48 protein-coding genes, 3 pseudogenes, 1 riboswitch and 1 other annotated feature are annotated in these 57,671 nt (G+C 45.1%); of the genes and pseudogenes, 12 read left to right on the top strand and 39 right to left on the bottom strand.

The window, feature by feature from the left end:
- The first annotated feature begins 420 nt into the window (after nt 1-420).
- Complete coding sequence (locus G519_RS0113570) at nt 421-1,188, top strand: sulfite exporter TauE/SafE family protein (protein ID WP_029195160.1); 768 nt, start codon at nt 421-423, stop codon at nt 1,186-1,188.
- 112 nt (nt 1,189-1,300) lie between these two features.
- On the opposite strand, the gene G519_RS0113575 is transcribed toward G519_RS0113570, so the two are convergent.
- Together G519_RS0113575 and G519_RS42920 are read right to left on the bottom strand one after the other, a co-directional pair.
- Nucleotides 1,301-2,044, bottom strand: coding sequence for an ABC transporter permease (locus G519_RS0113575; protein WP_029195161.1), 744 nt, complete (start codon nt 2,042-2,044; stop codon nt 1,301-1,303).
- A 2-nt stretch (nt 2,045-2,046) separates the two neighbouring features.
- Complete coding sequence (locus tag G519_RS42920; protein WP_051253376.1) at nt 2,047-2,697, bottom strand: ABC transporter ATP-binding protein; 651 nt, start codon at nt 2,695-2,697, stop codon at nt 2,047-2,049.
- Nucleotides 2,698-2,945: 248 nt separating this feature from the next.
- Here G519_RS42920 and panD point away from each other — a divergent pair, with 248 nt between their 5' ends.
- The 3 genes from panD (at nt 2,946) to G519_RS0113595 (ending at nt 5,512) form a co-directional block, all read left to right on the top strand.
- On the top strand, nt 2,946-3,347 hold the full coding sequence (gene panD / locus G519_RS0113585; RefSeq protein WP_029195162.1) for an aspartate 1-decarboxylase: 402 nt from the start codon (nt 2,946-2,948) through the stop codon (nt 3,345-3,347).
- Complete coding sequence (locus G519_RS0113590) at nt 3,340-4,095, top strand: YheC/YheD family protein (RefSeq protein WP_029195163.1); 756 nt, start codon at nt 3,340-3,342, stop codon at nt 4,093-4,095. Before panD ends, G519_RS0113590 begins: the two co-directional genes overlap by 8 nt.
- 211 nt (nt 4,096-4,306) lie before the next feature.
- A complete protein-coding gene (locus G519_RS0113595) occupies nt 4,307-5,512 on the top strand; it encodes a threonine synthase (protein ID WP_029195164.1) in 1,206 nt (401 codons plus the stop codon).
- A 292-nt stretch (nt 5,513-5,804) separates the two neighbouring features.
- On the opposite strand, the gene G519_RS0113600 is transcribed toward G519_RS0113595, so the two are convergent.
- The 10 genes and pseudogenes from G519_RS0113600 to G519_RS0113635 all read right to left on the bottom strand — a co-directional run bounded on the left by G519_RS0113600 (nt 5,805) and on the right by G519_RS0113635 (nt 19,706).
- Complete coding sequence (locus tag G519_RS0113600) at nt 5,805-6,440, bottom strand: hypothetical protein (RefSeq protein WP_029195165.1); 636 nt, start codon at nt 6,438-6,440, stop codon at nt 5,805-5,807.
- A gap of 144 nt (nt 6,441-6,584) precedes the next feature.
- Nucleotides 6,585-8,471, bottom strand: coding sequence for an arginine--tRNA ligase (locus tag G519_RS0113605; RefSeq protein WP_029195166.1), 1,887 nt, complete (start codon nt 8,469-8,471; stop codon nt 6,585-6,587).
- A gap of 78 nt (nt 8,472-8,549) precedes the next feature.
- Nucleotides 8,550-8,770: a binding site (T-box leader), on the bottom strand.
- A 48-nt stretch (nt 8,771-8,818) separates the two neighbouring features.
- The gene (locus G519_RS0113610; RefSeq protein WP_029195167.1) at nt 8,819-9,685 is read right to left on the bottom strand and encodes an EamA family transporter; all 867 of its coding nucleotides are present in this window, start codon (nt 9,683-9,685) and stop codon (nt 8,819-8,821) included.
- A gap of 57 nt (nt 9,686-9,742) precedes the next feature.
- Nucleotides 9,743-11,980, bottom strand: coding sequence for a GDYXXLXY domain-containing protein (locus G519_RS0113615; RefSeq protein ID WP_029195168.1), 2,238 nt, complete (start codon nt 11,978-11,980; stop codon nt 9,743-9,745).
- Between the two features lie 260 nt (nt 11,981-12,240).
- Nucleotides 12,241-12,468 carry a hypothetical protein gene (locus G519_RS48965; protein WP_051253377.1) on the bottom strand — a complete coding sequence of 76 codons (228 nt, stop codon included), beginning with the start codon at nt 12,466-12,468 and terminating at the stop codon, nt 12,241-12,243.
- Complete coding sequence (locus G519_RS48970; RefSeq protein ID WP_051253378.1) at nt 12,465-13,292, bottom strand: methyl-accepting chemotaxis protein; 828 nt, start codon at nt 13,290-13,292, stop codon at nt 12,465-12,467. The genes G519_RS48965 and G519_RS48970 overlap by 4 nt, the downstream gene beginning before the upstream one ends.
- Nucleotides 13,279-13,977 carry a PDC sensor domain-containing protein gene (locus tag G519_RS52135; RefSeq protein WP_051253379.1) on the bottom strand — a complete coding sequence of 233 codons (699 nt, stop codon included), beginning with the start codon at nt 13,975-13,977 and terminating at the stop codon, nt 13,279-13,281. The genes G519_RS48970 and G519_RS52135 overlap by 14 nt, the downstream gene beginning before the upstream one ends.
- A 6-nt stretch (nt 13,978-13,983) precedes the next feature.
- Nucleotides 13,984-15,637, bottom strand: a pseudogene (locus tag G519_RS42930) (pyridoxal phosphate-dependent decarboxylase family protein).
- A 92-nt stretch (nt 15,638-15,729) separates the two neighbouring features.
- A riboswitch (cyclic di-GMP riboswitch) is annotated at nt 15,730-15,815 on the bottom strand.
- Between the two features lie 350 nt (nt 15,816-16,165).
- A complete protein-coding gene (locus G519_RS0113630; protein WP_029195169.1) occupies nt 16,166-17,968 on the bottom strand; it encodes an ABC transporter ATP-binding protein in 1,803 nt (600 codons plus the stop codon).
- Entirely contained in the window at nt 17,952-19,706 is a 1,755-nt protein-coding gene (locus G519_RS0113635) for an ABC transporter ATP-binding protein (RefSeq protein WP_029195170.1), read from the bottom strand. The genes G519_RS0113630 and G519_RS0113635 overlap by 17 nt, the downstream gene beginning before the upstream one ends.
- 183 nt (nt 19,707-19,889) lie before the next feature.
- Between G519_RS0113635 and G519_RS0113640 the strand changes: the two genes are divergently transcribed.
- A complete protein-coding gene (locus G519_RS0113640) occupies nt 19,890-20,096 on the top strand; it encodes a YrzA family protein (protein ID WP_029195171.1) in 207 nt (68 codons plus the stop codon).
- Between the two features lie 99 nt (nt 20,097-20,195).
- Here the strand turns inward: G519_RS0113640 and G519_RS0113645 are convergent, their stop codons facing one another.
- From G519_RS0113645 to G519_RS0113670, 6 genes are all read right to left on the bottom strand, one after another.
- Nucleotides 20,196-20,438, bottom strand: a complete 243-nt coding sequence (locus tag G519_RS0113645) for an HPr family phosphocarrier protein (protein ID WP_029195172.1) — start codon at nt 20,436-20,438, stop codon at nt 20,196-20,198.
- Complete coding sequence (locus G519_RS0113650; RefSeq protein ID WP_029195173.1) at nt 20,435-21,868, bottom strand: NAD-dependent malic enzyme; 1,434 nt, start codon at nt 21,866-21,868, stop codon at nt 20,435-20,437. The genes G519_RS0113645 and G519_RS0113650 overlap by 4 nt, the downstream gene beginning before the upstream one ends.
- 30 nt (nt 21,869-21,898) lie before the next feature.
- A complete protein-coding gene (locus tag G519_RS0113655; RefSeq protein ID WP_029195174.1) occupies nt 21,899-22,822 on the bottom strand; it encodes an AEC family transporter in 924 nt (307 codons plus the stop codon).
- A gap of 95 nt (nt 22,823-22,917) precedes the next feature.
- Complete coding sequence (locus G519_RS0113660; RefSeq protein WP_029195175.1) at nt 22,918-24,444, bottom strand: tripartite tricarboxylate transporter permease; 1,527 nt, start codon at nt 24,442-24,444, stop codon at nt 22,918-22,920.
- Nucleotides 24,445-24,498: 54 nt separating this feature from the next.
- Nucleotides 24,499-24,957, bottom strand: coding sequence for a tripartite tricarboxylate transporter TctB family protein (locus G519_RS0113665; RefSeq protein ID WP_029195176.1), 459 nt, complete (start codon nt 24,955-24,957; stop codon nt 24,499-24,501).
- A gap of 75 nt (nt 24,958-25,032) precedes the next feature.
- Entirely contained in the window at nt 25,033-26,115 is a 1,083-nt protein-coding gene (locus tag G519_RS0113670) for a Bug family tripartite tricarboxylate transporter substrate binding protein (RefSeq protein WP_174806655.1), read from the bottom strand.
- Nucleotides 26,116-26,325: 210 nt separating this feature from the next.
- On the opposite strand from G519_RS0113670, the gene G519_RS0113675 reads away from it, so the two are divergent.
- The 3 genes from G519_RS0113675 to G519_RS0113685 all read left to right on the top strand — a co-directional run bounded on the left by G519_RS0113675 (nt 26,326) and on the right by G519_RS0113685 (nt 29,734).
- Nucleotides 26,326-27,957, top strand: a complete 1,632-nt coding sequence (locus tag G519_RS0113675; RefSeq protein ID WP_029195178.1) for an ATP-binding protein — start codon at nt 26,326-26,328, stop codon at nt 27,955-27,957.
- Complete coding sequence (locus tag G519_RS0113680) at nt 27,932-28,645, top strand: DUF977 family protein (protein WP_029195179.1); 714 nt, start codon at nt 27,932-27,934, stop codon at nt 28,643-28,645. The genes G519_RS0113675 and G519_RS0113680 overlap by 26 nt, the downstream gene beginning before the upstream one ends.
- Before the next feature lie 210 nt (nt 28,646-28,855).
- Nucleotides 28,856-29,734, top strand: a complete 879-nt coding sequence (locus G519_RS0113685) for a helix-turn-helix domain-containing protein (RefSeq protein ID WP_029195180.1) — start codon at nt 28,856-28,858, stop codon at nt 29,732-29,734.
- 52 nt (nt 29,735-29,786) lie between these two features.
- Here G519_RS0113685 and G519_RS0113690 read toward each other — a convergent pair whose 3' ends face one another.
- Together G519_RS0113690 and G519_RS0113695 are read right to left on the bottom strand one after the other, a co-directional pair.
- The gene (locus G519_RS0113690) at nt 29,787-30,746 is read right to left on the bottom strand and encodes an acetylxylan esterase (RefSeq protein ID WP_029195181.1); all 960 of its coding nucleotides are present in this window, start codon (nt 30,744-30,746) and stop codon (nt 29,787-29,789) included.
- 24 nt (nt 30,747-30,770) lie between these two features.
- Nucleotides 30,771-32,432, bottom strand: coding sequence for a hypothetical protein (locus tag G519_RS0113695; protein WP_029195182.1), 1,662 nt, complete (start codon nt 32,430-32,432; stop codon nt 30,771-30,773).
- A 241-nt stretch (nt 32,433-32,673) separates the two neighbouring features.
- On the opposite strand from G519_RS0113695, the gene G519_RS0113700 reads away from it, so the two are divergent.
- From G519_RS0113700 to G519_RS0113710, 3 genes are read left to right on the top strand one after another with little or no spacing between them, the layout of a single operon-like run.
- The gene (locus G519_RS0113700) at nt 32,674-33,699 is read left to right on the top strand and encodes a methionine ABC transporter ATP-binding protein (RefSeq protein WP_029195183.1); all 1,026 of its coding nucleotides are present in this window, start codon (nt 32,674-32,676) and stop codon (nt 33,697-33,699) included.
- Nucleotides 33,696-34,358: a methionine ABC transporter permease gene (locus G519_RS0113705; RefSeq protein WP_376768154.1), complete on the top strand. Its 663-nt coding sequence runs from the start codon at nt 33,696-33,698 to the stop codon at nt 34,356-34,358. Before G519_RS0113700 ends, G519_RS0113705 begins: the two co-directional genes overlap by 4 nt.
- Before the next feature lie 28 nt (nt 34,359-34,386).
- Nucleotides 34,387-35,235: a MetQ/NlpA family ABC transporter substrate-binding protein gene (locus G519_RS0113710; RefSeq protein ID WP_029195185.1), complete on the top strand. Its 849-nt coding sequence runs from the start codon at nt 34,387-34,389 to the stop codon at nt 35,233-35,235.
- An 83-nt stretch (nt 35,236-35,318) separates the two neighbouring features.
- Here the strand turns inward: G519_RS0113710 and G519_RS0113715 are convergent, their stop codons facing one another.
- The 13 genes from G519_RS0113715 to gabT all read right to left on the bottom strand — a co-directional run bounded on the left by G519_RS0113715 (nt 35,319) and on the right by gabT (nt 50,912).
- Nucleotides 35,319-36,155, bottom strand: a complete 837-nt coding sequence (locus G519_RS0113715; RefSeq protein ID WP_036632887.1) for a YitT family protein — start codon at nt 36,153-36,155, stop codon at nt 35,319-35,321.
- A gap of 227 nt (nt 36,156-36,382) precedes the next feature.
- Complete coding sequence (ald, locus tag G519_RS0113720) at nt 36,383-37,498, bottom strand: alanine dehydrogenase (RefSeq protein WP_029195187.1); 1,116 nt, start codon at nt 37,496-37,498, stop codon at nt 36,383-36,385.
- Nucleotides 37,499-37,620: 122 nt separating this feature from the next.
- The gene (locus tag G519_RS0113725) at nt 37,621-39,276 is read right to left on the bottom strand and encodes a PucR family transcriptional regulator (protein WP_036632889.1); all 1,656 of its coding nucleotides are present in this window, start codon (nt 39,274-39,276) and stop codon (nt 37,621-37,623) included.
- A 186-nt stretch (nt 39,277-39,462) separates the two neighbouring features.
- Nucleotides 39,463-40,614, bottom strand: coding sequence for a DUF2264 domain-containing protein (locus G519_RS0113730; protein WP_029195189.1), 1,152 nt, complete (start codon nt 40,612-40,614; stop codon nt 39,463-39,465).
- Complete coding sequence (locus G519_RS0113735) at nt 40,607-41,728, bottom strand: glycoside hydrolase family 88 protein (RefSeq protein ID WP_029195190.1); 1,122 nt, start codon at nt 41,726-41,728, stop codon at nt 40,607-40,609. The genes G519_RS0113730 and G519_RS0113735 overlap by 8 nt, the downstream gene beginning before the upstream one ends.
- A 7-nt stretch (nt 41,729-41,735) precedes the next feature.
- On the bottom strand, nt 41,736-42,764 hold the full coding sequence (locus tag G519_RS0113740; protein ID WP_029195191.1) for a LacI family DNA-binding transcriptional regulator: 1,029 nt from the start codon (nt 42,762-42,764) through the stop codon (nt 41,736-41,738).
- Nucleotides 42,765-43,325: 561 nt separating this feature from the next.
- On the bottom strand, nt 43,326-44,108 hold the full coding sequence (locus G519_RS0113745) for an SDR family NAD(P)-dependent oxidoreductase (RefSeq protein WP_029195192.1): 783 nt from the start codon (nt 44,106-44,108) through the stop codon (nt 43,326-43,328).
- A gap of 145 nt (nt 44,109-44,253) precedes the next feature.
- A complete protein-coding gene (locus G519_RS0113750) occupies nt 44,254-45,339 on the bottom strand; it encodes a Gfo/Idh/MocA family protein (protein ID WP_029195193.1) in 1,086 nt (361 codons plus the stop codon).
- Nucleotides 45,340-45,372: 33 nt separating this feature from the next.
- On the bottom strand, nt 45,373-46,455 hold the full coding sequence (locus G519_RS0113755; protein WP_029195194.1) for a Gfo/Idh/MocA family protein: 1,083 nt from the start codon (nt 46,453-46,455) through the stop codon (nt 45,373-45,375).
- 152 nt (nt 46,456-46,607) lie between these two features.
- Entirely contained in the window at nt 46,608-47,285 is a 678-nt protein-coding gene (locus G519_RS42935) for a hypothetical protein (RefSeq protein WP_051253380.1), read from the bottom strand.
- Between the two features lie 145 nt (nt 47,286-47,430).
- Nucleotides 47,431-47,685, bottom strand: a complete 255-nt coding sequence (locus G519_RS0113765; RefSeq protein ID WP_029195195.1) for a hypothetical protein — start codon at nt 47,683-47,685, stop codon at nt 47,431-47,433.
- A gap of 427 nt (nt 47,686-48,112) precedes the next feature.
- Nucleotides 48,113-49,537: an aldehyde dehydrogenase family protein gene (locus tag G519_RS0113775; protein WP_029195197.1), complete on the bottom strand. Its 1,425-nt coding sequence runs from the start codon at nt 49,535-49,537 to the stop codon at nt 48,113-48,115.
- A gap of 7 nt (nt 49,538-49,544) precedes the next feature.
- Nucleotides 49,545-50,912 carry a 4-aminobutyrate--2-oxoglutarate transaminase gene (gene gabT / locus G519_RS0113780; protein ID WP_029195198.1) on the bottom strand — a complete coding sequence of 456 codons (1,368 nt, stop codon included), beginning with the start codon at nt 50,910-50,912 and terminating at the stop codon, nt 49,545-49,547.
- Nucleotides 50,913-51,192: 280 nt separating this feature from the next.
- Here gabT and G519_RS42940 point away from each other — a divergent pair.
- Nucleotides 51,193-51,776: pseudogene (locus G519_RS42940) on the top strand (pyridoxal 5'-phosphate synthase lyase subunit PdxS); the annotation flags it as partial.
- A 290-nt stretch (nt 51,777-52,066) separates the two neighbouring features.
- Here G519_RS42940 and G519_RS0113795 read toward each other — a convergent pair.
- From G519_RS0113795 to G519_RS0113820, 6 genes and pseudogenes are all read right to left on the bottom strand, one after another.
- The gene (locus G519_RS0113795) at nt 52,067-52,837 is read right to left on the bottom strand and encodes an SGNH/GDSL hydrolase family protein (protein WP_029195201.1); all 771 of its coding nucleotides are present in this window, start codon (nt 52,835-52,837) and stop codon (nt 52,067-52,069) included.
- Nucleotides 52,838-53,143: 306 nt separating this feature from the next.
- Nucleotides 53,144-53,341, bottom strand: a pseudogene (locus G519_RS0113800) (Glu/Leu/Phe/Val dehydrogenase dimerization domain-containing protein); the annotation flags it as partial.
- Nucleotides 53,342-53,640: 299 nt separating this feature from the next.
- Nucleotides 53,641-54,951, bottom strand: a complete 1,311-nt coding sequence (rpoN, locus tag G519_RS0113805; protein WP_029195203.1) for an RNA polymerase factor sigma-54 — start codon at nt 54,949-54,951, stop codon at nt 53,641-53,643.
- A 275-nt stretch (nt 54,952-55,226) separates the two neighbouring features.
- Entirely contained in the window at nt 55,227-56,192 is a 966-nt protein-coding gene (gene glpX / locus G519_RS0113810) for a class II fructose-bisphosphatase (protein ID WP_029195204.1), read from the bottom strand.
- Between the two features lie 45 nt (nt 56,193-56,237).
- Nucleotides 56,238-57,038 carry a pyruvate, water dikinase regulatory protein gene (locus G519_RS0113815; RefSeq protein WP_029195205.1) on the bottom strand — a complete coding sequence of 267 codons (801 nt, stop codon included), beginning with the start codon at nt 57,036-57,038 and terminating at the stop codon, nt 56,238-56,240.
- Nucleotides 57,039-57,053: 15 nt separating this feature from the next.
- On the bottom strand, nt 57,054-57,665 hold the full coding sequence (locus G519_RS0113820; protein WP_036632893.1) for a helix-turn-helix transcriptional regulator: 612 nt from the start codon (nt 57,663-57,665) through the stop codon (nt 57,054-57,056).
- Nucleotides 57,666-57,671 lie beyond the last annotated feature (6 nt).

Consider the following 57,671-nt stretch of genomic DNA (forward strand, 5'->3'; position numbering starts at 1 on the left):
GACTATCTGCTTCGAACCAACCGACTCTACGAACCCAAGGAGGTGATCCGACAACAGAAATGACATAACCTTACTCAACCATTCCACCTATTATTTTGGAAATTAGAAAATATTTCCATATAACCAAAATAGGGTGGGTTTAGTTTCGTGCGGCCTTTTTTAGGCTCACCCCCTAAAAAAGTTACGGTTCTTCAAGGTTTTTTCCAATTAAGGTCTTGACATAGTACCGCTGCTCTAATTGCTGACTTTTTTCACATCCACATATTGTAACTGATTCCAGAATGGATGAATAGCATGTTCTGAGTATGATGAAGTCAATTAAAAAAACAAATAAAAAAATTCCTCTTTACATAATGCTTTTCTATATAATAAAATTAATCCAATAAGGTTAGTGGGTAATTCGATTGGGGACATGACAACATGACTTTAAGTGTAATATTTATGGGCGTATTTGTAGGTTTTATGGTCGGATTAACTGGTGTTGGCGGAGCTTCGCTGCTCACCCCTATTTTGATCCTGATTGGTATTCATCCTTCAATTGCCGTGGGAACAGACCTTTTTTATAATTCGATTACAAAGCTTTTTGGCACGATTCAGCATTGGCGGCAGAAAACGATTGATTTCAAGCTGGTTAAAATGCTCGCTATGGGGAGTATTCCAGGTGTTATCGCAGCTGTTGTTTTTTTGAAATTATTCAATTCGTTCTTTCATAACCAGGAAAATATAATTAAGCATGCACTTGGTTATGTCTTGATTCTGGTAGCCTTTGCTACCTTGTTTAAAGTTTTCTTCGGCCACAAGATCAAAGAAAATCGCTGGCAGCTCCAATCTTTGGAGGAGAAACGAGGACTAACCATTACAATTGGTGCTGTACTGGGTTTTGTTGTAGGGCTTACGTCCATAGGATCTGGCTCCCTGTACGCTATTGCCATGCTTTACTTTTTCCGCATGAATCCTGCTCAACTCGTAGGAACAGACATTGCTCACGCTTTTTTCCTTGCAACGACAGCAGGCATTCTGCATGCAAGTATGGGGAATGTGAATTATACACTCGTCCTCAATCTTCTCACCGGTTCTATTCCCGGCGTCGTTATCGGAAGCATGCTATCCACCAAGGCACCGACCGCTATTCTGCGCACGATTATTGCAAGTCTGGTATTAATTAGCGGCCTTAAATTAATAGGATGAAGCGCAGCAACGTGCATCTATACGAAGAAGCGTCCGATTAAACCAATCGGACGCTTCTTGCTGATCTCATATCATGTCGTTTTGTGCGGTTCCCCGGGAAATATCCGCTGCTTTATTTCAATGTCATTTCCCGAGTAAACCATAATTTATAACTAAGCATGCTTAAAATGATACTTGTAATTGCCGCTGCTGCTGTGAATGCAAACAAAATCAACATTTGATATCGAACGGCTTCCACAGGATTTGCGCCTGCGATAATCATCCCCGTCATCATTCCAGGCAGCTGTACGAGTCCAACTGTTTTCATTCCGTCTATCGTCGGAATCATACTTGCCTTCACGGAGCGCTGCAGTGCTTGCTGAATCGCCTGTCTAACCGAGGATCCGAGAGCTAGCAGCGCTTCAATCTCTCCGCGCGATGATTGCACCTCACGATTCATTTGATTCAAAAACAAGCCACAAACAATCATCGAACTACCAATGGTCATCCCGCTAATCGGGATAATGAACTGGCTGGTTGGCTTGATAATATGTAAACTGAGCATGAGTGACATTGTTATCGTTTCCGTTACAGCAATCGCTGCAGCTATTCTCCAATATATCCCCTTTAACCCTTCTCCGCGCTTGCCCGCATTGTGTGTAGCAACCACAATCATAATTGCAATGATCATAAAGTTAAGTCCCCAATGCTCCGTCTGAAAAATAAAGTGAAGCACATACCCAATGAACAACAGCTGCAAGGCTCCACGAATGGTTCCTACAGCAATGTCCTTCTCAAGCCCAAGCTTCTGCCATTTAGATAAGGCTACTGTAATCATGACAAAGGTCAATGTAAAGCCTAACGCTAGCGTAGACACGTCTAACCCCTCCCCCCTTCGACTGAGGGTGTATCCGTCCATTCCAACGAGTCTTCCGGTACAGATTCAGCTAATAATCCACGATTCAAATACCAGAACCGATTGCCTACCCTCTTGGCTTGCTCCATCTCATGCGTTACCCAAATAAGCCCAGCTTCCCGCTCTTCAAGCCAATTCATTAGGGTATCTTCGACTGCTTGCTTGCTGTGTGCATCCAGTGCAGAAGTTACTTCATCAAGTAAGAGGATATCCGCTCCTAGCAGCATTGACCGGACTAATTGAACCCGCTGCTTCTGTCCTCCAGATAAATCAGCCGCCTTCTGAGACCAGCTCAGGTCTCCAAGCCCAACCTGCTCCATCAAGCTTAGCGCCAATGATTTATCGAAATTACGCTGATGCAGTTTACTCACCAAAGCAAGGTTGTCTGCGACCGTAATAGGCAGCATAACCGGCTGTTGGGGGACATAACAGACTTTCTTCCGCCACTCACTTGGTCCCCAGCTCGCAACCTGTCGTCCATGCAAGGATAAGCTTCCGCCATCCATGCTTTCTAAGGTGGACAACATCCGAAGCAGTGTACTCTTCCCTTGGCCGGAAGGACCTAGAATTGCAATTCGATCTTTGGGCATGACGTTCGCACTTATTTGCTCCATTAAAGGCGACAGGCCTTCATTTGGATGCTTCTTATATAGATTTTCAATAACCAGAATAGGCTGCAGTACTTTTCACTCCCATCTATCCAAGTTTACATATATCCATTTTAATAGTATATCACAGCCATAAATCAACGTGACATTTACCCATTTTTCGCTCGAAATAGGCTTTAGCCTACACCAGTTGACCGACCTTAGGCATACTTTGTGATGAATACCCAATGTGATGATAAAGGAGCTACTGCAATATGCTGCGACTAATGTGTAAAGGGAAGATCCACCGTGCGACGGTAACGGAAGCCGATTTGGATTACGTGGGAAGCATTACTATAGATGGTTTATTGATGCGCAAAGCGAACATTTTACCCTATGAAATGGTTCAAGTGACAAGTCTTCGTAACGCCACCCGGTGGAAAACATACGCGATACCTGCGCCGGAAGGCTGCGGCAAGATCGGTTTGAATGGCCCTCCCGCCCACCTTTTTGCTCCAGGCGACCTCGTTATTATTCTTAGTATGGGACTTATGAATGAAACTGAAATTAACAACCTCAAACCTCAAGTGGTTTTCGTAGATGAACGCAACCAACTGCTCCGAGTTGAAGAACATGATCTAGTTATTTTCAAGCAAGAAGCGAAATCCAATGACTAAGCTAAACACAAGCAAATGGACCAAATATAAGCTGCTGCGGAAATCGTCTAAACTTAGTGTGAATCTTCCAGAAACAGCATGGCTGCGAGAAAGCTCATTCTGGCGAATGATAAAAAAATACGGTGAAATCATCATTAAACCAACTGGGAGTTATGGGGGAAATGGTGTCATTCGGATCAAAAAGATGGATTCTTCCACCTATGAGGTTCAGGATGGCGCTGCGAAGAAAAGCTTTACACAATATAGCCAATTAAACGCCTATATCAAAAAGAAAGCACTCAATAACAACATTATTCAGCGGCGGATTCCGCTTGCCACGGTGAATGACCGCCCTTTTGATCTCAGAGTGATGGTGCAGCGCCGTCTGGATTCTCCTTGGGAAGTAACTGGTAAACTGGCCAAAGTAGCCGGAAAGGGCTTTATCGTGACGAATATTCGCCTGAGCAGTGGTAAGGTCGTATCCTTGGATTATGCTCTCAAATACTCGGAACTCAAAAAGATGCGGGCTGCCGACCTCCATTCACAGCTCGATAAAGTTGCTCTAAAAGCAGCTCAGCAATTAAGTCCTTATTATTCTTGGGTGCGTACGATGGGGATTGATATGGCTTTGGATAAAGAAGGAAATGTTTGGATTATTGAGGTTAATTTCGCTCCGATGCTTGAGCTATTTTTGAAGTTGAAGGATAAGTCGATGTTCCAGAAGATGAAGTCATTTCACAAAAGCAAACCAATAAATAGAGTTAATTAACTATGATAATTAACTGAGGAATTGACGGAGAAATAAACGGAGAAATAATTCGAAAATAAACCAAAAATAAACCGAAAACAAACCAAATCAAAAGACACAAGCCGTTTCCTTATTCTCTTCTTGATAATAGTCTAAATAAGAGTTTGCTATTTCAAAACTCAAATTACAACTACGTTAGTTTTCCTGTTGAAAACTTGGAGGAGGCCCGGAGATGAACCGATTGGGGCTTTATTGCTCACTATGTTCTGCAAGGCTCCCTTTCCGCTATCAAGAAATGAAATGTGACTGCGGTGGCACTTTATTGGTCGATTACGACTTGGAGCACATAGCTAGAACGTTAACGAAGGAAGCTTTACAGAAACGCTACCCATCGATGTGGAGATATAAAGAATTGCTTCCAGTGAGTAACCCTGATTGTATCATCACATTAGGCGAAGGCTGGACGCCACTTCTGCGCATGCAGGAATGGGAGAAGAAGCTGCCTATTAAACGACTATGGATCAAGAGAGAAGAACAGAACCCTACAGGAAGCTTTAAAGCGAGAGGCTTCTCCGTCGCCGTTTCCTTGCTCAAGGAAGCGGGAGTGACGAAAGCGGCCGTACCCTCAAATGGAAATGCCGCTGGGGCATTAGCTGCCTATGCTGGACGTGCTGATATCGAGGCTTCCGTCTTTATCCCTAAGGATTGCCCGCCATTAATCGTGGACGAATGTCCGTTATATGGAGCAGCCACCTTCCTCGTCGATGGCTACATTCATGATGCAGCAGCAATCATTGAAGCGGGTAAACAAGATCAGGGCTGGGTAAACGTCGGCACTCTGAAGGAGCCAGGACGTGTAGAAGGCAAGAAAACTATGGGACTTGAGCTCGCCGAGCAACTCGGTTGGACATTCCCCGATGTCATCATCTATCCCACCGGCGGCGGCTCCGGGATTATTGGCATGTGGAAAGCTTACCAGGAGCTCAAAGCACTACGCTGGATTGACGGTCCCATGCCAAGGTTCGTCTGCGTGCAGGAAGAGGGATGTCAGCCCATCGTCGATGGTACAGCATGCAGCCAAACTGCAAGTTCCGTACCTGCCGGAGAAGAAGCAAGTCCGACAGGCATGCGCGTACCGAATCCGCCAGACTTGGCGCTCATCCTGTCGATTGTGAAACAAAGCGGCGGCACAGCCATCGCCATCTCCAAAAGCCAAATTGCCGAGGCGACTCGCACTTTGGGTTCGCAGGGCATTTCCGCGTCCCCCGAAGGCTCGGCAACCTGGGCAGGTCTGCTCGCCCTCTGCGACAGCGGATGGCTGCGCCCGAGCGATTCCGTTGTGCTTTTTAATACGTCGCACGCGATGAAATATGTGAACTTTGGATCCTTCTCTTCACTTCCGATTATTAGCAGCTATGAGGAGTATCTCCGTTTGTAGGAAGTAAACTATTAACGTGTTTCTTGGAGGCTTAGAGAGGATGGCTTAAATTAGCCATTCTCTTTCAGTTTGTTTGGGAGATGAGTATTTTTCTTTCTTCTACTTCTACTTCTATTCCTAAACTACAACAGTTCTAGCTCTGCGAGAAGAAACTAAGAAAATTGTTGTACGTTGTACAACTTCTCTCGTTGCAAACACGGAGAACCCCCTGTAAACAGGTAGACTATTCCTCTATAAGCCCATAAAATCAAACAGCCAGGAGGAAACCCTCCCGGCTGTTCACTTCTCAACCTTATTGACCCAAATTATTTTCTTCATACAACCGATACATTGCTTGAATTAAAGGCTCGGCCGGGTCACGATTCAATAAATATAACGTCATTAAATATTGCAGTGGAAGCGCACACGTATTATTGCCGTCTTCAACAGCTACGAAGCCAGCCTCAAGAACTGGGCCATGCTCCTCATGAAGCTCCAAGTCAACATAGATCTTTTGATCAGGGAATTCTTCCCGCACAGTAGCCGCGCAATAAGGAACAATATGTTTATCCAGCAGCTCTTTGGCTTCATCTTCCGATTGTGGCGGATTAGGCAGCGGATGATTTTCTGGGCTTCTCAGCAAATCTACGAAGAAGGACGATAGCCATAGCCCTGCATTTGGATTTGTTTGGAAGTTTCTCATAATTTCATTCAAGAAAAATCCGCAGGATGTGGACTTTTCATCATTTTTAAGTGTGAAAGCAAACATTGGACCGTAAGTCGGGTTATTGCCGATTTGTCCATCTACTTCATATTCAGGAAATTGTTCTTTCATTACTTCTTGAATATGCTGAAACCAAGTCATAATGATTTGGGCCTGTTCGCGTTCTTGATCTTGTTCTTGTTCGTTATCTACTGGAGCTTGAGTATCGATATCTTTTTCTGTCATTGTGGTTAAAGCCTCCTGAATCATTCAAATTGGCACGAATATTCTTATTGTACCGCATTTGATCAAGATCAGAAAGCTTATGTTGCATTTTTAAGGACGAATGCGAACAACCCCGACTTCCGAAGCATGAGATCGTTTTTCCGGTTACAATCGTTTGGGCGTCGGCATACCCAGCACTTCCAGAACTTGATGCATGGTGTCTTTATACGTTTGCGTAATCCAAAGGCGATGGGCGATGCTTTCTTCACTGCCTTTTAAGACCGGACATACGCTGTAAAAATGGTTAAAAAGTGACGCTAACTCGAAGGCATAATGGCAAAGTACGTTCGGAGCCAATTGCTTAGTAGCAGTTTCCAGTATTTCAGGCCAGTAGGCGACGTGCCTCAGAAGGAGGTATTCCTGATCTTCCAAAAGAGTCCCGTCAAGCTTAACCTCCATCCTAAGTAGGCGAATATCTTTCTTCGCTTTGTCCAAAATACTGTTTGCTCTTGAGTACGCATAAAGTAAGTAAACGCCCGTGTTCCCTGTTATTTCCGTCGCATGCTCCAAGTCAAAAATAACTTCCGTTTGCAGCTGATATTTCAGCAAATAATAACGGATCGCAGCCGCGGCTATCGCTCTGCTGGAGATCCCCGCTTTTCTTGAGCGTTTTGCGTCAATGACTCTCTCCATGTGATCAAGTAGGTCAGCGACTTTAATCCCAATCCCTTGACGCCCAGACATCGCATAAGAGCTTTTGCCATCCGAAATATCAATACCCAGGCCTGCAGCAGTATCTGGACTCAAGGAAACGACCCCGTAGCTCACGTGTTTAAGCTGACTAGCCTGCTGTTCATAACCCAGCACTTCAAGAGCTAGCTTAACCATCTCCTGAGGGTATTGTTGACGATAATCAATGACATTAATGACGATATCCGCTTGCCCGATCGATTTCTTCTTGCCTTGGGGAGCGGTAGACCATAGTCCGTCCTCCCATTTTTTATATACAAAATCATTCGGCAGCACTCCGAATTTCCATAAATGATAGGCAATATCCTTCGCTGTGTACGTTAAAATACCATTGGAACGAACGAGCACTTTATCCCCTTGATAATCCGCATTTTGCCCGTCAGCAACAGCCCCTTCTTCAACATTCTTCAGCACCCAGCAGCCTGCCAATTTACCATCTGTCACCCGATGAAACATATTGGTTTGCCTCAGCAGCTCGAAGGTTGTATCCCAGAACCCCGCTCTCACAATACTGCTTTCCCAAACCAGCACATCGTAGTGAATGCCGAATTGCTTCATTTCTTCCAACTGCTCGCGTACGATCCTTTCCGCTACCAATGCCCCCATCCAAGCAAGATTGGAATGCCCGCTCTCTAGCGCATGAAGTACGGTAGAACGCTGCTCTACAAGCTCCGGCTCCACTTTGTAAGCTTGATTCACCTTCGCGTAGGTCTCCCAACAAAAGTCGCCAAATCGATGAAAAGCCTCTTCTGTTTGTGTATGAAGAATGCCCACCACTGTATCCGCTAGTTGATTCCCCAGATCATCGATATAGTTATGCACTTCCACCTGATACCCTGCTTGCGTGAGCATGCGTGACAACGAATCACCGATACAGGAATTTCTCAAATGGCCCACGTGGGCAGCTTTATTGGGGTTGATTGAGGTATGTTCGATCAAAACTTTTGTTTTGTTTCTTTCGTTAACAAGTCCTTTTGCAGTTCCATAATGACCAGAAGACCAGGTGTCCCAATTTATATAAAAGTTCAGAAATCCCGGCGGCACCGCAGCCACTTTAGCGAATAAGCCTTGAACAGAGCCGCTTTTTTCTATGCGTTGCTGAAGCTCATGCGCGATTTGCAAAGGAGCCTTACGAATTAATTTTGCTAGAAGCATAGCCACATTCGTGCTGTAATCACCGTGCTCTGCGTGAGCTGGGTGCTCTGTCAAGATCTTCAAAGTCGCAGGATGTTCTATTCCGTACTCTTGAAATAAAACACCTACATGATATTTGATTTCATTTGTTAGAAGCTGCTGAATCATGGAATATTCCTCCTAAATGGATGATGCGAAGCTAATCATGTTAGTATTGGAGAACGCAAAAAAGCCCCCGTCTCTACAATAAGAGACGAGAGCTGTTCATTCCCGCGGTACCACTCTAAGTGTTAAACCATTGGTTTAACCACTCCAACGATAACGGCTTATGCCGGATCTCCCTACGTTGACCTTTCGGAAGACCATTTCCCAGGCCCGCTTCACTCTTGACGTTCGTACCGGTTCTCACCTGCTCCGGCTCGCTGCGACTGTCCGACAAGAATTACTGTCCTGTTCACCAATGTTGCTTATGAAATTAAGAATTTACTGAATATTACAGCAATAATAATGTGTTGTCAAGATGCAACTAATTTCATCATCATAATGCCAATGAACGCTAAAGCTAAGCCGGATTGTTCCATTATTGAGAATTTGTCCCTCAAAACAAAACGTGTATACAATAAGACGATCAATACGTTGAGTGCAACGACCGCGGAAACTAGCCCCGTTTTCCCCAGAGCGAACGCATGAATAATGAAGATCATTCCAATGACATTGGTGATCCCGACGACCATCCCAAACAGAAAGGTTCTTCGTTCTGTCCAACTGGCTGGCGCAGCTTCCTTGCCTCTATCCTTTGCCTTGTCCTTCAACCACCACAATCCAAAACAGCATGTCCCTGTTGCAAACATAAAAAATAGCGTTGGAAACAATGGCGCAGATACGATGGTTGTCCATTTGCTGGACAAATCATTCCCGGCAAAAAGAAACAAAGCAAGCACTCCCCATCCGGCTCCTTGCAGATTCTTTAAGGTGATATCATTCGAGTACCGAACGAATAAAATACCAACAACGATCACAATGAAGGCAAAGAATTGCCATAAATTGAGCCGCTCATCCCAAAGCAGGAATGCGACAAAGACCACAACGACCGAGGGTAAACCGGTGAGGATAGCAACTAATGAGGCTTTGCCTACCGCAAAGCCTTTGAACATACTGGCATTGGCTCCAAAGGAGAACAATCCCATCTGAACTCCAATCAGAGCAGACACCGTCCACTGCTGCTGAGAAATAAGGGCGCAGCCGATGCTGACGAGCGCCCCCATAAAAAATGTGCCGCAGAGCAGCACATTTCGATTCAGCGATTGCTGGCTGGTCCAGTGATATAGAATGCCTCGCAGTCCGAAGCTGACAGCTGCAAGTACTGAAAATATAAGCCACATGAGAACAGATGCCCCTTTCTTTTATGCAAAGATCGGGTTATTCTACCATATTAATCTTTATTGAACAATACTAGGTTGTAACAATAATCGTACAAGAATGGCATCGCCGCCAGCAGAAACTCTCACTTCCGCAAATTTGGCACCACGTTCATATTCACGACCTGTTCCTTCCGGAATGAAATAAGTCTCAATCCCATATTCAATGCCCTCATAGCCGATTTTGTTTCCATTCAAGCGAACCTCTCCAGGAGCAAGTGCTTCCCCTTTTGTATACACGCGGCGGTATTCATAAACACCTGTCGCCCCGTTCGGAGCAAGAACGACTGTAATTTTCCCCTTAGAATCTAGAACATGATTGTTATCTCCAAATAGTGGAGGCTCAGATATTTTATAGCGCAACCGCACATAATCACCCTGAATGAGAGAACGTGGATCAAGCGGTTCAAGCTGCAGCTTAATCAGCTGTCCGTGAGCGAGCAGCCACTCACTTTTACCAATTTGTAAGGACATAGCCATAACTTGCAGCAGAACTAGCAGAGCAATAATCCAGCGGTTCATTGCGTAATTTGAGTGTACCTCATTTGATTCAATCGCTTCCAAACGATGTCTTTTTTCATACCAAACCGTAAAAGCAAGTACCAAAATCCCGATGACAGCGAAGCTAATCGATTTGTGCAGAAGCTTCCAGGCCAAATCGTAATATTTGTATACCAGGAAAGCAATCCAAAAGCCCATTGACCAAGTATAAATCCATTTGATATGCAATTGTTTACTAATGACCAAAGCGAGAACAACGACGAGAAAGAACAGCACATTGACTATATAATACCAAGCTGACTCCGCTATAAAGGTTAGGATAAATAAAGTTAGCAGAAAAGAAGGAAAACTGCTGTAAAGAATAGGCTGTCTGACTCTAACATTTGCTATGACCTGACCACTGGCAAACATAACGAATAGTAAGCCGGTAAGCACAGTCATAACAATAATACCGCTATCGATCCAATTGAAAAGTACGAAAGAAGCAATAATGACAGCCGCGAGAAAAAAGAAGATACGATGTACCAACCCAGCCATATAGATGAAAGCAGCTACCGTAAGCACTAGGAAAACCAATAGAATAGGAACATTCTCCTTAAAAACAGCCGCTCCTGCGCCAAGGAGCAATCCACTAATTAGAATTGTGTAACGCACTAAGGGATTTAGTTTTTTGGCTATGATCATCGCAATAACAGTTACAATACCAAAGCCAATTAGTACATTCTCTGGGTTATTAAATCCTAGTACAACAGTAACAATACCAATGATCGTCAAGCTTCCTAGAAGCGAACCAATTATGATGACCGAAACCGTGAGGACACGAACGACCCATTTCGTAAAATCTCCATCCGGCTTCACTTGATCCGAAGCTTCTAAATCTGAGCTATGTTCCGTTTCCAACTGCTTGGAGGAAGGATTCCAAGAGCGAATAAAGTTCATGAACTTCACATTCGCAAAGATGAACACGATAATAAACAACAAGCTGGCAATGAAAAAGAACTCGTTATAATGCTGGATAATAAGCTCGATATATTTGACTGTCACCGTAATCGATACCCACAGTCCGGCAAATAAAAGATAAGCTTTGTTCCTTGTCTTGTGAGTATAGTAAACAGCTGCCGCAAGTACGAGGATGAGAGGCAAATTCATAAACACACCGTACTTCTCGTACACATGCGAATTAGAAGCCACGACTAGAACGGCTATCCCAACTTGAAAAGAAATCCATTTGAGAAATGGCGAGTACAACCGGCCCTTCTCAGTCAAAACATACAAAATGCCATTCGCAAGGGCGATTCCGAGCCAGGTGACAATTTGGATGACTTCCGCATCTGAACTCACTCCCCAACGCCCAAAGAAATAAATCCCATAAGCGAGATGACCTAATATATAGGCCAGTACATAATAGGGCTGCCACCTGGTTAATAGGGCAAGTAAGAATGCCGGAATGAACCATACGGCGAACAAGCTGTAACTGTCAGCATGAGAATTGTAGGTTTGACCTATGAGTCCAACACCTACACCGAAGGATATACAACTCGCAAACAGGCTGAGTTTACTTAGAAACCGCCTGCCATTTTGACAAGAAAGCCATACAGATAAGCCGTAAAAACCCATAATAAGCACAAAGACAGGAATGAATTTCTCCCAGCGGTTTAATTCCTCCCAATTCGTAGCAAAAAAATATGCAATGGCGGTTAGTAGAGCACTAGCTCCCAATACATAGCCTAGCCCAATCGTAACAAATTTGGATTTCATGATGATATTCCTCCTCTCGCTTACTTCTAATTGTACTAGAGATATACAGTTTGAGAAGTACTATCTATTCCTAGTACCAGATCATTAGCCTAGGGTGGATTCCGCTTTTATGACACAAGGATAAACGACTCCGTCGTCCTTCAGGGACGAGCGCGTTTGTCAAGACTGATGACGCGAAGTGTAATAAAACTTATACTTTCTTATCTACTGAAAAAAGCCAGCACTAGGCTGGCAAGTAATCAAATGAGAAGCGATTATCGTCAATCTGTAATCTTAAAATTTTGAACAGAACTTTGCAGGACAACAGCCATATCTGATAATTGGCGAATCGCTGAAGTAATTTCCTGAATGGAAGCACTTTGCTCTTGAGCAGCAGCCGCCACCTCCTCGTAACCTGCCGATTGTTCCTCGGTAATGCCAGAGATTTTCTGCATAGCGTTAGAAATAATCTCAAAGGATCTTTCCGCTCTCTCTAAAGTCTCGATCAAGCGGTCTGTCCGATTAGTGAAAATGGAAATACCGTAAAAATAACTTTGAAATTTTCATATGTATCGTTAATCCAGCTTTGACCTTGTTCGACTGCTTGATTTCCTTGAACAATGCTCTCCATGACAAGAAGGCTGTCATTTTGAGTACTGGAAACAAGCTCGGTGATCGAGCTTGCGGCTTTCGTCGATTGCTCCGCCAGCTTCTTCACTTCGCCAGCTACAACAGCAAAGCCTTTGCCCTGTTCGCCAACCCGTGCCGCTTCAATCGAAGCATTCAGAGCCAGCAGGTTCGTCTGCTGTGCAATTTCGGTGATGATATGGATAATTTCCCCAATTTCCTTCGAGCGGTTTCCTAGCTGCTGCGCCGCTTCTTGGGAATGCTTCATCTCTTTCTGAATCACATTCATCTGATGTAACGTCTTCTCAACGAGCTGCTGGCCGTCAGCAGATTGCGCACCTACTTTATGGGCCATTTCCTGCATCTCTTTGACTTCCGATGTTACTTCTGATAACTCCGTATTGATCTCAACGATGGATGAAGTACTCTCTGTAATCGAAGAAACAACTTCAGCAACGCCCTCGTTCATGCTGTTCATGGAAACGGCAACTTGCCCAGCACTTGAGCTGGATTCGTCTGCTGACTGATACAATTGCGCGCTTGTATTAGTAATGAGGTTGGAGGAAGAAAATATTTGGCGGATCAGGGAATCTAAATTCTGACGCATCTCATTAAACGCATTTGCCAATTTACCAATCTCATCTACTCGCTGGATAGAGACTTGTGCAGACAAATCTCCGGCAGCAACCTTCTCAGTTACACGCATCAATTGAATGACCGGTCGCGTCACACTTCGGCTGATGAAATAGCCAATCAGGCCGCCTAGTACGATAACGATTAAGGTAATCGTAAAGGTTGTCCATAACAATTCTTGCTGCGTCTTGGGAACGACTCGAAGCGTCCAAATCAATGCCGACAATTCCGACGTTTTCGCCTTTACCATTTTTGAGGGGAACAAAGACAGATTTATGTATGCCAAATTCATCCTTATAAATCTCACTGATCGTTAGTTTATTTTCTTTGATCGCGTTGTTCATTTCAGGTGTAAAGGGATACTCGGAGCCATAATCTTCATCAACCCCGGTTAAAATGACGATTTGATCTTTATTTTGAACTTTCTGCAGGACATAAACATTCTCAAGAGAGTCTTGCTTTTTGAATTGCTCAAACTGCTGTTTAATTTTGGTATAGGCCGGTTTATCCTTGCCAGTAATTTCATCAGCATGTTCGGGAATAGAGGTCAAATATTTCGATACATTTTCAATGTTTGTCGTTAATCTTAGAACGAATTGATCTTCAAGCTTCGTTGTTAAACTTTTGCTGGTCAAATAGCCAGAGACGGAGAAAGCTGCGCATACAAATAGCAACAGCAGCAAGATACTGCTCGTCATTTTTACCGCGATTTGTCCTCTGAACCAGTTTAAAATTTTTGTTGGAGCATGCTTTGCCACTTTCAATTACCTCCCGCTTAAAATCGATGTTTCGGAATATTTCTCGTAGACTTGCGCTACGGTTTCCTTCAAATATAGAACGATGTCATGCACATGTTTGGTCTCTGTATAAGGGGAGATGACAAAAATCTTTGTCGCGTACAGTGCAACAGAACTATCATCCTTCGTTTGAACAAGCAGATGCTTTTTGGTATCGCCAAAAAATATACGGTCGCGATGATTCCCTAGCATTTCGAACAAACGCACATTAAATTTATTATTCCGTTCAATTTCCTTAAGCGTGCACTTGCCCGAAACTTCTTCCTGAAAATGAGGACTGCCTTCCGGATAAATACGAAAAAGTGTAATAATGCCAGGGTTATCGTTATTAACGATCTCAGCTTGAGGGATTTCTTGGCGCAGCGCTTCCCTGAAAGCGAGATTAACCTCAACGAACTGGGCCAGTAATTGCTGATACCCTTGAATGCCGAATGCAAGCAAAGCACTGTATATGCTAATGGAGCTAGCCATGCGCGAGCACTCCAACGTATATCCGGTATGATACTGCCCGTATCCCCGATGTCCAACATAAGGGGTTTCATCTGGATGCAAATCCATGAGTCTTAAATCGGCGGCATCCTTGACCAGGAATAGGCTTGTCACGTAAGGGGTTTGACCCAGTTTTTGAAAATCGAAGCAGAGTGAGTCCGCCAAATGCAAATGCTTCATTTTGCTTTGAATAGAAATTAAAGCCTGAGTGACATCATTCTTAAATTCGAGTGGATTAGCAGTGAAATCATAGTCATTAAAGAATGCAAAGAATCCACCTAAAGCTGAGTCTGCATGTATATGAGGTCTATGCAAACCATGATGAACTGCTGCCTTGTCTGACACGGCATAAATTTGTTCCAAATCATCAATCCCCATCGCATCCGTTGTTCCTGTTGTAGCTACAATGTAAATTGGGATTCCGCCTCGTGCAATCACTTCTTCCATATTAACTCGGAGATCATTTACATCCATGGAGCTATCTGCATTCGTGCGAACTCTGATCAATCTATCGCTTCCTATGCCCGATGCCTCCATAGATTTAAACAAGCTGTAGTGAGCGGCATCGGAACAAAATGCATACAAGTTGTCGGGAACACCTTTTTGCAAGGCGTCCGGAACGAATTTAGATATTGCTATCCGAAGTCCTGAGAAGACAGCTCCTTGTCCGCCCCACGTCGTATACCCGCCGCTTTTCAACGCATCATAGCCTATTAATTTGGACATCATGCTGATTACCCTTACTTCTGCTTCAGCTCCGGCCGGGCCGTATACATCCCATAAATTGTTGCCGTTAACCAAGAACGCTGCAATCATGCCCATAATTCCCGGGATGCTTCGTCAAGAAATTTTTCGTATGATAAGGATGATCATGCAGCAATTTCAATAACTCGGTATTAACTTCCTCCATAGGGACACTGCCATTAAGGATGGAGCTATTTCGAATAAGGTTGTTATAGAAAGTTCCTGTTCGGTTTTTCTCGCCCTTGAGATTGACGCCATCCGGGTTTTTTAGATCATCGACTCCCGTTACTAATTGTTCAATGAGCCGTAAAACCATTTGACGCGTTTGTTGGTTTCCATCCTCACTGGGGAATAATTGCTGTACATTCGTTAGTCTTTTCTCTCTCATCATTTCTCTCCTATCGATAGAATTACTTGAAGAAAATGTTCACAAAAAAAAGGAGAAACAAAGGCATAAATGCCCTATTCCACCAATTGCTACAATGCAACTGGCTGACATATCCTTGTTGGATGTAGTCCCTCTAGCTTTGCGTCCCTATTTTTCAATAGGTTTGCCATTATAAAGTTGTAGGTGAAAAATCCCATCTTCGACATTAATCGACAGCAAAAATTTACAATTTTATACATTAGTATAGTATAGTAAACTGAATAAAAAAACATAATTTTCCATTATTGTTTGTTAAGTTATTATATTGTAACTAAATTGCTTTTTTAACATTTTCCACGCCCCCTGGTAAAATAGGATCATTTGTCTCTCTTCGAGACATTTATACCCATCCATTTATGCAATAAATGCTAGAATCTTGCAGTACTTTTCTAGGACTTTTATCACACAAATAAAAAAATAAGCTTCGTCACGACTTCCTAACGAGGAGTCTGACAAAGCTTATTTTCAACTCTCAATTGCAGATTCATGCTATGAAATGGTTTGTGCAGCATCCATATTCCCCTGTGAATGCAGAAATAATTGCTCGTAATAGCCCCGAAGCGCAAGTAATTGAGCGTGGTTCCCTTCTTCAACAATCTTGCCTTGACTCATCACAATGATGCGGTTAGCATGCATAATAGTCGAGATGCGATGCGCGATGACAAGTGTCGTTCTTCCTTCGGCTACAACCTGCAGCGCGGATTGAATCAACTGCTCCGTTTGTGAATCCAAATTCGCTGTAGCTTCATCAAGAATCAGTACTTTCGGCTGGAATACGATAATTCGCGCAAACGAGATCAGCTGTCTCTCTCCTGCGGAAAGCCCGCTTCCTCTCTCGGAAATGCGTGTTTCATAACCATCCTTCATTCGTGAAACGAGATTGTCTGCCCCAACCATCCGGCATGCCTCAATCACTTCTTCACGCGTTATGGTTTCATCGAACATCCGAACATTGTCTAGTATGCTGCCAGCGTATAAGTACGGTTCTTGCTGTACAAGTCCAACCATTCGGTGTAGATCAGCTTGCGGGATATCTCGAAGATCCGTGCCATCCATGCGGATACTTCCCTCCTGCACATCATAAAAGCGGCAAAGCAGACTAATCAGCGAGCTTTTCCCCGCGCCGGTCGTTCCAACAATGCCAATCATTTCGCCGGGCTCAATATGCAGCTCTAGATCCTCAATAACAGCCGTATCCTTCGAATAACCAAAATGTACATGATTGAAATGAATGTCCCCTTTAACGTCATTGAGCGAAATTGGCGGCACGCCTTCCTTATCCTTTACTTCCGGCTGAATGGAGAAGATATTCCAAATTCGATTGACCGATACAGTCGTAGATTGAAGAGTATTCCACTGCTGAGTAATGTTATTAATCGGTTGAAAAAACTGCCGGATATACGTAATAAAAGCGTACAATACACCGAATTCAATCGTTTTATCAAACACGGCCATACCGCCAATCCAAGTAATAAAGGCTACCGATAAATTCCCCAAAATATCAAAGGAACGATTGAACAACACATTGGTACGAATTTCTCTCAAATTAGCTCGAAAATACCCAAGATTCCGCTCCGTGAAGCGATTCATCTGCTCCTTCTCTTGATGAAAAGCCTGAATGAGATGCATCCCAGATAAATTCTCAGCGGCAAAAGCAACCATTTGAGACAGCTGCGTCCTTGAGAGCTGATAAGTTTTGCGCATATATCTGCGAAAGCTGACCGCTATGAGCACAATGATCGGAATCACGATCATGCTGTAGAGCGTTAGCTGCGAGTCTAGATGATACATCAGCACTATGATGAATACGAGTGTCATGCCGTCGCGTACCAGACTTAGAAGAACCTGCGTAAAAAATTGATTCAGTGTCTCCGTGTCACTAGAAACATGTGTAATTAGGCTGCCGCTTGGCGTCCGGTCATAATAAGACATCGACTGCTTAAAGATGTGCTCGAACAAATCCTTGCGTATTTTGGCGACGATGCTTTGCCCGGCAAACTGCAATAAATTGTTCTGCAGATAACTGAAGAATAAACTGCTGATAGATAAACCTGCATAGAACAAGCAAATGAGCAGCAGGGAGCGATAGTCATTTTTCCCAATCATCAAATTATCATCAATCGCGATCTTAACCAGATAAGGTTGAAACAGATCCGCTGCTATCCCCAGTATTGCGCAAAATAAAACAGCAGCAAAGGTGAACCTATGCGGTTTGGCATAAGCAGATAAAGAACGAAAGGAAGATCGCGTCTTCTGCCGCTCCTCATTGTTTTTGTTACTCGGTTTGGGCATCGTCGCTGCCTCCCTCTTGTATCGCATGAAGCTCGGCGTACAAGCCTTCTTGCGCAATTAGCTCTTCGTGCGTGCCGCGCTGTACAATCCTGCCTTCATGCAGCACGATAATCTCATCTGTATGCTTCAGAGCGGAGATACGATGAGCGATCCAAATCGTCGTTTTGTTCAATCGCTCCTTGCGGATCGTATCAATAATGCGCTTCTCCGTCACAGAGTCTACAGCGCTTACACTATCGTCTAGAATCATCAAAGGAGAATCCTTAATGATCCCTCTGGCTAAGCTTGTTCGTTGACGCTGCCCTCCCGATAAGGTGACACCGCGCTCTCCCAGCTTCGTCTCAAACTTTTCAGGGAATGACGTAATGCTGGAGAGGATTTGAGCTTTTTTGGCAGCTCGCTCGACCTGCTCTAAGGGTGATTCTCTTTTATAAAAGGCGATGTTATCCCGGATGGTCGTGCTAAACAAGAACCCCTCTTGCGGTACGTAAGCGATTTGATTACGCAGGCTTTCTAATGTCACATCGCGAATATCCGTATCCCCGATCCATACCGTCCCCTCCGGTGGGTCGTATATCCTAAGCATGAGCTTCACCAAGGTCGATTTGCCGCTGCCTGTTTTCCCGATAATGCCAATGGATTTACCAGGTTCAATCGTTAATGTTATGTCATGAAGTACTTCATCTTCGTCATCTGGATAGGCAAAGGACAAATGTTCAATCCGAATTCCCTCGTGATCGAGGTCGGATATTTGCGCAAGCTCCTTTTGCACAATTTCGGATTTCAAATCGAGCAGCTCATTCATGCGTTCTAGCGAAGCTCGAGAGCGCTGCATAGCATTAATAACGCGGCCAATTTGCTGTAAAGGGTTTACCATCATCCGTATGTATAGCGTTAATTCAACGAAATTGCCAATCGTAATCCGCCCTTGAATAGTCAAATAGCCCCCAAAAGCAATCGCTATGATCAGCGATATTGCGCCCAGAAACGGAATAAGTGCTTCAAATAAGGAAGAAAGTCGAACGAGCCTCAATTGGTTGTCACGAATCCGATCTACCGTATCGCTAAACCTACGAACCATGATGGGTTCAACCGCAAATTTCTTAGCTACCCGTATGCCTCCGAATTGCTCCTCGGCCGACTCCGTCATTTTGCCTAATGCTTCTTGTACGTGTAAGGAATGCTTTTTAATAATAGGCTGAAATCGAACGGTTAGAACAGGAATAAGCAATAAGGGCAATATACAGATAAGAATTAAATAGAGCGGGATCGAACTGAAAATCATCATTAGAATGACAGCCGTGATCAAAATCGCAGAGTTTACCACTTGGTTAATCCCCATGGATATCGATTCTCGAATGACAGTTACGTCATTCATCACATAACTGAGCAGCTTACCCACACCGTTCTTTGAGTAAAATGTTGCGCCTAGCTGTGTGAAATGGTTAAACAAGCGGTTTCTTGAAACAAACTCGAAGCGTCTTCCGTTACGCATGATCATGTACTGGCCGATGGCTGTCAAAATACCGAATGTAACGCCGATCGTCAGCAGCTTCAGACTGTAGTCAATAATTAGAGTTTTGTTTAAACGTCCTTGCTGCAGCTGATCTGTAAACATGCCTAGCAGCTTCGGGTAATACGAATGAATAATGTTACCTAAAGAAATGGACAATGCGGCTACGACGTACAACGGCCATTTCTCTTTGAAGAAATCAAACAATAACCGTGTAGACTTCAAAACGACATCACTTCCTGCTACAAGTTTGTCTAGCAAATGAGGTATTCCTAATCCATGGAGTATGCGGTCATGTATCCCCTTACAGTATACGCCTATTCCTATGTACTTCCTATATCAGATATTGACGTTATAATAAGAGAAGTTGTCTTAACTTTACAACTTATCTTAGGGAGGAGTACCATAATGGACTTTATTTTGGATCGCATAGATAATAAAATCGAGTTTTTTCAAGCCTATGATATGAAAACGCTGGAACGTCAAATCAACGAGCAAATCGATAACAACAAAGCTTTGCTGCTCGACGTGTTCGCGATTCAGCATCATATCGTGTTCGATCCGATTGCTGGTAAAATGCTGTACAGCGCGGTTGTGCATTTTAAGGTGAAATGAAATTTGCATGCTCTAATGTAAGTAATATTTCGTTAAAAAAACCTTCAGCTCCACTGTATAGTGGTGTTGAAGGTTTTTCTGACAACTCTACATTCCTATCTAATCTTCGCTCAGCGGCAGCCCATGTTTAATAAATAACTCCTCCATTGCATGCTTAGCCTCAGCTTCGTCGGGGCCGTGAATTTCTAACTGGTACACCTCGTTGCTGAAAAGTGTAATGCTTAAACCAAGTATACTTTTGACGTCGATGTAACGTTGACCTACTTTGATAACAATGCTCGATTGAAATTGATTTGCGACTTGGTTAATTTCTACAATCGCTCTTGTCCCGACACCACTCATATGGATCCCCCCGATCTGAATTCACGCGGCATTCTCCGAGCCACTCCAGTTCTTATTGCTGCTTCAATGACCCCTGTTCGAATCCGTCTAACGACCTCTTGATTGAAAACACTAGGAATAATGTACAGTTTATTTAATTCTTGCGGGGCTACAACCGAGGCGATGGCCGCTGAAGCAGCTAGCTTCATTTCCTCATTAATTGTCGTAGCCTGGCAGTCTAACGCAGCTCGAAATATGCCTGGAAAGCATAGGACATTATTAATCTGATTTGGGAAATCAGACCTTCCAGTAGCGATTACGCCAGCAATGTCCTCAATCTCGTCGGGATGAATCTCCGGTGTCGGATTCGCCATGACGAATACAATGGGGCGTGGCGCCATCCGTTCAACATCGCCTCGTTTCAGCACACCACCAGAGGATAATCCGATAAATACATCGGCCCCTTCAATAATTTCGTGCAAGGATCCCGTTAGTCGATTCGGGTTGGTCCGTTCTGCATACCAGTTCCACATGGGATTGTTATAGGAAGTGCTGCTCACCAGAGCCCCTTCTCGATCGACTCCGATCAATTCCTTGACACCTGCTGCGAGTAGGATGTTGGAGCATGCAATACCAGCTGCCCCAATTCCGCATACAACAACCTTCGCTTCATGAATCGATTTGCCAACGACTTTCAGTGCGTTAATGAGTCCCGCATATAGAACGACTGCCGTCCCATGCTGATCGTCATGGAATACGGGGATATCAAGCTCCTCGCGAAGCCTTTCCTCAATTTCGAAGCAGCGTGGCGAAGAAATATCCTCTAAATTGATGCCGCCAAAAGCAGGGGCTAGATTCTTAATTGTGGTAATGATTTCTTCCGTGTTCTGCGTGTCTAGACAGATTGGAAAGGCATCGACATCCGCAAGCTGCTTGAACAGCATCGCCTTACCCTCCATAACCGGCATAGCCGCGTAGGGTCCAATGTTACCCAAACCTAGCACTGCACTGCCATCAGAAACAACGGCTACCGTATTCCGCTTAATCGTAAGCTTGTACGCATTCTCTTGCTTCTCATGAATCGCCATACAAACTCGAGCAACATCAGGTGTATACACACGAGACAGATCGTCCCGATTTTGAATCGGTACCTTAGGTTTCATCTCGATTTTGCCGCCTAGGTGAAGCAGAAAGGTACGATCCGATACATGAACAAGCTTGACACCTTGAAGTAATTTGATGGCGCCAGTGACGGCCTCCAGTTGAATCTGTTCTGATGCTGTGACCGTAATATCACGAACTGTCCAATTTGGACCTGTTTGAATAACGTCAATGGCAATAACATCCCCGCCATTTTCCGTAATCACGGTGATTAATTGTCCAAAATGAACGGCTTCCGTTTGCAGCTCCACACGCAGAATAATGCTTTTGCCACCAATCGTATCTTTCAAAGTGAACTCCTCGTTTCTAGGGCATCATGCCTAAAATAATAGTTTCGATACATACACGACTATGGTAACAGTCAAGCTGCTGAACAATGTAGAGAGCAGTACCACTTGAGCTGCGTATTCCGGGTGATTCCCGTATTCTAATGCGAATACTGCGCTGTTCCTTGACGTGGGAAACGAGCTTGCGATAAACAATGCTTGTGCGGTTGTTCCTTCTAAATGAAGCAGAAAAATGAAAATTAATGCTAGGATCGGGGAGACAACTAGTCTTCCTAGCAGACTGAAGATAAGTACGCTGCTTAGCCGCTTAAACTGCAAGTAAGCACTTTGTGCACCTAAAGTAACTAGTGCAACCGCAAGGAAAGCGTTTGAAACATTCTGGATCGGATGCCATATAAAAGCCGGGATTGGAATCGCCAGAACATGCATTAGCAACCCGAGTACAAATGCATGAATCATAGGATTTTTCAAAAGCTCCCGCAGCATCTTCTGACCTTGGCTTTGTGCGGAAACCGCATTAACCAAGCCAAAGGTATTCGTTAGAAGGTTTTGATAGATGGTGACAATAACTTGAACAGCTAAACCGACCGGGTTCCCCTGAAACACAAGCTGTGACACCGGCAAGCCGAAATTACCCGAATTGCTAAGTACTACACTATTTGAGAAGCTGGAAGACAAGCCTTTATCAAATTTAGCCAGCTTTGCTGTTCCTTTGCTCACCGTGATAAGAGCGATGCTTTGCAGAAGCAAAAAGCTAACGATTTGCAGCAGAGTGCTCCACTCCAGCTTACTTTGATAAATATTCGTAAAAGAGACGGCTGGGAGCAAGAAATACGCATTGAGCTTAGACAATGTATGCATATCAAAATGAAATACACGATGCATCAGAGCCCCTGCCCCAATTAATAAAAATACAGGAATAATGACATTGAGCACGATAAGGAAAAGTACGTCCATCCGAATTTCACTCCATGAAATGAAACCCCTATTCTACCGATAGAGGCTGATTGGTATCAGAGCTCCACCCAGCATCATAGGGGTTTACGTCCAGCTTATGCTTCTTCGTTTACGAGAACATTTTTGCCTCTCATCTTCAGGATTAAAGGGATCGTCAACCATAAGAATCCAATGATCAAGAAAGCGAGAGAAACAGGTTTTTGTAGGAAAATCATGAAATCTCCATTCGAAATGGTCAACGCTCTGCGCATGTTATTTTCCAGCATCGGTCCAAGAATAAGACCAAGTACCAATGGTGCTAACGGGTAATCGTTTTTCGATAAGAAGTACCCTACAAGACCGCATCCCATAATCAAGAGCAAATCAAACGTTGAATATTGAACGGCGTAAACACCGAATACGGAAAACACGATAATTAATGGAATCAAATATTTCGTTGGTGTTTCAATAACTTTGGCAAACACTTTAACAAGCGGCATATTCAGAATAAGCAGCATCAGGTTGCCCACGAACATACTGGCAATAACGCCCCATGCGAGCTGCGGGTGATCTTGGAAGAGCAAAGGACCCGGCTGAACATTGTACATAATGAAAGCACCCATCAGAATAGCGGTTGTACCGGATGAAGGAATGCCGAGTGTCAATAGTGGAATCATAGCGCCGCCTGACGCCGCATTATTTGCAGCTTCCGGAGAGGCTACACCTTCAATAGCACCCTTCCCGAATCTCTCGGGATTTTTACTGATTTTCTTTTCTACAATGTAAGCGAAAAAGGAAGCAAGAATGGCACCGGCTCCAGGCAGAAGCCCGATGAAAAATCCAAGAACCGAGCCTCGAGCGATTGGTGCCGCGCTATCCTTCAAATCCTTCTTGGTCGGTAGGATTCGATTGATTTTGGCCAATTCGCCGTCATTTCCTTCTCGCTGCAGAATGGTCTTGAATACTTCACCGACAGCGAATGTACCTACAGCTACAGTCAGGAATTCCAAGCCCTGATAAAGTTCAGGGATATTAAATGTAAATCGTTCAACGCCGGATACATTATCAATCCCGATCGTTGCGAGCAGCAGCCCGAAGGCTGTCATCATTAAGGCTTTGACCATGGATTTGCCAGCAAGACCGCTGATTGCGAGTAAGCCGAGAACCATGAGCGAGAAATATTCGGCAGGACCAAACTTGATGGCAACTGCCGACAAGGGCCTGGCTAGGAAGATAAGTCCTATGAGAGAAATAATACCGGCTGCAAAGGAACCGATCGCCGAAATCGCAAGCGCAGCACCAGCTCTGCCTTGTTTAGCCATCTGATAACCATCTAGGGTCGTTACTACGGAAGAAGATTCTCCCGGTGTATTCAGCAGGATGGAAGTCGTCGAACCTCCGTACATCGCTCCATAATAGACACCAGCGAGCAGAATAATAGAGCTCGTCGCGGCTTCTTCAGGACCTAATCCTGCAGTCATTGTCGCTGTTATCGGGATTAACAGAGCTACACCGCTCATGGGTCCAATCCCGGGTAGGACACCTACCACGGTACCAATTAATACGCCTAGAAAAACAAACACGACATTGTGCCACTGCATTGCAGTACCCAAGCCATGAAGCACATAATCAATCGTGCTCATTTCAATAACCTCCTTAGAGCTTGCTTTTAGCAAACCCACTGCGTAAGCGATATCTTAGAAGCCTAACCAAGCTGGGAATCCAGGAAGTGACCCATCTAAACCATTCACATACAGCGTATACACCCCATAGGAGAATGCAGCTGAGATCAAAAGCGAAACCCAAACTCTGCCTTTTTGCATCGTTTGGAACCCAATCATTAAAAAGAGAAACGTGGAGATGACGAATCCGATATCTTCGAGAAATAACGCATAAAGGACTGCTGCAACGAAAATGATTCCAAATCTTTTGTAATCCAAATTTTCTTTATGCTTTTTCGCCTGCTGCTTGCGGAACGTATCATAAATGAGACGAATGCTCATTAGTGCTAAGAAAGCCCCCAGCATCATTGGGAATATATTAGCGCCTACATTACTGCCGTAAGCACTTGTTGAAATGCTTCTGCTGCCGATCACAAATGTGGTGCCGATAGCGAAAAAAACGATACCTGCATAGCGGTCAAACATGGTATTCATCTGCCTACTCAACCTCCCGCCCTTCGTGCATGGGAAGAAGCAAAATTCGCTTCTTCCCAGCATCCCAAGGCTCTCTTATTTCTGCATACCCAAAGCTGTTAGCATATCTTTCAATTGCGTTTCTTGCTGACCTAAGAAAGCTTTGAAATCATCCGCTTTTTTATAGTCTGTTTCCCAATTGTTCGCTGTCATTTCTTTTTTCCATGCATCAGAATCAACCATTTTCTTGATCGAATCTTCCCAGAACTTTTTCGCACCAGCATCCATATTCTTAGGTCCGAAGAAACCGCGCCAGATTAAGAACTCAGCGTCAACACCTTGCTCTTTCATCGTAGGAACATCTTTCATACTGCCACCAAGTCGTTGTGGAGCTGCTACCGCCAGCACTCTGATTTTGCCTGCTTTCACATACTGATCCAAGGAAGATGCATCGGTACCAAGCACATCCGCATTACCGCCGAGCAGAGCAGTTACCGCTTCCCCGCCGCCATCATAGGAAACGTATTTCACCTTTTTCGGGTCGATTCCGTATTTAAAAGCAGGAAGAATAGAAACCAGATGATCCATAGAGCCAGGTGCAGAACCGCCAGCAACCGTCAGTTTCGTAGGATCTGCTTTCAAATCATCCAATAGCGACTTTAAATCTTTATATTTCGAGTTTGCCGCTACCGCTACCGCGCCATAATCCTTCGTCAATTGAGCAAGCGGTGTTGTGTCAGCATAGCCGTATGGCGTGTTGCCTTCTTTTTTCAGATGGTTAATGAGAATCGGCGGCGAGCTTACGAACAATTTGTAATTGTCCTTCACATCTTTAGTCGCATATTCCGCCATGAAGACGGCACCGCCTCCGCCCGGTTTATTTTCAACCGAAATAGGCTTATCCATCGCTTTCGTTTCCGTCAATACTTTGGCAATCGTACGAGCTGTCATATCCCAACCACCGCCTGCGCCGGATGGTGCAATGATGCTAATCGCTTTTTCAGGATATTTGGATGCCGCTTGTGCTGGTGCCGTTGTTTCTTTGGCTTTGTCACCCGTTGCTTCTGTTGGTTTAGCTCCCCCATTACCGCATGCTGCCAAGGAAATTGCTAACAAACTGATCGATGTTACTTTCCAAGATGCTGACCATACATTTTTTATCAAAAGAAACCCCTCCATCTTTTTGGTTTTATACGTGTATCCGCTTTCTTTGAAGCGCTTTCAGAATATCACCTGAATAGAAAATTGAAAAGTTTAACAAGATTAATTATAATAACGTCGTTTTGGGCATTTTGTTCATATTGTTCACGACTGCTCCTACGCGTTTTCCCTCAAAATGAGAGCGCTTTATGATACAATACTAGCAAAAACGGGGGGCTTTATTGGGGAATGAGACTGCAAACCAAGCTGATCCTGATTATTTGTTCACTGCTTGTCTTTATCATCCTAAGTCTTGGCGGCATTTTCTATTACCTAATGACCTCAGCCCTTGAGGAACAGATTGGTACACGCGCCTTGAAGGTAGCCGAGACTGTGGCCAGTATGCCTGAAATAAGGCATGCCTTTCAATTAAATGACCCCTCAGCTGTCATTCAACCCATTGCGGAAACGATTCGTGAGAAAATAGATGCGGAATACATCGTTGTTGGAAACCGTGAAGGGATCCGTTATTCGCATCCTCTACCTGATCGAATAGGCAAAGAAATGGTTGGGGGAGATAACGGACCTGTTCTTGAGGGGAAATCCATTATTTCCGAGGCAATTGGTTCTTTGGGTCCATCACTCCGCGGCAAAGCTCCGGTATTTGGTGATAATGGTCAAGTGATTGGTATCGTATCCGTTGGCTTCCTGACAGAGGACATTGATCTGGTTACCACTGCGTATCAAACACGAATCGAGACGATCTCTTTGATCGTTCTCGTCATCGGACTTGTAGGTTCTGTCCTCATCGCCCATAACGTCAAGCGTTCCATTCATGGCTTGGAACCCAAAGAAATCGGTGCCTTATATACTGAAAAGAAGGCGATTCTAGAGTCCATTCGCGAAGGTATTATTGCAATTAACCGTGAGGGTGTTATAACGATGGCTAACCGATATGCCCTTCAGCTGCTGCAGCTGCCTGTCACGGCAAAGATTACTGGAAGGCATATTGAGGACATTATTCCGAACACGAGATTGTATGAAGTCGTTCGTTCGGGCAAAGCCGAATTTGACCATGAAATGCTCATTGGCGACCATGAGGTTATTGTGAATCGGGTACCAATTATTGAGCGAAAATTAGGCGTGACAGGCGCAGTTTCGAGCTTTCGCAGCAAATCAGAACTGTATCGATTGGCCGAAGAACTTTCTCAGGTCAAACGCTTCGCTGAAGCTCTCCGTGCACAAACGCATGAATTCTCGAACAAGCTGTATGTCATCTCTGGGCTAATCCAGCTCGAATCGTATCAAGAAGCTGTTGAACTTATCTCACGAGAGGCCAATGTGCATCAGAATTGGGTACAGTTCATTATGCGAGAAATCCCCGATCCCATGATTGGCGGGCTGCTCATTGGTAAATTCAATCATGCGCAGGAATTAAAAATAACGTTCGAAATCGATCACGAAAGCTCATTCAGTGACATCCCGACTCAGATGGATCGAAATATGCTCGTTACCATCATCGGTAACCTTATTGACAATGCCATGGAAGCGGTACTTGCTGGTGGCGATCAGACGGAACCGCATGTGAAGTTATTTCTAACCGACCTTGGTGAGGATCTTATTATCGAGTGCGAAGATCGAGGTGTAGGCATTCCTGAGGAAACGAGTATGGCAGTATTTGAAAAAGGCTTTTCGACCAAAGAAGGGGAACACCGCGGCATTGGACTCGCTTTGGTCCAGCATGCTGTCGGAAAGTTGAGCGGGTACATTACGTTTCACAAAAACCCCGCAGGCGGCACCATTTTCACCGTTGCGATTCCCAAGATCCCTGATCTCAAAGAAAGGAGCCTGCCCAATGGAACACCAGAATCAAACCGTTGAAGTATTAATTGTAGAAGATGATGTGAAAATTGCCGAGATTAATAGACGATTTATTGAAAAAGTAGATGGATTCCACGTTGTCGGTATCGCCACAGATGTGAGTCAAGCCAAGGAACAGTTGGAAATTCTGACCCCGCATCTCGTCCTACTCGATGTCTATTTACCGGGCGCCAACGGCTTAGAGATGCTTTCCTTTATTCGGCAGCATTACCGGGAAACAGACGTCATTATGATCACCGCTGCCAAAGAAATAGACGCCATTCGGGACGCTATTCGCAGCGGTGCGTTTGATTATATCATTAAGCCGCTCGTCTTTAATCGGCTTCAAGAAACACTATTACGCTATCTGAATTTCCATCGTGAACTGAGTCGGATGAACGAAAGCGGCATGATCAATCAGAGCGATGTTGATCGCCTTATGTCCGGAACCTCCAAGAAGGAAACCAACTTGGACACCTCTTTCCTGCCCAAAGGAATTGATAAGCTCACGTTGGTAAAAATCGTACAAGCGATTTCAAGCGCATCCGGCGGCTTGACCGCTGATCAAATCGCCAAAGAAATCGGTGTCAGCCGCTCCACCGGCCGCCGCTACCTCGAGCACTTAGTCAGCTCAGGCGATTTGTACGCCGACTTGTCTTATGGTGTGGTCGGTCGACCGGAGCGGGTATACCGGCGGAAGAATGCTTGATCGCAGGTACTATGGATAACGGAGAAAGGGTTGTCCAGTTTGAATTGGCTTTTGGTGCGCTAGTTAGGTTTGATTAACAGGAAAACAAATTAGCTGGAGGAAAATGGTTGTTACTTCATTGCCTTTATTTTATGATGAGAGCGTACCTATCTTTAGGGTTCATTCCGACATTCATTAGGGCCTTATTTGACATAACAGGAGTAAAATGAAATGACCATTAAACGAAGCATTATCGAAACGCCCGGCGATCAATATTTCCTTCCGGAACTTCCGCTGTACGTCAACCGAGTTCACGAATCATTTGAAATGCTGCAGCATAAGCACGATTTCATTGAAATTAGCTATGTCGCTGAAGGCAGTGGTGCACATTACATCGACAATACTTCTTTACCCGTATCCAAAGGGGATCTCTTCTTCCTTCCGGTTGGCGTCTCCCATGTGTTCCGCCCCTCATCTTTCGCTCAGAAAAATAACCTTGTGGTTTACAATTGCATTTTCACGCAGGAATGGTTAAACCAACTATTTCACTTGCAATTGAGAGGAAGTAAAGATGACTTCAACGTCCTATTCATGCAGGCAACCGAACGCGCTGCTTGGCTTTCTTTTAAAGAGCGCAATGGGGAATTCCAGCCTCTTTTTGAACGATTGCATTTCGAGTTTAGTGCTCATCGCAGCGGTTTTATGACGATTTTGCAAACTTGTGTGGCCCAGCTTCTTGTTTACATGTATCGCTCCAAAATGGATTTCACTCCGGAAGCGTCCAAAGCTAATCTGCAGGACTTAGATAGTCTACTTATCTATATTCGCGGGCATTGCAGCAGCCCAATATCGCTTAAGGAAGCTGCAGCCAGATTGTCGATCAGCGAACGTCAGCTTCATCGCCAGCTTAAAAAGCATACGGGAATGTCCTTCATGGAGTTCGTGCAGCACGCGCGAATTGAAGCCTGTTGTCAGCTATTGCGAACAATCGATCACAAGATCAGCGATATCGCTGCAAGTGTCGGCTATCAGGATATGAAATTTTTTAACCACCTTTTCAAAAAGATAACCGGGATAACCCCCAGTCAGTTCCGACAACAACATAGATAACAAAAAAATGCCCCTCCATCACGAAGATGTGAGAGGCATTTCAGTTTCAGTTTTAAAGACCCAACATAAATTGCAAAGTTTTATCGCTGAAGCCAGGTAAACCTTCGTGACCATAGTCCGGGTACAACTCAAACTGCTTTTTCGACTTGATTTTGTTATAAGCAGCAAACTGCGTGGAAGGCGGGCATACAGTATCGCTTAGACCAACAGCCATCAGTACTTCACCTTGGATGCGATCTGCCAGATTCTGAATGTCAATATAGCCCAGCTTCGTGAATATTTCATCTTCGCGTTTGTGCTGTGGATCGTGGCGGCGGAAGAAATCCTTCAGTTCCTGATAAGCATCCTTCGCCAAGTCCATTTCCCAAACACGCTTATAATCGCTAAGGAATGGATAAACTGGCGCTAACCGCTTAATACGAGGCTCAAGTGCCGCACATGCGATCGTCAAGGCGCCCCCTTGAGAGCCACCCAATGCGCCTACACGCTCGGGATCAACCTCTGGCATGTTCATCGCAATGCCGGCAAGTTGAGCCGTATCTAAGAAAATATCCCGATACAACAATTGATCCGGGTGATCATCTAAGCCGCGAACGATATGTCCGCGAAGCGTCGTCCCCTTAACTCCTCCCGTATCTTCCGATAACCCGCCTTGACCACGGCAATCCATGGAAAAGAACGAGTAGCCTAGAGCGGCATACGGTAATTTACCTAACCAATCGCCGGAGCTTCCAGAGTAACCATGGAATTCAACGATAGCTGGATGCGGCTTATCTGCGTGTTTAGGACGAACATATTTGGCATAAATACGAGCCCCTTTGACACCTGTAAAATAGAGATCAAAACATTCGGCGTAAGGCACTTGAAATTCACTCGGACGAAGTTCAATTTGAGGATCGACGGCCTTCATTTCAGCAATGGCCCGCTCCCAATAAGAATCGAAATCTTCAGGGCGGGGATTACGCCCTTCATAAGTAACTAGCTTTTCTAATGGAAAATCAAATAATGGCATGTCCAATCCTCTTTTCTATTTTTTTCAAGAAACCGTATAGCTAGAGAAATCAACAGCTTCACCATTCACAAGTCTGATGATCTTCCTGTCATTATGTAGGCCACTGCTTAAAACCATCGTTTCATCCTTCAAAGTCGTATAGGTGATTTGCAATTCGTCCTCGCTGGAAAGGGTATAAACGGGTTGTTTCTGCTTCATCCTATTCGCAAATTGCTGTACATCCCTTATCTGAAGGGTTTCTGCTGTTCGCTGGTCGATACACTCGACAACAACGGAATTCATTCTTCCTTGGCTTGTGACAACGGATCGATCTTCGCGTACTTCCCTTTGAAAAGACTGCTGCACATAAACAGCCATGTAAACATGTCCGCATAATCCAAACAGTCCGTTAGGTTCCTCTACCCAATCTCCTACAGGCAGACATCCCATGATGAATTCAGGCTGGCCGTCTGGAATTTGATAGGAAGCAATCAAGGCATTTTGATGAAAAAGCACTTCAGAAAACTCACTTTGATGACGTAAATCTCCTTCTGCATAGCCTTGACCAGGGTGAAAAAAATACAAATGATTTATACCTTGGACCGCATCTAACGGAAGGGCTACATCCCAGCGATGCTGTTCATTATCAAACTCCTGTACGCGTTCCCACATACCGCCTAGGGCAAAGTTTTCTGTGATATATACATAACTGTGCAGCACATCATTATCGCTGATAGATAGAGCTGCTTTTTGGGGAACTCTGCGAATCACTTCTACCGGAGTCGAACGTTGCAAGGCAGTGCGCTGGACTTCTGACGAAGCTTCATAGGCAATAAAACCTGCATACTCGGTTCGAGGCATGTAATCAGGCAATGTGAAATCGCCAAACTGAACATAATCATGCAGTACATTGTTGTCCCTTGGCATATCATGCGGCCATATCCGTGAATGGGGGCCTACCCATGCCCCTCCCAGATAATAGTTCGAGCGAACCTCCCAGAGGTAGTCCAATAGACGAGCTAATTCAGCTTTAATTTCTGCATCCTTCATAAGCTCCCAAGCGCACGTAAAAGCCTGCATCCAGTGCCAGAACCAAGGTAATCCCCCATATTCTGACATGCCTCTCGAAGTAACCTGATTCAGCGTACTGCGCAAGCTTTGGCAGCCATCCTCAAACAATGCCGTATCCTCATAAAACTGTCCGAAAATAAGCTTAGCTGCCGTGTATTTCGCTTCGTGATGGTTGTAATTCTCAGATGGTCTGCGATAAAAATCACTTTTATAAATATGCAGCATTGCTACAGCAAATAAGTTACGCAAGGATTCACTCAAATTGTCTGAATAGCGTTGATAGAAATAAACCATCAAACTTCCCATTAATTCAACAGGAAGTGTATTTTTCGGTGCTTCTTGTGGAGTAGGTCTTAGATGCAAGGGCCAATGACCGTAGGTCACACTCTCTTCATTCTGGTCCTGGAGTTCCAGTATATGAAGCAGAATGCCCTCAGCCTTGATCTTAGCCTGCTCGCGATCCCCTTCAAAAGGGACTGCTTCTTCCTGTGACGCTGCAAATAAATAAGAAGCATAGTAGAAATTATCTCGGATATCGTGATGAAATAATAAACCGCTGTTTAAAATAGGCTGCTTGAATGCCGCTTCAGCAATTCTGGACTTGATGTCATTTTGGCGTTGTTGCAAATTTGTCAATTTTGTCACCTCCTTAATAAAAACTTAAAAAATACCGATTTTCACCTTATTTAAGCGCTATCTTTCTAAATTGAAACGGTTAACCTCAGTTTATATGTTAATAATTAGAGCGTCAATGCAAAGTAAATATTCGTTTTCCATATTTTAGATATTGCATCCTCTTGCAAATTCTTATAAAATGATCTACCGTTGGTCAAAATATACAATCACCAATATTTGCATGGAATAGGAGGTATTCATCCTGATTCATATCGAAAATTTACAAAAAGTATATGAGGATATTCCGGGACGTGTACCGGCCATCCAGCAGATCCATTTACATATCGATCGCGGAGAAATATTCGGCATCATCGGACATTCCGGTGCAGGGAAGAGTACATTACTGCGTTGTGTAAATCTACTGGAGCGCCCCTCCTCTGGCAGCATTCACATTGATGGTGAAGAAATGACAAAGTTGGATTCTCGCCAGCTGCAAACGAAACGCCGTAAAATCGGGATGATTTTCCAACATTTCAATCTCCTTTCTTCATCTACCGTTGCCGAAAATATTGCCTTTCCTCTGAAATTGACAGGGATGGGGCAAGTGGCAATTCAAGCGCGTATTAAGGAGCTGCTTGATTTAGTCGGTCTGCAAGAACACGCGCAAAAGTATCCAGCCCAGCTTTCAGGCGGACAGAAGCAGCGCGTCGGTATTGCAAGAGCTTTGGCTAATCATCCAGATATTCTCCTATGCGACGAAGCGACCTCAGCGCTCGATCCTCAGACAACGAATGCCATTCTTGCGCTTCTGCTCGATATCAATCGAAAGCTTGGCATTACGATCCTGCTCATCACGCATGAAATGCAGGTCATTCGTGCGATCTGTGACCGCGTTGCTGTTATGGAGAAAGGCTTGATTGTTGAAACCGGGAAAGTGCTTGACGTATTTCTAAAGCCTCAGCATGCGGTTACGAAGGAGTTCATCGGACAAGTTTCGGATTTCGCACAAAGTTCAGATCAGGATCCGATGGTGAAACAGGGAGAAAAGCGCGGAACGGTAATCCGGATTACCTACATCGGTGCCAAAACGTATGAGCCGATCCTGTTCGAAACCGTCAAGTCGACGAATGTGTCCTTTGCCATCCTTCAGGGTACTATTTCTTCTATGAAAAGTGTCCCTTACGGTCAATTGGTTGTGGAATTAACAGGCGGACACCAAGAAGAAATCGATTCTGTGATTGCCAAGCTTGAGCAAGAAGGAATCGACGTGGAGCTGCTCAACCCATGAATATGACCTGGGACATTAACTGGTCCGAAATTATGAAAGCAACCGGCGATACACTCGTCATGCTGGGATGGTCGCTCTTATTCACAGTCATCATCGGCATGGCACTGGGCATCATTTTATTTCTTACCTCCAAAGGGCAGCTGCTGCAAAATCTGCCGCTTTACGGAGTGCTCTCGCTGATCGTGAACATCTTGCGCTCCGTACCGTTCGTGATTCTGATGATCTCGGTTTTTCCGATCACGAAGGCCATCGTGCATACAACCATCGGCGTACAGGGCGCGATCCCGCCTCTCGTGATCGCAGCTGCGCCGTTTCTCGCGCGGCTGGTTGAAACCGCGCTGCGCGAGATAGACAGCGGCGTCATTGAAGCCGCGCAATCGATGGGCGCTACGCCGTGGCAAATCGTCTGGCGCGTCCTGATGCCGGAAGCGCGCCCGGGTCTGATCTCAGCCGTTACCGTGACGGCTGTTGCCCTGCTCTCCTACTCCGCCATGTCAGGCGTCGTCGGAGGCGGCGGGCTTGGCGATCTCTCGCTTCGCTACGGCTACATGCGGTTCCGTACCGATATCATGATCGTGACCGTCGTCATTCTCGTCCTTTTCGTTCAGCTCCTGCAAATGCTAGGAGACCGATTGGTCGTTAAATTTAACCGCAAATAAAACACATTATTTTGGAGGTCATCTCATCATGAAGAAACTTTCGCTATCATTAATGGCTATATTCGTTGTGCTTGCACTTGCAGCATGCGGACAGAAAGCCGCTGAAACGCCTGCAAGCTCGGCACCTGCTGCCTCAACTGCTCCAGCAGCAGCCAAAGAAGTTACACTTAAAGTCGGTGCATCTTCTGTCCCTCATGCCGAAATTTTGAATAGCCTTAAAGACAAAATGAAAGCACAAGGCGTGAAGCTTGAAGTTATTGAGTTTAACGATTATGTTCAACCGAACGTGCAAGTGTTTGAAAAACAATTGGACGCTAACTTTTTCCAACATCAGCCTTACCTGGATCAATATAACCTAGATAAAAAACAAAACCTCGTAAAAGTAGTTGGCGTGCACATCGAACCGTTCGGCGCTTATTCCCAAAAGGTGAAAGCCGCTGCAGAATTGAAGGATGGCGCTTCCGTCGCTATTCCTAATGATCCTTCTAATGCCGGCCGTGCGCTTGCGCTGATGGAGAAAAACGGACTGATTAAACTGAAAGACGGCGTTGGCATCAAAGGTACGGTTCAAGATATCGTAGAAAACAAAAAGAAGCTTCAAATCAAAGAATTAGACCCTGCCATGCTGCCACGTACGATCGGCGAGTTTGATTTGGCTCTAATTAATACGAACTATGCACTTCAAGCGAATCTTAATCCGACGAAAGACGCTTTGTTTATCGAGGATAAAAACTCGCCTTACGTAAACATCGTTGTTTCTCGTCCGGACAACAAGGATTCCGAAGCGATGCAAAAGCTTGCTAAGGAACTGAACTCCGCTGACACGAAAAAGTTCATTGAAGATAAATACAAAGGCGCGATCGTGCCTGCGTTCTAAGCATTCAGCAAGAGAAAAAACAGCCCGTCCCTTTTTCAGGGACGGGCTGTTTTTTGATATAGCTGCAACACCCAAGAGTCCGATTACTCCTGCTTTGCGAATCCATTCCCAACAACTTCTCTCACATCACTGAAAGTTACGAAAGCGGATGAATCCACGCGATGTACAAGTGTTTTCAGCTTGATGATTTCTTTGCGGCTTACGATACAATAAATCACTTCTCTGTGTTTGCCTGTATAGCCGCCTCTTCCTTCAAGAAAAGTAATCCCTCTATTTAATTCCGTCATAATCGCATTTGCTGTCAAATCCGGTTGGGCTGTTATAATAAAAGCCGCCCGCGCGCCAGAGGCACCCTCCAGCACAAAATCAATGACTCTAGCTCCAACAATAATCGCAACTAACGTATACATCGCACGCGTGAGATCCAAATAAATCAGCGACAACAGCAGTATGACGAAATCCAGCGCTAATATAGTCTTCGCGATCCCAATCCCATAATGCTTCTGCATCAGACGCGCAATGATATCTGTCCCCTCTGTCATCCCCTCGAAACGGAACACAATGCCAAAACCAAGTCCAACAATCCCTCCCGCATATAACGAAGCTAACAGAGGATCAGGCAAGGGCATGGAAAAGCTCTCGAATAACCACAAAAACAGCGAAACCGATAACATCCCTACAACTGTATAAATGAAACTAATGCGTCCGAGCATTTTCCAACCGATAAGAATAAGCGGAATATTAATGAGTAGATTCGTCCATGCGGGATTCCATCCGAGCACATATTTGAGCAAAAGAGCTAGGCCAGTTATCCCTCCTTCTGCCAGTCCATTTGCAAGATTGAAATAATTGATACCAAAAGCGATGATGGCAGAACCAGCTATGATGGCCGCAATATTGATCCATTTGATTCTATTCATAATAATTCTCCTCAATAACGACATTGATCGTCTATTATACCCTTATTTGTCCATAAAATGAACCCATCCATACATTAAGTAAAAAACACAGCTTATATATGTTAGAACTTGCTCTTAACATTGCGCTCGCGGAACGAGGAGCCTCTATTCTCCCGTCTTGTCCTAATCAGTCATAACTAAAAAAAGGACCTCCGCAAAGCAGCGAAAGTCCTCATAGTTTGCAAGCTCTATTGCAACAGCGAGTAAATATCAGTGTACGTGTAGCCATGTGCCTCAGCTACAGCTTGGTAAGTAACATGACCGGCGACCACGTTGATGCCCTTTGCAATCGCTTTGTTGTCCAGAGCTGCACGCACATAGCCCTTGCTTGCTATTTGCAAGCCATACGGTGTTGTCACATTTGTCAGAGCCAGCGTGGACGTACGTGCAACAGCTCCTGGCATGTTGGCCACCGCGTAATGAATGACACCATGTTTCACATATGTCGGTTGATCATGCGTGGTTATGCGGTCAATCGTCTCGATGGACCCGCCTTGGTCAATTGCCACGTCAACGATAACGCTGCCAGGACTCATCATTTTGACCATGTCCTCTGTCACGAGACGTGGTGCTCGAGCTCCTGGAATAAGGACAGCCCCAATGACCAAATCAGCGTGACGAACGACCTCGGCGATGTTGTAGGGATTGGACATAATCGTCTTCACGCGACCTTGGAACTGATCATCCAATTGACGCAGGCGATCTGGATTCAAATCAACGATGCTCACATCGGCGCCAAGTCCGATGGCCATTTTCGCCGCATTCGCACCAACAATCCCGCCACCGATGACAGCTACCTTGCCTGGCTCAACTCCCGGTACTCCACCTAGCAGGATACCTTTGCCGCCATGTGCTTTCTCCAAGAAGTGAGCACCGATTTGAACGGACATACGTCCAGCCACTTCACTCATTGGTGTCAGCAGCGGAAGGCTGCCATTGTCCAATTGAATGGTCTCATAGGCGATTGCTGTTACTTTGTTATGAGCTAAAGCGTGCGTCAATTCGGCCTCAGGTGCAAGGTGTAAATACGTATACAAAATCAAACCCTCGTGGAAATAACCATACTCTTCAGGGAGCGGTTCTTTCACTTTAACGACCATATCTGCCGTCCATACTTCAGCTGCTGAGGCAACGATGGTTGCACCTGCTTCTGTGTAATCTTCATCTGTGAATCCGATGCTTTGACCTGCTAAGGTTTCGACGATAATGTCATGCCCTGCTTTTTTGTAAGATAGTACGGAGCTAGGCGTCATGCCGACACGAAACTCATTATTTTTAATTTCCTTAGGAACCCCAATGATCATTCTGCATCTACCTCTCTGGATGATCCCATAAAAAATGGATCAATCTTATCTCGTCTCCAAGTATAAGACCGATCCATGGACGTTCCATTAGACAAATTGTAAAAAATGTTTACAAAATCTTTTCACATTTTTATTTCCGGATTCAAAAGCTGATATGCCCGTATCCCCACCTGCAGCGCCAAGCGCTTTTCCGGCAGCATGTAGTCGGCTCCAAGGAGCTCTTCTATTTTTTCCAAACGGTAATACAGGGATTGTCGGACGATAAAAAGCTGCTGGGCAGCGATTTGCTTAGAACCATCCGTGTCGAGGTAAACCTTGAGCGTGCGCAGGAGCTCGCTGCCTTTCATCTGATCATGATCGATGATCGGTCCCAAATAGGTGCGGACAAAAGATTGTAATATCTGTTTATCTGGAATGTGAAATAACAATTGAAATACGCCTAGCTCATCAAAAAACAATACCTTCCCTTGCAGTGTTGGAGCAAGCGAAATCGCTTGAAGCGCCTCTTGGTAGCTAATGTGAGCTTGCAAAAAACTTCGATTACTCTGTCCAACGCCAATGGTTAACTTGATCTCATCCTCGGCTTTCAGGTATTGAATGGATTGGAAAACCTGCTGAAGGCGTTCTTTGGACGGTCGTTTTTTTGTTGCTTTATCAAAGGCTACGACGACGAGCCGATTATTTTTCAACGTGATCAATGGATGAAAGGAATGCTGCTCGAAAACGGATCTTACAGCAAGTGAAAGATGAATCCCCGAAGACTCCACACCCTCCTCTTCCGTGTTTTCCCCCTCCGCTTGTTCATGCTCAAACTCGATTAAGATAACGTGATAGGGAAGCTCGTTAAGCCGCTTAAATTCAGTCCCAATCAACACTTTTATTTGCTCTTCGTCACGAATCCGCAGATGCAGCAGATCATCAACCCAAAGCGTCTGTGAATACAATTTACGCTCCTCGATATAGCGTTTGCGCAGCAAATCTTGTGCGATAGACAATGAGGCTGAGTCTAGAATTAAGTATTCATATTCCTGCGGCTTTCGGCTGAAAACCAGGATAATATGCGCCCATGTTTTGCCCATTGCCCCAACGGGTTGTACGATAACCGTTTGACCCTCAACTTCCATCACGGAAGGAGCCGCTGTATTACCATTATTCGGGCTTTCGACCAGACGACTTTCTAGAAATTCCAACCACTGTCCTGACTCCCGGCTCCCTAAATGAGGGATAAACTTGGGCTGTCCATTCAGAGGAACATAAATAACTTGAGCTTTGGTACTGCTTTGCAGCAGCCCCAGTACATGAGAAACACCTTGTGAAGATAGTGTCATTCGATGGAATTCTCGCGATATTTTCTCCAAATCCTGAAGCGCTTTATGGTGTTGGTTGATGATATGCGCATGAATATCCTGCGTAATGTCGATGAATCGCACAGCTTGCGGAAAAATAATGAGCGGGAATTGATAGGATTCCGCCGCTTGTATCCATTCTTGTGGCACTGAACTCAAGTAATGTCCCATTTCAATGCAGAGGCATGACACGTATTTATTGATCAATTGCTCCAGATACGTCATGAATAAATCCGTATCGCTCTTGAAGGCAGCCCCTGTCGTAAGGATCATTTCTCCGCCTTGCAGCAGTTGTTCAAACTGAATCACTTCAATGATATGTACCCAGCGGACTAGACGTTGTATTCCCTCTTTACCTGCCGCGATATAGGCATGCTGAAAAGTGGGCCGTCCCAGTACTTCCTGCAGCGTTAATTGATAATTTTGATTCAAAGGAGTCACTCCACTTTCTTTCCACTCATATCTAAAAGTTATCCACAACCGTCCAATTAGGCTATTTGTGGATAAATACGCTTCAGCAGCTAATTGACCTAAGTTCAAGCTAGTTGTCATTCTAAGTTTACACGAAAAAAGCGCCTGTTTCATTAAGAAACAGAACGCTTTTTATGCAACAATCGATTATAACGCTTTATCAATGGCAACCGTTTGCCCTGACCATACCCTCTGAGACGTCCAAGGGGTATCTGCCCCCTGCCAAAATTCGTCATCTGCTGGCAATCCTAACGGAAGGAAAACAGCTGAACATAAGTACAGGCTGCCTGTGGAAATATACGTTTCGCCAAGCTCAGGCTGGTGTCCGCATAATCCAATCTTCAGCCAGCCTGCCTCATCGAAGGTGCCTGGGGCTTCAATCAGCCTGTGAATGACCGAACTTAGTGCGCATCTCACTTGAGCTGGCGCAACACCATCGGGTAGTTCACGTCGCAGCGACATGTGTGCAAGTGATTGAAAAGCGCCAAAACGATAAGCAAGCGACCGACCAGTAACAGGAAACGTCCCCTCAGGTGAAATCGATCGTTCCTGCACGGCCGCATAACGCCGTGCTCTAATCAAAATATTCTCGCGCATTCCAGCCCAATCATCGTAATGCCCATGTACATGCTCAACGATATCAACCAACATGGGTTGAATGACGAAACTGTTGTAATAATCGGCATGATAGTGCGGACCATCGCCGTACATCCCATCACCTAGATACCACTGCTCGTGCTGTTTAAGGGCAAAATCCACGCGCATGGCATCCCAATCCTCGCCAATCACCCCTAAAGCCGTTTCGGTCATAGCAGCGAACAAGAGCCAGTTGTTGAAACCTGGTTTGCGCGTTCTTGTTGCCTTCATGGCTTTCACCAGATTGCCCTGAACGCGGCTATCCAACTGATGCCAAAGCGTATTAGGGGCTCTTAGGATCGCATTAGCCAGGAATGCTGTATCTACAATCGGCTGCATGCCTTTGGAAAAGTTCAAAAAATCAGGCGACTCTGGATCCGTCGCAGCGTCCAGACCAGCTCGGACTAGCTCGCCGTAGTGAATGCGTAGCTTCTCTTCCTCGGCATCTTGAGCTGGACTTTCTAACCACGGTGCCATGCCTACCAGTGTTCGTGCGAATGCTTCTAGATGCGAATACTGGAGCTGCTCTTCTTTTTTATTCTCTACTGGCATTGTTGCGCGCAGCTTTCTAGATGCCAATGCCTTTATCACAGGATCAGCGATGCGTTGCATCGTAGCCAACCAATATGCACGGTCATTGCAGGCTGCAGCTTGATTACTCATACCAGTAACCTTTGATTCCTTTTTCCATCCGTACGAGAGCTTCTAAATAGTAATAGTCACCCCAGATCATGTAATCATCTGGAGCACTTCCACCACGAACGTGATAGGAACCGCGTTCGATGAAGCCTTGAGCATCAGGCTTGCCAATGGTTGCGTAGGATTTAACTAGCCCAGTCATGGAGCGCTGAATCGCATTTTCCAAATATGCACGGTCAGCATCATCAGCAGCCAAGTGTTCCAATAGCTCTAAGGCTCCCGCTGAAGCAATCGCAGACGCTGAGCTATCACGGTTCGTTTCTGCGTTCACCGGCGCATTGAAATCCCAGTAAACCACATCATCCTGCGGCAAGCGGTCAAAGAAGTAACGCGCTAAGCGCTTGGATGTTTCTAAGTAAAGCGGGTTTTTCGTATAGTAGTACGAAAGCGCGAATCCATAAATTCCCCAAGCTTGACCGCGAGTCCAAGTTGAACCATCTTGATACCCCTGATGCGTTCCGCCATGAAGTGGTTCACCACTCTCTTGATCAAAGTAAAACGTGTGGAAGGATGAATCATCGCCGCGAACCAAATAGCGGCGGCTCAAATCCGCATGAATCACGGCAACCTCCTTGTATTTGACATCGCCAGTTTGCTCGTATGCCCAGTACAAAAGTGGTAGGTTCATCATGCAATCAATGATGATACGTCCTCCATTTTCTTTGTCCCCTTCAGGACCCCAAGCTTGAATATATTGACCCTTCGGTCTCCAGCGCTTCATCAGCACATCGGCAGCTTGCAGCGTAAGTTGTTTCGCAGCTTCATCTTTCTCAATAATCCATTGCGCTTTAGAAGATAGAGAATATAAGAACCCGATATCGTGGTGATCTAGTGCAACATTGTTTTCCAGTCTGCGCTTAAAGCTCTCCACTGTTTTCTGAGCGGCTTGCTGGAACGCTTTGTCACCGCTATATTCGTAGCCAAGCCACAAAATACCTGACCAGAAGCCGTCTGTCCAATCTGTATTCGGATTCAAATGATACACATCGTTCTCACTAACGTGAGGAAATAAATCCCCAAAACGTTCGATATTCACTTTCGTTTTTTGCAAAGCATCTTCAATGGCTTGTTTCCACATGATCGATTCACTCCGTTTTGTATGATTTGGTTGATTCTCGTTCTATGAAAGTAAGCGGGACCTCGATCTCACGTTCCTCACCTGACTCAGCCTTATTGCCAAATTTATGCAGCAGTTTGTTAATGGCCGATTGGGCTTGATAGCTATAAGGAATGTCCCAGCTTGATATACCTGGATAACTTTGTTTAGCAATATAATCGTTATTAATTCCAATAATCTGAAGCTGGCTTGGAATCGCAATTCGCAGCTTATTGGCTGCCGATAAGAGCCGCAGGGCAACATGGTCATCAAAAGCGATCATACCTACGGGCATCGCATGGCGCTGTAATAAGCTTGAAAGAAAAGCTTCCATATCCAAATCTTTCGCGTCCACGATCTCATGAATGACATCGCTTGCATATTGCCGGATCCCGGCATTGAAACCCTTGCGGCGCTGCTCGTCGATGACTTTCGAACCTATACTGCCCACATAGCAAAGCGCTTTACAGCCACGTTCTACCAACAATTTAGTGGATTGTTTGCATGCCTCGGCAAAGCCTAAATTCACTGCACCTAACGCAATATCCTCCGGCCAGTTCCAACCATTAATAAGGACTAATGGTGTACCGCTGTTTACGATCGAACGTGTAGATTCGAATCCCATGGCTAGACCATGACAAATCAATCCGTCTACTCTGCGCTGCAGCAAAACTTCGAGATTTCTCCGCTCAATATCCGGATCGAATCCCCCAGAGGAAAACACAGATAAGTGATACCCCGCATTATGTGCTTCAATCTGCAAATGCTCAGCAAGCTCTCCATAGTAATTCGTTAACCCTGGTAAGATGAGGCCGATCTCATACGTCTTGCTGCGGCTTAACCCCGCTGCCATCGTATTCCGCCGATAACCTAATTGCTCAGCAGCCAATTCTACCTTGCGTATCGTCTCCTTGGACGAACGAATACCACCTCGATTCAGCACATTGGAGACTGTGGCAATGGATACTCCTGCTGCTGCCGCCACTTCTACAATTGTGACTTGTTTAGGCTTGCTCATACTTGTTTCAACTCCGCTTTGTTAAACGTTTAACATTCTCTATTAGCTTAAATTGAAACGTTTAACCTGTCAAGAGATAAAATAAATGCATCTATTAGAGACTTTTGTATGGTAATAAGACAAAATCCATATGAATCACCTTCAGATCCACAGCACACGCTGCGGATCTATTTTTGTGATCATTTACATAAAAAAAAAATAAAACCTTTTATACTTTTCTTACGTAATACTGTTTATGCATGACATTCTTTCAGGGTTAGGGAGGTTTCTTGCTTATGACAACAACACTCGCTTTTCACCAAACCGCTTCGATCCGAGACGCAATCTCCATGTTGGTCTGGTATCTACGAAAGAAGCGAAGAGCATAACATACTCGTATCACCATGAAAAAATACATTCTTATACACGCCCATGACGTCCAGTAGGACGGAAGCGTTTGTCGAGATTGAATGGAAAAAGGCTGCTCCTCTGAAGAATGAATTTCTTCCAGAGATGCAGCCTTTTTACTGTTTGTAATGAATAAAAGATTATGGGTTAGCACCCTTCGATTCGCTTATCAACTTAGAGAGCCGCACTCTTACCGCCATCTATATTGACGGAAGTGCCAGTAACATAAGAAGCTGCATCCGAGGATAAGAAGGTGATCACATTAGCTGCTTCCTCCGCATTCCCAATTCGGCCGAGCGGAATGTCATGCTTGGGATCCGATGCATACTCTTCCCAAGTCTGCTCTGGCGCCTCGCGCTTCCAGCCTCTCTCAATTTGGCTGCTGCGAATTTTCCCAATGCAGACGGTGTTCACACGAATCTGGGCGGATGCCAGGTCTTTGCTCATCGCATTCGTTAATGCAAGGCCTGCGGCACGGCTGACCGATGTTGGCAGCGAAGAAGCAGGTGGTGTTTTGGATGCGGAAGTCGTTATATTTACAATAGAACCGCCTCCTGCTTGACGCATGTAAGGGATTGCATAACGGGAGCAATGAATGGCTCCAAATAATTTCAACTCAAGATCTTGCCGCCATAGCTCCGTGCCTACCTCTTCAAAAGGCTGGGCTGCAGACGTACCCGCATTGTTTACCAGAATATGTAAACCCCCGAATCGCTGAATGGTTTGTTCCACAGCACGCTGACAGTCGGCTTCCGAGGTCACATCCGCTTGAATCGCAAGCACCTCACCCTCTGTCAAATTAGCAATATGGACAGCGGCTTCTTGAAGCTGCTCCTTATTCCGAGCGAGTATCGCAACTTTAGCTCCCTCTCGCGATAAGGAAATCGCTGTTGCCAATCCAATTCCTTTACTTCCCCCAGTAATCAAAGCTACCTTGCCCTGTAATCCCAAATGCATCGCTTCACGCTTCCTTTCCTTCAATTCTTAGTTGGGTCCTTCAATAATTCTAGCATACTCCTATTCCACTTCTTTTTTCAAATTTCAATGGGTTTAAAAAAGAGGAGCCTAGGCTCCTCCTGATAAATCTTATAGCTTTGACGCACTATTCATTCAAATAAACGGCTTTCCCTGTGCGTGCAGACTCATAAATCGCTTCAAGAATTTGTGAAACGACATATGCTTGCTCAGGTGTCACAACAGGATCGATATCATTTTCAATGGCTTTAATCCATGTACGCATTTCCAAATCTGCATCACTTTCCTTAGCGCCGTCATAGAAAGCAACACCGCCTGCTTTCAGATCCACCTCAGTTGTAAATAAGCGGCTATGTTTCTCACCGTTGATGCGAAGCCCGCCTTTCATATCAGCTCCGCCTTCCGTACCGCTTAATGAGCATTTAGCCTCATCGACTTCAAGCGTATTCAGTGCCCAGCTGGATTCCAGCATAATTGTAGCCCCGTTTTCCATGACGATCATACCGAAAGCAGAGTCCTCCACGGTGAATTTACTAGGATCCCAAGGCCCCCAAGCATTGGCCGCATTTTCTTTTTGAGACAATTCGTGGTACTTCGTTCCCAGAACCACTTTCGGCTTGTAGTTGTTCATCATCCAAAGCGTTAGATCCAAAGCATGTGTACCGATATCAATAAGCGGTCCTCCGCCTTGCTTTTCTTCATCCAGGAATACGCCCCATGTTGGAACTGCGCGACGACGAATGGCATGCGCTTTCGCGAAATAAATTTCGCCAAGCTCCCCTTCCTCACATACGCGCTTCAAATGCTGGCTATCAGCCCGGAAACGGTTGTTGTAGCCGATTGTTAGTTTCTTGCCAGTACGCTTCGCAGTTTCAACCATGCGCTTAGCATCCGCTGCTGTTTTGGCCATTGGCTTCTCACACATCACATGCTTGCCAGCTTCTAGCGCAGCAATGGCAATTTCGGCGTGTGAATCATTCGGTGTTAACACATGAACGATATCAATCGTCGCATCCTGCAAAAGCTCTTTGTAATCCTCATATACTTTAGCGGTTTTAGAGCCATATTTCTCAGCGGCAGTTTCAGCCTTCTCTTGCACGATGTCACAGAATGCGACCAATTCAACATTCGAAAGCTTTTTCAAACTTGGTAAATGCTTGCCGTTTGCAATACCTCCACAACCAATAATACCAATACGGAAAATACGTGACATGAGAATACCTCCAGAGTAATGTGTAGTTTTGAGTTAATTAGGAAGTTCGATCGTAACTTCGCGTTTAATGAGCGATGAACGAATAATGCCATCAATAATGGCTTGATTGCGAACGATCTGTTCGCCAGGAATCGGTGCTGGTTTGCCATCCCGGACAGCCTCTACGAAATCGCGGACCTTCTCGTTAAACAAATTCAGCTTATGATCAATCAGCGGAATTTGGCTTTCCGTGTGATGTCCGCGAACATCGTGGAAATACGCAATGGAACCCACATTTCCATCAAACACTCCGCTCCATGGCCCTTTACCGGCAGGTGTTACTTTGAGTCCGCCATCCGTACCAAGGAATAACGTTGGTCCTAGCGTGTCCATATGCATCGCCCAGGAAATTTTGAAATTCAGCACCAGATCGTCTTCAAAACGGATCATCGCCACACCGAAATCTTCCACATCGAATCGACTAGCTTCCTTATGATATAACGGATTCGTTCCAAAATAGTTGCTGCTGTAAGCGGATACGGTAAGCGGTTTCGGATACCCCATCGCATTCAGAGCCATATCTAGTGAGTAGCAACCGATATCAGCCATTGCTCCTGCTCCGGCGATTTCCTTGCTAATAAATGTACCGCCAGGCATACCTCTGCGGCGTCCGCCGCCTGTTTCAACATAATAGACCTTACCAAGCTGACCAGACTGAACCACGTCCTGAATAATCTTCATATTCGGATCATATCTCGGCTGGAAACCAACATTGAGCATGAAGCCCGTTTTCTTCGCCGTTTGCGCCATCTCGACGGCTTCTTCCAGCGTGACGGACATCGGCTTTTCCAGCATAACGTTTTTTCCTGCCAATAAAGAATCTACCGTCGTCCGATGGTGAGCCACATTCGGTGTGCAAATGCTTACCCCATCAAGGTCTAATTCCAACAGCTGCCGATAATCATCAAAGGCTTGTGCCGAAGGAATTTGCCAAAAATCAATGAATTGTGCCGCTTTGCCTGGTACCGCATCTGCTACCGCTACAATCTCTACGTCAGCTAGCTCACGATAGGCTCTGACATGAGCGCCAGCAATACCGCCGCCTCCAATAATGCCGATCTTCAACGTTTTGTTCATCGAGTTTACCTCATCGCTATATGATATTAAGACATCTGTCATAAATGTAGCATAGGAATAACGATATTTTTAGTCTAACTTTAGGACAATGAGGTTAAGAAATTACGACACAAAAAACCAGACGGGTGTTAACCCTCTGGTTAATTATGTTTCTATGATGACTCGCTTCCTCTTGCTTTCCTTTGCGCATCCTCCAGATAACTTCTGTAGGCTTGCCCATCCGGATGATTACGGGTTAAATCCTCATAGTAACGAGTCACCTTCTGAAAATAATACGAATACACATCTTGCATGGGAACAAGTCTGTAAGGATCCCATCGATACGTTTCCACATTGTAAGCCTGATCCCTTTCATGCCCCCACAGCGCTATTTCGCAAAGACCGTCTCTGCTGCCATCACGACCAGGCATATCTTCAATCTCCAGATGATTGTAGAAAGTTCCTGGAGGAATCAGCCGTTGGAAACCGGTTGGTGTCCACTGCACGATATCGAGCTCGGAGGAGGATTCCCGCTCATTTTTCCAGCCAATAATCAGGTCCCAACCTTCTCTACGTGACACAGGAGCAGCCGCGAAATCCGTTACAGCTTGGATTCTACCCGTTGCGGCAGAGGCGATTGGGAACCAGTTACCGGAATAGTTTTTGAGCGAAAATAGATACTGATTGTCTAAATATCTATACATGGCTGTGATTTCAGGGTGACCATCGCCATCTACATCCGCGTAAATAATAGCCGAGGGGCTCCCCTCCCTCTTCAATACGACAACCTCGGCTTCCTGAGGTATACAGCTTCGGACGACGGAATGGAAATCAATCGGGGTCAAACTCATCGTTATCCCTCTTTTCGCATCATACTCAACTAAAGTATATGCGGTAGAGAACTTGGCCCATGAGTGGCAGTCACAACATATCGAGTAGATGCTAATTGATCATATTGTGCCGCAAACTTTTAGATAATGATGAATCTCTTCCCAACTAATCACTTCCCATTAAGATCGTATACATGCTCTCTCCCATATCAGCAAGTATCATCCCCGGAATGATTTCATCACCCGGCTGCACATGAAGTCCTGTTACAACACCGTTGTATTCCGCTGAAATATGAACTAACTTCTCCGCTGTTCTGATTACAAATATGGATTCCCCTTCATACACATAGGAGGACTCTTGGCTAAGAACACTCTCAACCATTCCACGAAAAGGACTAATCACCTCATATTTGATAAACATTAACAACCCAACTCCTTTTAGCTTGCTGTTTTTTCTGTAAATAATCTAGCAATAACCATTCCAACATCTTGAATATGCGTACTGAAAATATGATTTCCATGGAAAAAGCACCTCTTGCTTTTGAGCCGTTATGCATATTTGGGTTAATTATGAAAAAATGCATAATCGTTTTTACCTTAATTTCATTGCCTACCCATTTTTTATGCAAACTTTCCCAGTATAGATATGGATTACGTTTTGAGTGGACTTCATTGTTCCATTCTTTTTTTGCGCATAAGAAAAACCTGAGGCTCCGTCTCGGGTCCTTTGACTGATCATACATTTGCTGGATGGCGCGGCGGGCTGTTAGCGCCTTTCGCTTATTGAGCGGGCTTGCATATCTTCAAAAAAAACTGACGCCGTCGGAACTCGCGTCAGTTTAATATGATTACAACTTCAGACTGATTAGCTTCAGCTCAGTCATTTCTTCCACCGCATATTTCACACCCTCGCGGCCGACGCCACTATCTTTGAGCCCTCCATAAGGCATGTTGTCGACGCGGAAAGTCGGAATGTCGTTGATCATCACTCCGCCTACCTCTAAATCTTCTGCAGCTCGTAATGCTGCATTGATATCGTTCGTATAGATGCCTGCTTGCAGACCAAACCTAGAGTTGTTGACGGCTGAGACAGCTTCATTCAACGTGGTAAAGGGAGTCAATGTCACTACGGGTCCGAAGACCTCTTGACACGAGACCGTCGCCGTTTCAGCTACATTCGTCAAAATCGTTGGCGGAAATAGGCTCGGTGACAATGCTTTGCCTCCAGACAGAGCAATTGCTCCACCCGCGATTGCAGCGGATACCCAGCTCGCGATGCGGTCGACCTCTTTGCAGGAGATTAAAGCTGACATGTCTGTAGATTCCTCAAGCGGATCACCAATAACCAATTTCTCTACCGCGGTTTTGAACATAGCTGCAAACACTTCGTATTTGCTTTCATGAACATAAATACGTTGAATGGAGATACATACTTGACCGCTGAAGGAGAAAGCTCCCAGTACACAACGATCCACTAGTTGCTGTGTTATGTCCACATTACTGTCGATAATTACGGCTGAATTAGATCCTAACTCTAGAGTAACTCGTTTAAGCCCTGCTTTATTCCTCATCGCAATGCCCACTTCAGGGCTGCCTGTAAATGTGATAGCCGCAATTCTCCGATCGCGAACCAGCTTCTCGCCAATGACTGATCCTTTGCCCGGGATAACGTTAAGAGCTCCTGCAGGTAAACCGGCTTCCAGCATGATCTCCGCTAGCGCAAGTGAGCTTAACGGTGTTTGGCCGGCTGGTTTCAATACAACCGTATTGCCAGCTGCAATCGCTGGCCCCACTTTATGGGCAACAAGGTTGAATGGGAAATTAAATGGTGTTATGGCTCCCACAATGCCAAGCGGTTTCCGCACGGTGAACGCTAGACGCCCCTCGCCACCCGGTGCGGCATCTAGGGGGACAGTCTCGCCATGAATGCGTTTAGCTTCTTCTGCAGCAAATTTGTAAGTGTGAATCGTTCGAGAAATTTCCGTTCTCCCTGTTCTTATCGGTTTGGCCGCTTCCATCGCCAGCAGACGGGCTAATTCCTCTTTGCGTTCTTCCATCAGAAGCGCAGTCTTCTCCAAAATTGCTGCGCGTTCGTGAGCAGGCATTTTCTTCATAATCGAACTTGCAGCCTCAGCTGCCAGGATCGCTTCTTCTGCATCCTCATCATTTGCTTGAGCTACTTGAGCAATAAGTTCCCCGGAATACGGCGAGAATAAATCGGTATAGACGGTAGCTTCTTTCCATTTCCCATTAATAAATAAGTGTTTTTTCATACGAACATCATACCCCCATCGTTGATTTGGCAGGAACTAACTTCCTCAGAACCTCGCCGATAATATCCAATCCCTCTTGAAGCTGCTCATCTGTGATGACCAGCGGCGTGAGGAAACGCAGCACATTGCCTTGAACGCCTGCACTCAGCACGATGACGCCCGCTTCATAGCAAGCTTTTACGCAGCTAGCCACCAGCTCTTTCGAGGGTTTTCCTGTCGCCGGATCCACAAACTCTATTCCGCACATCGCTCCAAGTCCTCTCACATCGGCAATGTGTGGAACATCTTTTTGCAAATTTATAAAAAAACTGCGGATTTTATCGCCAATGATTTTGGATTTCCCTGGGAGGTCATCTCGCTCCATCATTTCAATAACAGCCAAAGCTGCCGCGCATCCTAACGGGCTCCCTCCGTAGGTTCCTCCTATTTCCCCGGGCCCAGGCGCATCCATAATCCCAGCTCTGCCGACCACAGCACTAATAGGAAGTCCCGCCGCAATCGATTTAGATAACGTCATTAAATCCGGCTCAATATCGAATTGACTAGAGGCAAACATCGTACCTGTCCGTCCAAAACCTGTCTGAATCTCATCCGCGATAAAAAGAATGTCATTCTGCTTACAGATCTTATAAACACCTTGCACAAAAGATTTGGGAGGCACAATAAATCCGCCTTCTCCCTGTACAGGCTCCATAATAACCGCGGCAATCTCTTCTGGTGCCACTTCCGTATACAGGAAGTCTTCAAACTGCTTCAGGCAAAAATCTGCATATTCTTCTTCCGTCATCGATCTAGGACGGTTGAAAGGATACGGGAACGGAGCTTTATAGATCGCCGGAGCAAAGGGTCCCATGTTAAATTTATATGGCTTTACTTTACTAGTCAGCGACATGCCAAGTAAAGTGCGTCCATGAAACCCGCGAGTAAACGAAACGATGCCTGTTTTCCCTGTATATTTTCGAGCGATCTTCACCGCATTTTCTACGGCTTCCGCGCCACTGTTCAGAAAAATCGTCTTTTTCTCGAAGTTGCCTGGCGTGATTTCATCTAATTTCTTGGCAAGCTGCACGTAAGGTTCGTACATCGCAATATGGAAGCAAGTATGCAGATATAATTCTGCTTGCTTTTGAATTGCCTTTACAACTTCTGGCGGGCAATGCCCTGCATTTAATGAACCGATCGCACCAACAAAATCCAAAAATACATTGCCGTCTACGTCGTACAATAAGGCCCCTTCCGCCTTTTCAACAAAAATTGGCGTATTATTGCTAACTCCCTTAGGTACATATCTTTTTCTTTGCTCAAGCAGTTCCAGTGATTTAACTCCTGGTACTGAACTTGAGATAGATACAAATTGTCGATTATTAGTGCTCATATTAAGCATCCTCCTTATTAACAACGCTGAAATTAGCATATGTATATACTTCCTAGCAATAATGATGCCACTTAGCAGAAGATTTTTAGCTCACGTTTAACAGCCCCTCTGATAGGACTCTTTAAATAAGTTGAAGATGCATTTTTGAATAATCCATGCACAAATGCATGTACTGGCTTCAATTATCCTGTTATCCCTGATCCATAAGGTTGGCATACAATTTGCTAGTATAGGGGTATCGTACCATTCATGTAGAATTCATCTTGCAGGAGGAATATACAACATGACACAAGTAACCGTTCCCTTTGTATGCGGCGCTAGAGATCTAGGAGAAGCACTCCGTCGAATCGGCGAAGGCGCTTCTATGATTCGTACGAAAGGCGAGCCAGGTACTGATAATATCGTTGAGGCCGTCCGTCATATGCGTACGATGCAGCAGCAAGTTCGAAAAGTGCAAAGTATGTCTTATGATGAATTGATGGCTGAAGCCAAACAACTTGGAGCTCCCTACAATTGTTAGAGCTAGTGCATAGAACTGGTAAGCTCCCCGTTGTCAATTTTGCGGCAGGCGGTGTAGCAACACCTGCGGATGCAGCTTTGATGCATCTAGGATCGGAAGGCATCTTTGTCGGTTCCGGCATTTTTAAATCTGAATGTCCAGATATATTTGCCCGCGCCATTGTCGCAGCGACTACCCATTACACAGACTATGTACTAATAGCCTCCGTATCCAAAAATTTAGGCACCGCCATGAAAGGAATTGAACTTTCTACCTTACAACCAAGTGAGCTTATGGCTCAGCGCATGCTGGTAGTCGTGTTGTTGGTAGTAATTGACTCATTTCATACATCTACGCTGAAATAATTGTATAAATTCATAGTTATGATGGTTCGTGAAAAACACGCCGCTTTCCTATTCAGCATTTACTGCTTGGGGAGCGGCTTTATTTTTTACCCCGCCTGAACTCTTCGAAATAAATCAAAACCCTTTTTATTTACACCTTGCGTTTTCACGAATCGTGTAGCGTCATCAACATCCTATTTATATTAAGTATTTTAAAATAGGCATTCTCAACTCTACTGCCCGTCCCTCAATGAAATAAAAAAAGGAACTGCTTCAATGCAGCTCCTGAACTATCGTTCTCCGTCCCTCGGTCAATTTAGTTTTAAAGCCTCAGAATTCGGCTTGACCAGCTGGCCGGATATTTTCTGAGCGACTGCATCAGCGATTGTCCGGTAGCCTGCTTCATTCGGATGGATTGTATCCTGAATGAAAGGATGCTCCGGCCTAACCTGCCGCCCAAATACGAGGCTGGGTATATCGAGAATATCGACGCGTGGATCATAGTCCCGGAAGCTATGATACACGTCCCAAAGTTGATCGGAGTAAAGCTGCGCGTTCTCAATATCTAGATGAATATAGCTCCAGCGATTCACTGATAAGAATGGATTCGGTATGCGCAGCAGCACCCCACCGTGAGTTTCCTTCAAGAGTCTGTCCACGACGAGCTTCAGATCGGCTTTAATCTGCGTAGAGCTACTTTCTCGAATGTCGTTGATCCCATAAGAAACGACATACAAGTCTGCCTGGTCTTGAATCACATTGTCAAGAGTATTGCCGTGGGTAGCGATTTGGTTAACAAAATGATGCAGCGTATTGCCGCTGGAGCCGCGGTTACGGATTCGTGCCCCTTCCAGAACGCCTCCGGGAGCCCCATAGATCTCTGCCAGCTGTTCATATAGTCCCTGCGCCGCTTCTGTCGTACTATCGCCGACAAAGTTGATGAGCTTACCTGATTTGGATCTCTGATAGAACGTTTGAATCGATTCGTCCGTCATCCCGAAGGACGAAACAGGAAGCGGCAGCGAGAAGATCAAGGAGAACGCCAAACCGAGCTTCCACCAGTTCATTCTGCTATGCATCATCCTGATCATTCCTTTCTAGAAAAAAGTTGAAATGTCATAATATTATTTACGCAAATCTGTTTCCTCACTCACTAATGTTCCTGTCGCAAGTCCCTTCATAAACTTCCGGTGTCCTCGTGCCGGACTTTCATAAGACTTCACCGCCAGTAGACCGAACAGCTCTCACTGCAAAAACTATTGTGCGCTCACAAAAAAAGAAAAAGACAGCTCCATTGGGAACCGCCCTCTGTACGAAGTTTAACTCTCGTTAGCTTAACCTGGCAGCGGCGTCTTAGTTGTTTATTAATCTATAGTTTTCCGTTCTTTGCCGATGGCATCGTTATGCTGAGATCGGTACCCGGCAAATATTTTCGTGTTGCCATCGTCCATCCGAACCGGAATCATTACTTCTAGAAATCGGATCGGGTCTTTTAACAATTCATAAACGGGTTCGGGATACAGCAGTAAGTCAGTCGCTTCTTTTAATAGGGATTGAAAGGCGGTTAACGGATTTTCAACTTCCATACTTTCATTTGAAGATGTAGCAGGCACTGTTTCTCTTTTTGCGTCGATACTTAGCATCACGGGCACCTCATTCAGTGTATTTTTCTTGATATCTTGATATCTTTATCTATCAGCAAGAACAGTGCCAAGGCTTAATATAGGATACGGACAGGGTTTAACCGCGATATGTAAGCTCTTTAACTGCAGAATCCTTTTAGGACTGACCCGCATTTTATGCATATTTGAATAATAACTACTTTTTGCATAGCTTCAAGACAAAGAAAACCCGCCGAGAGGAATTGCCTCTGGCGGGTTTATGCTTACAATATATTTTTACGTAATGCAGATGATAGAATATGCATCTCTTCACGATATTTGGTCACCGTTCTGCGTGAAATGCGAATGCCCTCTTCGGTTAAGATTTCTACAACCTTTTGATCGGAATACGGCTGTTTCTTTTGTTCCTGTGAAATGAGTTCCTTGATTCTTATCTTGATTGTTTTGATAGACGTTAGTTCACCTTCATCCGATTGCAGCCCCGAGGAAAAGAAATATTTTAGCTCAAGCACGCCATAGGGGGTTCGAATGTACTTGTTTTGAACGGTTCTACTTATTGTAGATTCATGGAGATCAAGCTTTTCTGAAATCATTTTTAGAGTTAAGGGTTTTATGCCTCGTACGCCGATCTCTAAAAACGCCAGCTGTTCTTCAAAAATAGCACGAATGACCCGGTACAGGGTCATCTTCCGCTGCTCCAAGCTGCGCACAACCCAATCGGCAGTTTTCCATTTTTCTTTTATAAAAGAAACCGCATCTTGACAACCTGCCTGCTGGATATGGCTATAATAGTCCGTATTGACTGAGGTCTTGGGGATTGCACCCGCATTCATTTGGATCACGATGTTCCCTTGCTCTTTATATATAGTGGCATCGGGAATCATATAAGATTCTTCGATCCAGCTGAAGGCCTTACCAGGCCGTGGATTCAAATTGCGAATATAAGTGACGATTTCCTTCACTTGCATGAGAGTTGCACCTAACTGCTGCGCAATCTTATCCAGCTTCATCTGAGCAAGCTGCTGCATATTTTGGCTGACCACTTCAAAAGTGCCATGCGGCGCTGCGGGATCCCTAGAAATCTGCAGCAATAAGCATTCCTGCAAGTCTCTTGCTCCTATACCTGGCGGTTCCAGCGACTGTAGACAAGATAGCGCTACTTCAACAACCTCTTTTGGCTTATTCAAAAATGTGCTTACTTCCGAAATAGATAGGGGTAAATAACCTCGATCATCTAAATTTCCTGCCAGATAAGCTGCCGTCTTATATACATCATCGGGAACCCCTGCTATCCGCAGTTGGCTGAGAAGACACTGTTCCAATGTTTCCTCTTTCGCCTTCGCCTTCCATAGCGGATCTGAGATTGACCCCGACAGCTGTGAAGATTTACCCGTTTTCAAAGAAGAACTTGTGAAAGATTCGATGTCCAGTAAGGGGTTTTCCAAGGCTTGCTCTTGGAGGTACTGCGACAACTCATAGCTTGATAATTGCAATATATGAATGGACTGCTGCAGTTCAGGAGTCATCGTTAGCTTTTGGTTCTGCACTTGCGTTAGACTATAGCCTGTTTTCATACCTAGTTCCTCCTTGATTTTGCCTTGGTAACACTTTTCGTGGTGAGCATGCGCTCCATCAATTGAAAACGCTTACGAATATTATAAATCTATTATAGCTCATTTTAGATCCATTTGGCTTATGGAAAAATTAGATCCCATCTATTTTTCAAGCAAGAATCGTGCCAACCGAATACAATATCTCATAAAAGCTGATCCTTTGTTATAAACACAAAGAAATCTCTCCTTAATTCAAAGAGAGATTTCTTTGCATATGTAGTTCTCTATATGCCTGCTCAGGCGCTCCCGAGGTGGTACTCATGCATCTGATGAGCACATTGAATGAAACGAACCGTCTGAGTTTGCGCCCTCATAACGACCGAATGTGTTTCTGCGCGACCGCCGAATAAAAATTTAACACCGCTCAGGAAGTCTCCTGAGGTCACACCCGTTGCTGCAAAATAAATGTCAGATTCGCCTACCAATTCGCGCATTCCAAGCACTTTGGAAGGATCAACAATCCCCATTTCCTTGCATCGCCCCATTTCTTCGTCATTCTCCGGGAGAAGCCGTCCTTGAAATTCGCCTCCCATACAACGTAGGGCAGCGGCTGCGAGCACACCTTCCGGTGCGCCTCCGGAACCTACGTGGAGATCAATGCCCGTTTCTGGGAAAGCTGCTGCCATAGCACCCGCAACATCGCCATCATTCAGCAAATGAATTTTGACACCCAGCGTCCGTAAAACAAGGATTTTATCTGCATGTCTCTTACGATCCAAGATGGAAACGGTCAGCTCTGTTATCTCTTTTTGTAAAAGTGCAGCGGCCTTTCTAATCGTTAATTCGAGGGGGTCATCCAATTTCAGTTGACCCACCAAACGCGGTCCTACTGCCAGCTTTTCCATATACATATCCGGTGCATGCAGCAGGTTCCCTTTCTCAGCAATGGCTACAACGGACAGGGCATTGTTCCTGCCGCTGGCTACAATATCGGTACCTTCGAGCGGATCAACAGCCACATCATACTCGGGACCCAACCCATTTCCTACAGACTCACCGATGAACAGCATCGGGGCTTCATCCATCTCACCTTCACCAATGACAACTGTTCCTCGGAATGGTATGGAGCTAAAAATAGAACGCATAGCAGAAGTTGCTGCCTCGTCAGCGCTGTGTTTATTCCCTTTTCCCGTCCAACGTGCGGACGCTAAAGCCGCAGATTCTGTTACTCGTACAATTTCCAGAGACAAATCTCTTTGCATACATCATTCACCCTTTCTATTAGGAAATGTTGGCTTCCTGGCTGGCTATCTGTCTGCTAGAATCAGACCAGCCGTTTCTTCAATGGCTTTCTCACTGACATCGATGATCTTACAACCAAGCTCACGATATAAATTCATTGCAAATGCCAGCTCTTCTTCGACTCGCTCCCCAGTCGCATATTTAGCGCCAAAAGGAAGTCCGACCGCTTTCAGACGTTCCGTACGAATACGTACTAGTTGTTCGGGACTCATCGTCAAACCAATCAATTTACTCGGGTCTAGCTCATATATAATTGCAGGCGGCTTTACCTCAGGTACAAGCGGGTAATTCGCCACCTTATAGCCTTTGTGCGCCAAATAAATACTGAGTGGCGTTTTGGAGGTTCGGGAAGGTCCGATTAACACAATCTGCGCTTGCTTCATAGCGTTTGGGTCCTTGCCATCGTCACTGTTTACCGTGAACTCTACCGCTTCCACTCGTTGGTAGTATTGTTCATCAAGCTGATAAAGCAAACCGACTTTCCGCTTTGGGGATCCCTTAAAGGTATCTATGAAAGCCTGCATCATGGGTCCCATGATATCAATGGCATTTACACTTAAACGTATAGCTTCCTGCCGCATCATCTCTCTAAGCTCAGGCAATACTAACGTATAAGCAATGAAACCATCCACTTTCGCTGCCTCTTCTACTAAAGCGCGCACTTCATCTTCCGTTCGGATAGATCCGAAACGTCTGACTTGCACTTGACTTGCATTAAATTGGCGGATCGTTGCTTGTACGACAGTATTCGCTGTTTCCCCTACTGAATCCGAACAAACGAAAATCGTATGGATCTTCTCTCCCACTTACACTCCCCCTGATTAAGTACCCAGCGCTACATCAAGCAGCAATTTGGTCATTGTTGTTTTCGTAATTCGGCCAACCACTTCATCTGGCTCTTGATCAGCCTCACTCTTAACCACAGGCAGCCCATCTACTTGATGATGAATCATTTTCCGCGCTGCTTCTAATACACTGTCTTCCGGGTTTACCGTCACAACATTCGGATGCCTTGTCATGACTAGTGAAACGGGCATTGTATTTGCCGTCGCTTGCCCAAGCGTAACCTTTAGCAAGTCCTTCCTAGTAACAATGCCGGCTAATACCCCCTGCATATTTACAACAATCAAGCTTCCTACATTTTCGAGAAAAAGAGTTACTACAGCGTCGCTTACGGTGGCGGTTTCCCTTAGAACAATAGGGATTCCCATGACATCCTTAACTTTTACAGCTTCTATATGTTTGAAAGGTGAATCTACTTCAAGAGCAGCCGTTCCTAGGAAATATCCTACCTTTGGTTTGGCATCGATATAGCGAAGCATGACCAAAACAGCAAGGTCGGAACGAATGGTTGGACGGCTAATTCCAAGCAACTCAGCAATTCGCTCCCCTGTAATCGGTGCATGCTTTTTGACGAGATCGATCATTTCCATCTGTCG

Origin of the sequence: Paenibacillus alginolyticus DSM 5050 = NBRC 15375 (assembly GCF_000422905.1) — a bacterium.
Taxonomy (GTDB): domain Bacteria; phylum Bacillota; class Bacilli; order Paenibacillales; family NBRC-103111; genus Paenibacillus_E; species Paenibacillus_E alginolyticus.

What these genes read in the sequence shown, in the direction of transcription:
- gabT (WP_029195198.1), bottom strand. Translation starts at nt 50,912, where the DNA reads ATGAGCACTAATAATCGACAATTTGTATCTATCTCAAGTTCAGTACCA.
- G519_RS0113605 (WP_029195166.1), bottom strand. Translation starts at nt 8,471, where the DNA reads ATGATTCAGCAGCTTCTAACAAATGAAATCAAATATCATGTAGGTGTT.
- G519_RS0113820 (WP_036632893.1), bottom strand. Translation starts at nt 57,665, where the DNA reads ATGGAAATGATCGATCTCGTCAAAAAGCATGCACCGATTACAGGGGAG.
- G519_RS0113645 (WP_029195172.1), bottom strand. Translation starts at nt 20,438, where the DNA reads ATGAGTGGTGTCGGGACAAGAGCGATTGTAGAAATTAACCAAGTCGCA.
- G519_RS0113615 (WP_029195168.1), bottom strand. Translation starts at nt 11,980, where the DNA reads ATGAAATCCAAATTTGTTACGATTGGGCTAGGCTATGTATTGGGAGCT.
- G519_RS0113690 (WP_029195181.1), bottom strand. Translation starts at nt 30,746, where the DNA reads ATGCCATTATTTGATTTTCCATTAGAAAAGCTAGTTACTTATGAAGGG.
- G519_RS0113665 (WP_029195176.1), bottom strand. Translation starts at nt 24,957, where the DNA reads ATGAATACCATGTTTGACCGCTATGCAGGTATCGTTTTTTTCGCTATC.
- G519_RS42920 (WP_051253376.1), bottom strand. Translation starts at nt 2,697, where the DNA reads ATGGAGCAAATAAGTGCGAACGTCATGCCCAAAGATCGAATTGCAATT.
- G519_RS0113670 (WP_174806655.1), bottom strand. Translation starts at nt 26,115, where the DNA reads ATGGAGGGGTTTCTTTTGATAAAAAATGTATGGTCAGCATCTTGGAAA.
- G519_RS0113610 (WP_029195167.1), bottom strand. Translation starts at nt 9,685, where the DNA reads ATGTGGCTTATATTTTCAGTACTTGCAGCTGTCAGCTTCGGACTGCGA.
- G519_RS0113630 (WP_029195169.1), bottom strand. Translation starts at nt 17,968, where the DNA reads ATGCCCAAACCGAGTAACAAAAACAATGAGGAGCGGCAGAAGACGCGA.
- G519_RS0113775 (WP_029195197.1), bottom strand. Translation starts at nt 49,537, where the DNA reads ATGAAAAAACACTTATTTATTAATGGGAAATGGAAAGAAGCTACCGTC.
- G519_RS0113590 (WP_029195163.1), top strand. Translation starts at nt 3,340, where the DNA reads ATGACTAAGCTAAACACAAGCAAATGGACCAAATATAAGCTGCTGCGG.
- G519_RS0113765 (WP_029195195.1), bottom strand. Translation starts at nt 47,685, where the DNA reads ATGTTTATCAAATATGAGGTGATTAGTCCTTTTCGTGGAATGGTTGAG.
- G519_RS42935 (WP_051253380.1), bottom strand. Translation starts at nt 47,285, where the DNA reads ATGAGTTTGACCCCGATTGATTTCCATTCCGTCGTCCGAAGCTGTATA.
- G519_RS0113745 (WP_029195192.1), bottom strand. Translation starts at nt 44,108, where the DNA reads ATGCATTTGGGATTACAGGGCAAGGTAGCTTTGATTACTGGGGGAAGT.
- G519_RS0113680 (WP_029195179.1), top strand. Translation starts at nt 27,932, where the DNA reads ATGGAACACCAGAATCAAACCGTTGAAGTATTAATTGTAGAAGATGAT.
- G519_RS0113640 (WP_029195171.1), top strand. Translation starts at nt 19,890, where the DNA reads ATGGACTTTATTTTGGATCGCATAGATAATAAAATCGAGTTTTTTCAA.
- ald (WP_029195187.1), bottom strand. Translation starts at nt 37,498, where the DNA reads ATGATCATTGGGGTTCCTAAGGAAATTAAAAATAATGAGTTTCGTGTC.
- glpX (WP_029195204.1), bottom strand. Translation starts at nt 56,192, where the DNA reads ATGCAAAGAGATTTGTCTCTGGAAATTGTACGAGTAACAGAATCTGCG.
- G519_RS0113685 (WP_029195180.1), top strand. Translation starts at nt 28,856, where the DNA reads ATGACCATTAAACGAAGCATTATCGAAACGCCCGGCGATCAATATTTC.
- G519_RS0113755 (WP_029195194.1), bottom strand. Translation starts at nt 46,455, where the DNA reads ATGAACAAAACGTTGAAGATCGGCATTATTGGAGGCGGCGGTATTGCT.
- G519_RS0113730 (WP_029195189.1), bottom strand. Translation starts at nt 40,614, where the DNA reads ATGAGTAATCAAGCTGCAGCCTGCAATGACCGTGCATATTGGTTGGCT.
- G519_RS0113570 (WP_029195160.1), top strand. Translation starts at nt 421, where the DNA reads ATGACTTTAAGTGTAATATTTATGGGCGTATTTGTAGGTTTTATGGTC.
- G519_RS0113715 (WP_036632887.1), bottom strand. Translation starts at nt 36,155, where the DNA reads ATGAATAGAATCAAATGGATCAATATTGCGGCCATCATAGCTGGTTCT.
- G519_RS0113600 (WP_029195165.1), bottom strand. Translation starts at nt 6,440, where the DNA reads ATGACAGAAAAAGATATCGATACTCAAGCTCCAGTAGATAACGAACAA.
- G519_RS0113660 (WP_029195175.1), bottom strand. Translation starts at nt 24,444, where the DNA reads ATGAGCACGATTGATTATGTGCTTCATGGCTTGGGTACTGCAATGCAG.
- G519_RS0113655 (WP_029195174.1), bottom strand. Translation starts at nt 22,822, where the DNA reads ATGGACGTACTTTTCCTTATCGTGCTCAATGTCATTATTCCTGTATTT.
- G519_RS0113595 (WP_029195164.1), top strand. Translation starts at nt 4,307, where the DNA reads ATGAACCGATTGGGGCTTTATTGCTCACTATGTTCTGCAAGGCTCCCT.
- G519_RS0113740 (WP_029195191.1), bottom strand. Translation starts at nt 42,764, where the DNA reads ATGAGCAAGCCTAAACAAGTCACAATTGTAGAAGTGGCGGCAGCAGCA.
- G519_RS48970 (WP_051253378.1), bottom strand. Translation starts at nt 13,292, where the DNA reads ATGCGTGTAACTGAGAAGGTTGCTGCCGGAGATTTGTCTGCACAAGTC.
- rpoN (WP_029195203.1), bottom strand. Translation starts at nt 54,951, where the DNA reads ATGAAAACAGGCTATAGTCTAACGCAAGTGCAGAACCAAAAGCTAACG.
- G519_RS0113705 (WP_376768154.1), top strand. Translation starts at nt 33,696, where the DNA reads ATGAATATGACCTGGGACATTAACTGGTCCGAAATTATGAAAGCAACC.
- G519_RS0113735 (WP_029195190.1), bottom strand. Translation starts at nt 41,728, where the DNA reads ATGTGGAAACAAGCCATTGAAGATGCTTTGCAAAAAACGAAAGTGAAT.
- G519_RS0113750 (WP_029195193.1), bottom strand. Translation starts at nt 45,339, where the DNA reads ATGTCACGTATTTTCCGTATTGGTATTATTGGTTGTGGAGGTATTGCA.
- G519_RS0113675 (WP_029195178.1), top strand. Translation starts at nt 26,326, where the DNA reads ATGAGACTGCAAACCAAGCTGATCCTGATTATTTGTTCACTGCTTGTC.
- G519_RS0113710 (WP_029195185.1), top strand. Translation starts at nt 34,387, where the DNA reads ATGAAGAAACTTTCGCTATCATTAATGGCTATATTCGTTGTGCTTGCA.
- G519_RS0113795 (WP_029195201.1), bottom strand. Translation starts at nt 52,837, where the DNA reads ATGATGCATAGCAGAATGAACTGGTGGAAGCTCGGTTTGGCGTTCTCC.
- panD (WP_029195162.1), top strand. Translation starts at nt 2,946, where the DNA reads ATGCTGCGACTAATGTGTAAAGGGAAGATCCACCGTGCGACGGTAACG.